The organism is Monashia sp. HAY1-2A (assembly GCF_056755315.1).
Map to the genome: position 1 here is coordinate 1 of NZ_JBNDHY010000023.1, position 40,511 is coordinate 40,511.

The 40,511-nt window shown below is 71.7% G+C and carries 31 protein-coding genes; 23 read left to right on the plus strand and 8 right to left on the minus strand.

All coding sequences use genetic code 11. From position 1 onward, the window contains the following. Window positions 1-600: formyltetrahydrofolate deformylase (locus tag ACPYOM_RS05340; RefSeq protein WP_481345170.1), on the minus strand; the 600-nt coding region annotated here is incomplete at its 3' end. A 292-nt stretch (window positions 601-892) separates the two neighbouring features. On the opposite strand from ACPYOM_RS05340, the gene ACPYOM_RS05345 reads away from it, so the two are divergent. Then, window positions 893-2,362, plus strand: a complete 1,470-nt coding sequence (locus tag ACPYOM_RS05345; protein WP_481343921.1) for an aldehyde dehydrogenase family protein — start codon at window positions 893-895, stop codon at window positions 2,360-2,362. On the opposite strand, the gene ACPYOM_RS05350 is transcribed toward ACPYOM_RS05345, so the two are convergent. Next, a complete protein-coding gene (locus tag ACPYOM_RS05350; protein WP_481345171.1) occupies window positions 2,352-2,477 on the minus strand; it encodes a hypothetical protein in 126 nt (41 codons plus the stop codon). The two genes, ACPYOM_RS05345 and ACPYOM_RS05350, sit on opposite strands and share 11 nt — an antisense overlap. A 1-nt stretch (window position 2,478) precedes the next feature. On the opposite strand from ACPYOM_RS05350, the gene ACPYOM_RS05355 reads away from it, so the two are divergent. The 4 genes from ACPYOM_RS05355 to ACPYOM_RS05370 all read left to right on the plus strand — a co-directional run bounded on the left by ACPYOM_RS05355 (window position 2,479) and on the right by ACPYOM_RS05370 (window position 9,252). Then, the gene (locus ACPYOM_RS05355; RefSeq protein ID WP_481345172.1) at window positions 2,479-3,567 is read left to right on the plus strand and encodes a quaternary amine ABC transporter ATP-binding protein; all 1,089 of its coding nucleotides are present in this window, start codon (window positions 2,479-2,481) and stop codon (window positions 3,565-3,567) included. Then, the gene (locus ACPYOM_RS05360; protein WP_481345173.1) at window positions 3,564-5,549 is read left to right on the plus strand and encodes an ABC transporter permease; all 1,986 of its coding nucleotides are present in this window, start codon (window positions 3,564-3,566) and stop codon (window positions 5,547-5,549) included. The genes ACPYOM_RS05355 and ACPYOM_RS05360 overlap by 4 nt, the downstream gene beginning before the upstream one ends. 70 nt (window positions 5,550-5,619) lie before the next feature. After that, window positions 5,620-6,621, plus strand: a complete 1,002-nt coding sequence (locus ACPYOM_RS05365) for an ABC transporter substrate-binding protein (RefSeq protein WP_481345174.1) — start codon at window positions 5,620-5,622, stop codon at window positions 6,619-6,621. A gap of 192 nt (window positions 6,622-6,813) precedes the next feature. Then, window positions 6,814-9,252, plus strand: a complete 2,439-nt coding sequence (locus tag ACPYOM_RS05370; protein ID WP_481345175.1) for a GcvT family protein — start codon at window positions 6,814-6,816, stop codon at window positions 9,250-9,252. 162 nt (window positions 9,253-9,414) lie between these two features. Here ACPYOM_RS05370 and ACPYOM_RS05375 read toward each other — a convergent pair whose 3' ends face one another. Beyond that, on the minus strand, window positions 9,415-10,245 hold the full coding sequence (locus ACPYOM_RS05375) for an IclR family transcriptional regulator (RefSeq protein WP_481345176.1): 831 nt from the start codon (window positions 10,243-10,245) through the stop codon (window positions 9,415-9,417). A 173-nt stretch (window positions 10,246-10,418) separates the two neighbouring features. Here ACPYOM_RS05375 and betA point away from each other — a divergent pair, with 173 nt between their 5' ends. The 8 genes from betA (at window position 10,419) to ACPYOM_RS05415 (ending at window position 21,259) form a co-directional block, all read left to right on the plus strand. Beyond that, window positions 10,419-12,083, plus strand: coding sequence for a choline dehydrogenase (gene betA / locus ACPYOM_RS05380; protein WP_481338862.1), 1,665 nt, complete (start codon window positions 10,419-10,421; stop codon window positions 12,081-12,083). 149 nt (window positions 12,084-12,232) lie between these two features. Then, a complete protein-coding gene (locus ACPYOM_RS05385; protein WP_481338860.1) occupies window positions 12,233-12,598 on the plus strand; it encodes a bifunctional 3-phenylpropionate/cinnamic acid dioxygenase ferredoxin subunit in 366 nt (121 codons plus the stop codon). Then, window positions 12,595-13,767, plus strand: coding sequence for an NAD(P)/FAD-dependent oxidoreductase (locus ACPYOM_RS05390; protein ID WP_481345177.1), 1,173 nt, complete (start codon window positions 12,595-12,597; stop codon window positions 13,765-13,767). The genes ACPYOM_RS05385 and ACPYOM_RS05390 overlap by 4 nt, the downstream gene beginning before the upstream one ends. Before the next feature lie 112 nt (window positions 13,768-13,879). Continuing rightward, entirely contained in the window at window positions 13,880-15,022 is a 1,143-nt protein-coding gene (locus ACPYOM_RS05395) for an aromatic ring-hydroxylating oxygenase subunit alpha (RefSeq protein ID WP_481338856.1), read from the plus strand. 70 nt (window positions 15,023-15,092) lie between these two features. Further along, on the plus strand, window positions 15,093-15,950 hold the full coding sequence (locus ACPYOM_RS05400; RefSeq protein ID WP_481345178.1) for a bifunctional methylenetetrahydrofolate dehydrogenase/methenyltetrahydrofolate cyclohydrolase: 858 nt from the start codon (window positions 15,093-15,095) through the stop codon (window positions 15,948-15,950). A 115-nt stretch (window positions 15,951-16,065) separates the two neighbouring features. Next, window positions 16,066-17,892, plus strand: coding sequence for an amino acid permease (locus tag ACPYOM_RS05405; RefSeq protein WP_481345179.1), 1,827 nt, complete (start codon window positions 16,066-16,068; stop codon window positions 17,890-17,892). Beyond that, window positions 17,889-18,773 carry a universal stress protein gene (locus ACPYOM_RS05410; RefSeq protein ID WP_481345180.1) on the plus strand — a complete coding sequence of 295 codons (885 nt, stop codon included), beginning with the start codon at window positions 17,889-17,891 and terminating at the stop codon, window positions 18,771-18,773. The genes ACPYOM_RS05405 and ACPYOM_RS05410 overlap by 4 nt, the downstream gene beginning before the upstream one ends. Before the next feature lie 176 nt (window positions 18,774-18,949). Continuing rightward, a complete protein-coding gene (locus tag ACPYOM_RS05415; protein WP_481345181.1) occupies window positions 18,950-21,259 on the plus strand; it encodes an FdhF/YdeP family oxidoreductase in 2,310 nt (769 codons plus the stop codon). Window positions 21,260-21,332: 73 nt separating this feature from the next. Here the strand turns inward: ACPYOM_RS05415 and ACPYOM_RS05420 are convergent, their stop codons facing one another. The 3 genes from ACPYOM_RS05420 to ACPYOM_RS05430 form a co-directional block, all read right to left on the minus strand. After that, the gene (locus ACPYOM_RS05420) at window positions 21,333-22,760 is read right to left on the minus strand and encodes an NAD(P)/FAD-dependent oxidoreductase (protein WP_481345183.1); all 1,428 of its coding nucleotides are present in this window, start codon (window positions 22,758-22,760) and stop codon (window positions 21,333-21,335) included. Between the two features lie 395 nt (window positions 22,761-23,155). Further along, window positions 23,156-23,482 carry a hypothetical protein gene (locus tag ACPYOM_RS05425; protein ID WP_481338844.1) on the minus strand — a complete coding sequence of 109 codons (327 nt, stop codon included), beginning with the start codon at window positions 23,480-23,482 and terminating at the stop codon, window positions 23,156-23,158. A 73-nt stretch (window positions 23,483-23,555) separates the two neighbouring features. Beyond that, window positions 23,556-24,023, minus strand: coding sequence for a VOC family protein (locus ACPYOM_RS05430; protein ID WP_481345184.1), 468 nt, complete (start codon window positions 24,021-24,023; stop codon window positions 23,556-23,558). 96 nt (window positions 24,024-24,119) lie between these two features. Between ACPYOM_RS05430 and ACPYOM_RS05435 the strand changes: the two genes are divergently transcribed. The 4 genes from ACPYOM_RS05435 (at window position 24,120) to ACPYOM_RS05450 (ending at window position 30,131) form a co-directional block, all read left to right on the plus strand. Further along, window positions 24,120-27,641 carry an ATP-binding cassette domain-containing protein gene (locus ACPYOM_RS05435; protein WP_481345186.1) on the plus strand — a complete coding sequence of 1,174 codons (3,522 nt, stop codon included), beginning with the start codon at window positions 24,120-24,122 and terminating at the stop codon, window positions 27,639-27,641. Window positions 27,642-27,738: 97 nt separating this feature from the next. Beyond that, complete coding sequence (locus ACPYOM_RS05440; RefSeq protein WP_481338842.1) at window positions 27,739-28,500, plus strand: class I SAM-dependent methyltransferase; 762 nt, start codon at window positions 27,739-27,741, stop codon at window positions 28,498-28,500. A gap of 99 nt (window positions 28,501-28,599) precedes the next feature. Further along, window positions 28,600-29,118: a DinB family protein gene (locus tag ACPYOM_RS05445; protein WP_481338840.1), complete on the plus strand. Its 519-nt coding sequence runs from the start codon at window positions 28,600-28,602 to the stop codon at window positions 29,116-29,118. Window positions 29,119-29,426: 308 nt separating this feature from the next. Further along, entirely contained in the window at window positions 29,427-30,131 is a 705-nt protein-coding gene (locus ACPYOM_RS05450) for a GAF and ANTAR domain-containing protein (protein WP_481338838.1), read from the plus strand. Between the two features lie 177 nt (window positions 30,132-30,308). Here ACPYOM_RS05450 and ACPYOM_RS05455 read toward each other — a convergent pair whose 3' ends face one another. Continuing rightward, on the minus strand, window positions 30,309-30,788 hold the full coding sequence (locus ACPYOM_RS05455; protein ID WP_481338836.1) for a MarR family winged helix-turn-helix transcriptional regulator: 480 nt from the start codon (window positions 30,786-30,788) through the stop codon (window positions 30,309-30,311). Window positions 30,789-30,864: 76 nt separating this feature from the next. Here ACPYOM_RS05455 and ACPYOM_RS05460 point away from each other — a divergent pair, with 76 nt between their 5' ends. From ACPYOM_RS05460 to ACPYOM_RS05485, 6 genes are read left to right on the plus strand one after another with little or no spacing between them, the layout of a single operon-like run. Next, entirely contained in the window at window positions 30,865-31,869 is a 1,005-nt protein-coding gene (locus ACPYOM_RS05460; RefSeq protein WP_481345187.1) for an SDR family oxidoreductase, read from the plus strand. A 56-nt stretch (window positions 31,870-31,925) separates the two neighbouring features. Next, window positions 31,926-32,216 carry a hypothetical protein gene (locus ACPYOM_RS05465; protein ID WP_481345189.1) on the plus strand — a complete coding sequence of 97 codons (291 nt, stop codon included), beginning with the start codon at window positions 31,926-31,928 and terminating at the stop codon, window positions 32,214-32,216. Next, the gene (locus ACPYOM_RS05470) at window positions 32,213-34,012 is read left to right on the plus strand and encodes a glycoside hydrolase family 15 protein (protein ID WP_481345190.1); all 1,800 of its coding nucleotides are present in this window, start codon (window positions 32,213-32,215) and stop codon (window positions 34,010-34,012) included. Before ACPYOM_RS05465 ends, ACPYOM_RS05470 begins: the two co-directional genes overlap by 4 nt. A 30-nt stretch (window positions 34,013-34,042) precedes the next feature. Then, window positions 34,043-37,048, plus strand: a complete 3,006-nt coding sequence (locus tag ACPYOM_RS05475) for an FAD-binding and (Fe-S)-binding domain-containing protein (protein WP_481345192.1) — start codon at window positions 34,043-34,045, stop codon at window positions 37,046-37,048. Window position 37,049: 1 nt separating this feature from the next. Beyond that, window positions 37,050-38,855 (plus strand): thiamine pyrophosphate-requiring protein, encoded by a 1,806-nt coding sequence (locus ACPYOM_RS05480; protein ID WP_481345193.1) that lies wholly within the window; start codon window positions 37,050-37,052, stop codon window positions 38,853-38,855. Window positions 38,856-38,862: 7 nt separating this feature from the next. After that, window positions 38,863-39,999, plus strand: a complete 1,137-nt coding sequence (locus tag ACPYOM_RS05485) for an enolase C-terminal domain-like protein (RefSeq protein ID WP_481345194.1) — start codon at window positions 38,863-38,865, stop codon at window positions 39,997-39,999. A gap of 67 nt (window positions 40,000-40,066) precedes the next feature. Here the strand turns inward: ACPYOM_RS05485 and ACPYOM_RS05490 are convergent. Continuing rightward, window positions 40,067-40,511, minus strand: a 445-nt coding sequence (locus ACPYOM_RS05490; RefSeq protein WP_481345195.1) for a ZIP family metal transporter, incomplete at its 5' end; no start/stop codon positions are given.

Here is a 40,511-nt window from a genome sequence, read left to right on the forward strand (position 1 = left end):
CAGGAACGAGTGGTGGATGTTGATGACCTTGCCCTCGAGCTTGGTGCACAGGTCGTCGGACAGGACCTGCATGTACCGCGCGAGCACGACCAGGTCGACGTCGAGCTCGTCGACGAGGGCCAGGAGCCGGGCCTCGGCCTCCTCCTTGGTGTCCGGCGTGACCGGGATGTGGTGGAAGGGCACCCCGTACGTCGTGACGATGTCCTCGAAGTCTCGGTGGTTCGACACCACGCCGGCGATCTCCACGTTCAACGCACCGATCCGCGCGCGGTAGAGAAGGTCGTTGAGGCAGTGCCCGAAGCGTGAGACCAGAATCAGGGTACGGGTCGGCGTCGCGGCGTCGTGGAGCTGCCAGGACATCTGGAAGGCCTGGGCGACCCTCGCGAAACGGTCCTTCAGCTGGGCAAGGTCACCGTTGACGACGCTGAACTGGACCCGCATGAAGAACGTGTCACTGAGCCGGTCGTCGAACTGCTGACTCTGGCTGATGTTCCCGTTCTGCTGGACGAGGAAGCTGCTGACGGCGTAGACGATCCCGGGTGCCTCCGGGCACGAGATGGTCAGGACGTACTCGCTGCCGGCCGCGGGGCGAGGTGCCATGTGGGTCCTCCAAACGATGCGTATTACACAACACGAAGAGCAATACGCAACAGTCTGCCGTCGATGGTGGTTCGGGTCAAGCACTCCGACCGCAGGCGCAGGACTTGAGGCAGGTGGGGTCACGGACGGCCGTTCGTTCGGCCGTCGACGTGATTACCGGTCCGGTCTTTCGGGTATGCCGCAGGGTCTTGACAGTCGCACAGACCGGGGCCACTCTGTTGCACCATTAGCAAACAGGTGCGCAATGAGAGACAGCATTCGCTCGCCTGTTCTCCATGGAGAAGGGTGCGGCATGCCAGAGCTCTACGTGGACGGCGAGTGGGTCGAGGCTCTCTCCCGACGTCGTCGGGAGATTCGATGTCCGGCTGACGGACGTCTCGTCAGCACCGTCTCGGAGGGCGGCAGCGCCGACACCGTCAGCGCGATCGCGGCAGCACGGCGAGCCTTCGACGAGGGGCCCTGGCCGCGGACGCCCGAGGTGGAGCGGGGGGCCCTGCTCCTGCGGACCGCCGACCTCCTGCAGCGCGACAAGGCGCAGTTCGCGCGTGCGGAGAGCCTCGACACCGGAAAGCGGCTCGTCGAGGCGGAGTACGACATCGACGACGTCATCAGCTGCTTCCGCTACTACGGGGGCGTCGCGGGCACCGACGCCGGGCGGGTCATCGACACGGGTCGCGACGACGCGATCAGCCGGGTGGTCCGCGAGCCGGTGGGCGTCTGCGGGCTGATCACCCCGTGGAACTACCCGCTGCTGCAGACCTCGTGGAAGGTCGCCCCGGCCCTGCTCGCCGGAAACACCTTCGTCCTCAAGCCGAGCGAGCTGACCCCGTCGACGGCCATCCTGCTCATGCGCAGCCTCGAGGAGGCCGGCCTGCCCGCCGGCGTCGGCAACCTCGTGCTCGGCCCGGGTGACCAGGTCGGCGCCCCGCTGGCTGAGCACCCGGACGTCGACCTCGTCTCGTTCACCGGGGGTCTCGACACCGGCCGGTGGATCATGGCCGCCGCCGCACAGACGGTCAAGAAGGTCGCCCTGGAGCTGGGCGGCAAGAACCCCAACATCATCTTCGCCGACGCCGACCTCGAGACGGCTGTCGACTTCGCCCTCACCGCGGTGTTCCTGCACTCGGGCCAGGTGTGCTCGGCGGGCTCGCGACTCATCGTCCAGGACGAGGTGCACGACCGCGTCGTCGACGAGGTGGTCCGGCGTGCCGAGGCCATCCGGCTGGGGGGCCCGTTCGACGAGCGCGCCGAGACCGGCGCCCTCATCTCCGCAGCGCACCTGGAGAAGGTGTCCAGCTACGTCAAGGACGGGATCGCCGAGGGAGCGGTCCTGCGGTGCGGGGGTTTCCGAGCCGACACGGAGGGTCTCCAAGACGGCTACTTCTACCGGCCCACCGTGCTCGATGAGTGCCATGCTGGTATGCGGGTCGTGCAAGAGGAGTCCTTCGGTCCGGTGCTCACCGTGGAGCGGTTCACCGACGAGGCGCACGCGGTGCGCATCGCCAACGACACCCCCTACGGTCTGGCAGGAGCGGTCTGGACCCAGGACGCCGGCCGTGCGCAACGGGTGGCCCAGCGGCTGCGGCACGGCACCGTGTGGATCAACGACTACCACCCCTATGTCCCCCAGGCGGAGTGGGGCGGGTTCAAGCAGTCCGGTCTCGGCCGTGAGCTGGGTCAGGCCGGGCTCGCCGAGTACTACGAGACCAAGCACGTCTGGCAGAACATCCGCCCGTCAGCCCAGAGGTGGTTCAGCGGATGAGCACGCCCTCGCAGTCGACCACCCAGCCCCAGTCCACCCAGCCCCAGTCCACCCAGCCCCAGTCCACCCAGCAGTCCAGCCAGCAGGTCAGCCAGGAGAGTGCAGGAGAGGCCACCATGACAACTGCCACGAGCGACGAGCTGCTCGCGACCCCGACCACCCCGGCCGGGGCACCCGGCCGCTCGGCGGACCCGGTCATCTCGGTCCAGAACCTCTGGAAGGTCTTCGGCGCCAAGGGTGCCGACGTGCCCACCTCCCCGGAGCTGGGGGCCCTGTCCCGCCGTGACCTCAAGGAGCGCACCGGCTGCGTCGCAGCGGTCTGTGACCTGAGCTTCGACGTGGCGCCGGGTGAGGTCTTCGTCGTCATGGGCCTGTCGGGCTCGGGCAAGTCCACCCTCGTCCGCTGCCTCACGAGGCTGATCGAGCCCACCGCCGGCCAGGTGCTGTTCAAGGGCGAGGACATCCTCCAGGCCAACGAGCGGTCGCTGCGCGAGCTCCGCCGGCACAGCATCGCCATGGTCTTCCAGCACTTCGGTCTGCTGCCGCACCGCCGGGTCGCCGACAACGTCTCCTACGGACTCGAGATCCGCGGTACCGGCAAGAAGGAGCGTGCCCAGCGCGCTGCCGAGGTCATCGACCTGGTGGGGCTCTCCGGCTACGAGAACTCCTTCCCGGACCAGCTCTCGGGCGGCATGCAGCAACGGGTCGGCCTCGCCCGGGCGCTGGCCGGCGACCCGGAGGTGCTGCTGTTCGACGAGCCCTTCTCGGCGCTCGACCCCTTGATCCGGCGTGACATGCAGAACGAGGTCATCCGGCTGCACCACGAGGTCGGCAAGACGATGGTCTTCATCACCCACGACCTGTCCGAGGCACTCAAGCTCGGCGACCGCATCCTCATCATGCGCGACGGCCGGCTCGTTCAGGTCGGCACCGGAGCCGACCTGGTCGGGGCCCCGGCCGACGACTACGTGCGCGACTTCGTCCGCGAGGTCCCCCGCTCGCACGTCCTGACCCTGCGCTGGATCATGCGTCCGGTGCATCCGGACGACGTGCTCGACGGTCCGGAGCTCGGTCCCGACGTCGTCGTCCGTGACGCGGTGCGGGTGGTGCTCGAGGCCGAGCGCCCGATCAAGGTCGTCGAGGGCGGCCGGCTGCTCGGTGTCGTCGGAGACGCGGAGATCCTCTCGGTGGTCGCCGGATCATGACGACGATCGCTGCAGTCCGCACCGGCATCCGCCCGCATCGGGGCGTGATCATCACCGGCGTCCTGCTCCTGTGGCTGGTCGCGTTCACGGTGCTGCGTGGGCGTGACACCCTCTCGCTGGGTGCCGCGGACGTCACCTCGCTGCACTCCCGGCTCAACGACCTCAACGACGCGGTCGGCGCCAACCGCAACAGCAACCCGCTGTTCCTCTACTTCTTCAACGAGATCCGGTTGGTGATCGAGCAGCTCACGAACTTCATCTCCGCGCTGGTGTCGCAGCCGGCGTTCGGACGCCCGGTCCCTCTGATCGGCTGGCTCGGGGTCGTCGCGCTGGTGGGTTACGGCTCCTGGGCCCTGGGCAACCTCAAGGTCGGGCTGCTCGCCGTGGCCGGCTTCACCTTCATGGGCCTGCAAGGCCTGTGGCAGGAGAGCATGGACACCTTCGCGCTCACCCTGTCTGCGGTGCTCGTGTCGCTCCTCATCGGCATCCCGTTGGGGATCTGGTCGGGGGTCTCCGACCGCGTCAACCAGGTCGTCACCCCGGTGCTCGACTTCATGCAGACCATGCCGACCTTCGTCTACCTCGCGCCGCTCACCCTGGTCTTCCTCATCGGACCGGCCTCGGCGGTCATCGCGACGCTCATCTACGCGGCCCCGCCGGTCATCCGGATCGCGGCGCACGGCATCAGGCAGACGCCCAAGGAGACTCTCGAGGCCGCTCAGTCGCTCGGCACCACCCGGGTCCAGCTCCTGCGACAGGTGATGCTGCCGATGGCCAAGCGGACCATCGTCATCGGGATCAACCAGACGATCATGGCGGCGCTGTCGATGGTGACCATCGCGGCCCTGATCGACGCGCCCGGTCTGGGGCGGGTCGTGCTGCGGTCGCTGCAGTCCCTCGATGTCGGCGCCGCCTTCAACGCCGGCCTGTCCATCGTCGTCATGGCCATCGTCTTCGACCGGGTCACCACCGCCGCCAGCGTGCGCGTCGAGAGGTCCCGACGCAGCGCCAGCCGGATCCCCGCCTCGGTGCGCAAGGTCGCCCTGCTCGTCGGGGGAGCGGGCACCCTGGTGTGCCTCTACCTGTCCTACACCTTCGTCTGGGCGGCCGAGTTCCCCACGGACATCGACCTGGGCGCCCCGATCAACCGGTTCGTCACGGGCGTCACCGACTGGACGCAGGTTCACCTGAGCGCCCTGACCAGCGACTTCAAGGAGTTCACCACCGACCACGTGCTCAACCCGTTCCAGACGCTGCTGACCGACTCGCCGTGGTGGCTGTTGTTCGCCGTGCTCGTGGCACTGGCGGCGGTCGCCGGCAGTGTGCGCACCGCCCTCGTCACCGCGACGACGCTGGCCCTCATCGTGGGCACCGGACTGTGGTTCGACGCCATGTCCACGCTTGCCGCGACGTTGATCGCGACGGTCGCGGTGATGGCTCTGGGGCTGGTGTTCGGCGTGTGGATGGGCCGCAGCCCCAAGGTCGACAGGGTGGTCCGGCCCGTGCTCGACGCGGCCCAGACGATGCCCTCCTTCGTCTACCTCGTGCCGTTCGTCGCGCTCTTCGCGGCCAGTCGCTTCACCGGCATCGCCGCGGGTGTCGTCTACGCCGCGCCGGTGGCCATCAAGATCATCGCCGACGGGATCGCCGCCGTGTCGCCCACGACGATGGAGGCGGCGACCTCAGCCGGCTCCAGCACGTGGCAGCTCATCACCAAGGTCCAGCTGCCGATGTCGCTCCGGACCATCGCGCTGGCCATGAACCAGGGCCTGATCTACGTGCTGTCCATGGTCGTGGTCGGGGGCCTCGTCGGCGGCGGCGCGCTCGGCTACGACGTCGTGGCCGGGTTCCGCCAGAACTCGCTGTTCGGCAAGGGCCTGGCCGCCGGGCTCGCCATCGTCCTGCTCGGCATCATGCTCGACCGGCTCACCCAGTCGGTCGCCCGGCGGGCCCAGGCCACCACCGACCACGCCCGCCACTAGCACTTCCCGCAACCCCGAACCCACGCTGCTACCGCAACCTCGGCCGTGTGCCGAACGAAAGGCAAACCCCATGTCTCGTCCCAGATCCGTCCTGAAGAACCCTCTACCCCGAGCCCTGGCCGGCTGCACCGCTGCGGCCCTGGCGCTCTCGCTCAGCGCCTGCGGCGGTGCCAAGGTGGGAACCGACACCGCCGCCGGTGCCCAGGGCGGAAGCGGAGGCAAGTGCGGCACCTTCAACCTGGCGGTGAACGCCTGGGTCGGCTACGAGGCCGACGCTGCCGTCGTCGCCTATGTCGCCGAGAAGAAGCTCGGCTGCAAGGTCGTCAAGAAGAACCTCGACGAGCAGGTCTCGTGGCAGGGCTTCGGCACCGGGGAGGTGGACGCGGTGCTGGAGAACTGGGGCCACGAGGACCTCGCCAAGAAGTACATCACCGAGCAGAAGGTCGCCCAGGACGCCGGACCGACGGGCAACATCGGCGTCATCGGCTGGTACGTGCCGCCGTTCCTGGCCAAGCAGCACCCGGACATCACGGACTGGAAGAACCTCAACAAGTACGCCGACCTGTTCAAGACCTCGGAGTCCGGCGGGCAGGGCCAGATCCTCGACGGCGACCCGGGCTTCGTCACCAACGACGCCGCCCTCGTCAAGAACCTGAACCTCAACTACAAGGTGGTCTACGCGGGTTCCGAGGCGGCGCTGATCACGAGCTTCCGGCAGGCCGAGCAGACCCAGAAGCCGATGATCGGCTACTTCTACTCGCCGCAGTGGTTCCTCGCCGAGGTGCCGCTCGTCAAGGTCAACCTGCCGAAGTACACCAAGGGCTGCGACGCCGTGCCGGCCAAGGTCGCGTGCGACTACCCGGAGTACAACCTCAACAAGGTCGTCAGCACCAAGTTCGCGCAGTCCGGGAGCCCGGCCTACAACCTCGTCAAGAACTTCAAGTGGACCAACGACGACCAGAACCTCGTCGCGAAGTCCATCGCCCAGGACAAGCTGTCCGACGACGCAGCGGCCAAGAAGTGGGTGGACGCCAACCCGGACAAGGTGAACGCCTGGCTGGCTGCCGGCTGACGCGGTCGATCGGCCCATGTGCCCGGTCACGGACGACGTCCGTGACCGGGCACTGTGGTCTGCCGGTCCACGGATGCCGGCCGACATCGCCACATCAGGGTCCGCGGGGCTCTTGACACCCCGCGGGCGGTCCACGACGATTGTTGCGATCAGCGCATTGTGTTGCGCCAGACGCACTCTGGAGGTTTTGGAATGACGGGTCCCAAGGTGGTCATCATCGGTGCGGGGGTTGTCGGCGCCGCGCTGGTCGACGAGCTCACCGCTCGCGGCTGGGACGACGTGACCGTTGTCGACCAGGGCGACCTGCCGGCCCCCGGGGGGTCGACGTCGCACGCGCCCGGGCTGGTGTTCCAGGCAAGCGCCTCGAAGACGATGACCGAGCTGGCTCGCTACACCGTCGAGAAGTTCTGCTCGATGGAGTCGGAAGCGGGCCCGTGCTTCCTGCAGGTCGGTGGGCTCGAGGTGGCCACGACGCCGGAGCGGGTCGTCGAGCTGCACCGCCGGCACGGGTGGCTCACCGCGTGGGGCGTCGAGTCCCGCGTCCTCGACGCCGCAGAGACCGCGGCGATGTACCCGCTGCTCGACCCGGACGTCGTGCTCGCCGGCCTGCACATCCCGACCGACGGGCTCGCCAAGGCGGTCAACGCCGTCGATGCCCAGACGCGCCGGGCCGCCTCCCGCGGAGCGCGGTTGCTGCCCCGCCACGAGGTCCTGGACGTCACCGTCGAGGACGGCCGGGTGACCGGCGTCGTGACGGACCACGGTGAGATCCCCGCGGACATCGTCGTGTGCTGCGCCGGAATCTGGGGCCCCGTCATCGCCGACAAGGTCGGCATGAGCCTGCCGCTGACGCCCTTGGCGCACCAGCTCGCCTGGACGTCACAGGTTCCGGCCCTGGCCGGGGCCACTCGGGAGGCGACGCTGCCGATCCTGCGCCACCAGGACCAGGACCTCTACTACCGCGAGCGGTTCGACACGCTGGGCATCGGCTACTACGGGCACCGGCCGATGCCGATCCGGGCCGAGGACATCGCCCGCCTCGACGACTCGGCGGTCATGCCCTCCGTCCTGGAGTTCACCCAGGAGGACTTCGAGGAGGCGTGGACGCAGACGCAGAAGCTGCTGCCCTCCACGCGCGACGCGAAGGTCGAGGAGGGCATCAACGGGCTCTTCTCGTTCACCACCGACAACATGCCGCTCATCGGGGAGTCGCCGGACGTCAGCGGCTTCTGGGTCGCCGAGGCGGTCTGGGTCACGCACTCGGCCGGCGTCGGCCGCGCTGTCGCGGAGCTGCTGGTCGACGGGCACTGCTCGAGCTTCGACCTGCACGAGTGCGACCTCAACCGGTTCGAGGAGCACCAGCTCTCGCCGGAGTACGTCCTCACCCGGGACTGCCAGAACTTCGTCGAGGTCTACGACATCCTGCACCCGCTGCAGCCGACCGGCAGCCCACGCCCGATCCGCACCAGCCCGTTCTACGGGCGCCAGCAGGCGCTCGGCGGCGAGTTCCTCGAGGCGTCCGGCTGGGAGCGTCCGCAGTGGTACTCCGCCAACGCCGGTCTCGTGGAAGGCCGTGACATCTCCACGCCGAACGACTGGGCCGCCAGGTTCTGGTCCCCGATCGTCGCCGCCGAGGCGCAGGTGACGCGCGAGTCGGTCGCGATGTACGACATGACGGCGCTCAAGCGCCTGGAGGTCACCGGCCCCGGTGCGGCGCAGTTCCTCAACGGCCTCGTCACGGCCAACGTCGACAAGTCGGTCGGGTCGGTGACGTACTGCCTCCTGCTCGACGTCGACGGTGGCATCCGCAGCGACATCACGGTGGCCCGCCTGGCCACGGACCGGTTCCAGATCGGTGCCAACGGCAACGCGGACCTCGACTGGCTGAGGCGCCACCTGCCCGCCGACGGCAGCGCACAGGTCCGCGACATCACCGCGGGCACCTGCTGCATCGGCCTGTGGGGCCCGAAGGCCCGCGACCTCATCCAGCCGCTGACCGACACCGACTTCAGCCACGAGGCCCTGAAGTACTTCCGCGCCACCTCGGCCTTCATCGGGACGGTGCCCGTCACCGCGATGCGGCTGTCCTACGTCGGGGAGCTCGGCTGGGAGCTCTACACCACGGCGGACCACGGCCAACGGCTGTGGGACCTGCTGTGGGAGGCCGGGCAGGAGCACGGCGTCATCGCGGCCGGCCGCGGTGCCTTCTCGAGCCTGCGCCTGGAGAAGGGCTACCGCTCCTACGGTGCCGACATGACGGCCGAGCACGACCCCTACGAGGCAGGCCTCGGCTTCGCGGTCAAGCTCGACAAGGGCGACTTCGTCGGCCGCGAGGCCCTCCTGGCTCGCAAGGAGTCCAGCACGCGCCGGCTCGCCTGCCTCACGCTGCCGGACGCGGGCACGGTCGTCCTCGGCAAGGAGCCGGTGTACGCCGGTGACCGCTGCGTCGGGTACGTCACCAGCGCCGCCTACGGCTACACGATCGGCAAGGGGATCGCGTACGCCTGGCTGCCCGTCGATCTCGCCGAGGTCGGCACCGAGCTCGAGATCGGGTACTTCGACGAGCGCGTGAGGGCCGTCGTGACCGCCGAGCCGCTGTTCGACCCCGCGATGACGCGCCTGCGCAGCTGAGGGCCGGCGCCGGTCGGCCTCCCTCGACATCCGTCGACGTGGCGGCGGCCGGGCGCCGACCACGACGGACCCGACGCAGTGGCGTCCCGCGTCTCGCACCCGACGCCACTGCGTCGGTCCGAGGCACGGGACGCGGGCTCGGCCGGGGCCACCCGGCGTCGGTCAGCTGCCCAGGTGGCCCAACCGGCGGCTGATCTGGCTCCCGGCGGCCTGCAGCACGCCGGCCACCTCCTGAATGCGGTCCGGGACGAGCCGGAAGGCGGGGCCCGAGACGCTCACCGCAGCGACGACGCCGCCGGTGTGGTCGCGCACCGGGACGGCGACGGCGTTCAGGCCGACCTCGTACTCCTCGAACGTGGTGGCGAACCCGTCGGTCAGGGCCTGCTCGAGCTGCTCCTCGAGCGCGCTGCGCGAGGTGATGGTGGCGTCGGTGAGCCGTGGCTGGCCCGCGACGTCCAGGACCTCGTCGCGCTGGGCGCGGTCGAGGTGTGCCAGCAGGATCTTGCCGCTGGACGTGGCGTGCAGCGGGGTGAGCTGGCCCATCCAGGTCTGGGCCGAGATCGCCGACGGCCCCAGTGCCTCGGCCACGTTGACGGCGTAGTGCTCCCGGATCACGGCCAGGTTGATCGTCTCACCGAGCTTGGTGGCCAGCTCGTCGAGCATCGGCCGGGCCTGCCGGACGACGCCGAGCCGCACCGGGATCGCGCTGGCCAGACGCAGGATGCCGAAGCCGAGCTGGTACTTGCCGCGTTCCGAGTTCTGCTCGACGAGGCCACGATCCTCCAGCGCGGCGAGAAGCCGGAAGGCGGTGGACTTGTGCACGTCGAGGTCGGCGGCGACCTCGCTGACGCCCGAGCCACCGGTGGCGGCCAGGATCTCGAGCACGCGCACCGCCCGATCGACCGACTGGACGCCGCCGCTCGTGTCGCCGTTGGCGCGGCTGCTCCGCCGTGGAGCTCTGCTGTTGTTCTCCCCCTGCATATCGTTGCTCATGACGCAACCTTAACGCACGGGTAACAGTTGCGCATCGCGCAGTCTAGTGCGCAATCCGCTACTCCGGTACGCTCAGCACAGCTGGTCGGCCAGCTGTGGCACGTCGTGCCCGGCCCACGCGTCGCCGACCCTGGCACGGCCGCAGCTCCCTGCGGCCCGAGTTCGGAGGAAACATGGCGTCTGCTGTCTACGACTTCGTCATCGTGGGAGGGGGATCGGCCGGCTGTGCGCTGGCCAACCGCCTCTCGGCCGACCCGGCCACCAAGGTCCTCGTCCTGGAGGCGGGTCGCAACGACTCGCTCTGGGACGTGTTCATCCACATGCCCGCCGCGCTGCCCTTCCCGATCGGCAGCCGGTTCTACGACTGGAAGTACGAGTCCGAGCCCGAGCCGCACATGGGGGGCCGTCGGATCTACCACGCGCGCGGCAAGGTGCTCGGCGGCTCCAGCAGCATCAACGGGATGATCTTCCAGCGTGGCAACCCGTTGGACTACGAGCGGTGGGCGGCGGACCCGGGCATGGAGACGTGGGACTACGCCCACTGCCTGCCGTACTTCAACCGGATGGAGAACTGCCTGGCCGCCGACCCGGACGACCCGTTCCGCGGCCACGACGGGCCGCTGGCCCTCGAGCGGGGCCCCGCGACGAACCCGTTGTTCGAGGCGTTCTTCCAGGCTGCCGAGCAGGCCGGCTACAGCCGGACCAGCGACGTCAACGGCTACCGTCAGGAGGGTTTCGCGCGCTTCGACCGGAACATCCGCAACGGCCGGCGGCTGTCCGCCGCGCGGGCCTACCTGCACCCGGTCATGGACCGGCCCAACCTCGAGGTCGTGACGAGGGCCCTGGCCACGCGCGTGCTCTTCGAGGGCAAGACCGCCGTGGGCGTGGAGTACCAGCGTGGCCGCGGTGCCGCGACGCAGGTGCGGGCCAAGACCGTGGTCCTCAGCGGCGGCGCCATCAACTCGCCGCAGCTCCTTCAGCTGTCCGGGGTGGGCAACGCCCAGGAGCTGTCCCGGCTGGGCATCGACGTCGTGCACGACCTGCCGGCCGTGGGGGAGAACCTGCAGGACCATCTCGAGGTGTACATCCAGTACGCCTGCAAGCAGCCGGTCACGATGCAGCGCTACCTCAAGCACCGGTACAAGCCGTTGATCGGTGCCGACTGGCTCTTCCGGCACCAGGGCCCGGGCGCGACCAACCACTTCGAGGGTGGCGGGTTCGTCCGGAGCAACGACGACGTGGCCTACCCGAACCTGATGTTCCACTTCCTTCCCATCGCGGTGCGGTACGACGGGTCGGCGCCCGAGGGTGGCGAGGGGTACCAGGTGCACGTCGGGCCGATGTACTCCGATGCCGTCGGCTCCGTCAAGATCAGGAGCACGGACCCCCGGGAGCACCCGGCCCTCCGGTTCAACTACCTGTCGACGGACCAGGACCGCCGCGAGTGGGTGGAGGCGGTGCGCGTCGCGCGGAACATCCTGACCCAGCCGGCCATGGACCCGTTCAACGCCGGTGAGATCTCACCCGGACCCTCGGTCGAGACCGACGAGGAGATCCTCAGGTGGGTCGCCGAGGACGCGGAGACGGCGCTGCACCCCTCGTGCTCGTTGCGGATGGGGGTCGACGACAGGTCGGTCGTCGACCCGCTCACCATGGGCGTTCACGGCTTGGAGGGCATCAAGGTCGTCGACGCCTCGGTGATGCCCTACGTCACCAACGGCAACATCTATGCCCCGGTGATGATGGTGGCGGAGAAGGCTGCCGACCTGATCCTCGGCAACACCCCGCTGCCGCCGTCGGAGGCCCAGTTCTACCGCCACCAGCCCGCGGTTCACTGACCTGTCCACCGGCGCGACGTCGACCTCCGAGCCCCTCGCCCGCGAAGCCCTCAGGCTTCGCGGGCGAGTCTCTTGACACGGCTTTGTCGTGGTCTCAGACTGTTGCGCATCGTGCTTTGAGTTGTGTTATTCGCATCGAGGTGGTTCCTATGTTGTCAGTCTGTCCGCTGTCCTCACTCGCGCCGGGGGAGGCGCTGCGCGTTCAGGCCGAGCCGCCGATCGCGGTGTTCCACACCGAGGACGGCGAGGTGTTCGCGCTCGATGACACCTGCACCCACCAGGACGCGTCGCTCGCCGACGGCTGGCTGGAGGGCTGCGAGATCGAATGCCCGTTGCACGCCTCCCGCTTCGACCTGCGCACCGGCCAGGTCGACGCACCGCCGGCCAAGAAGCCCGTGCGAACCCACCGCGTCGTCGTGGAGGACGGCCACATCTACGTCGAGCTGTCCTCCGAGGAGCCCAACCTGCCGCCCGGGGTCAGCGCGAGCAGCCAGGGTGCGGGTGGTCGGGGATGAGGACCGTCGCGGTCGTCGGCGCCTCGCTGGCCGGGCTCTCCTCGGCCAGGGCGCTGCGCAGCCAGGGGTTCGACGGGCGGCTCGTCGTCATCGGTGACGAGCTGCACCGGCCCTACGACCGGCCGCCCCTGTCCAAGGAGTTCCTGGCCGGAAAGGTCGCGCAGGAGGACATCGCCCTCGAGGACGACGACGAGGACCTGGATGTCGAGTGGCTGCTCGGCGTCCGCGCAGCCAGCCTCGACCTGACCGAGCGCAGCGTGGTGCTCGGCGACGGCACGCGGATCCGGGCCGACGGGGTCGTCGTCGCGACGGGTGCCCGTGCGCGGACGCTGCCGGGCACGGAAGGGCTGGCGGGTGTCCACACCCTGCGGACGCTCGACGATGCCGTGGCACTGAGGGCCGAGATCGAGCCCGGGCGGCGGCTCGTCGTCATCGGCGCCGGCTTCATCGGTGCCGAGGTCGCGTCCACGGCGCGTTCCCTCGGCCTCGAGGTCACCGTCGTCGAGGCGATGGCGACCCCCCTCGCCGGGCCGCTCGGCACGGACATGGGCCGCATCGTCAGCAGCTTGCACGCCAACCACGGTGTCCGGCTCATCTGCGGCACCGGGGTGCGGCGGTTCACCGGTGCCGGAAGGGTGGACGGTGTCGAGCTCGACGACGGCCGGCTGCTGCCGGCCGACCTCGTGCTCGTCGGTGTCGGGGCCCAGCCCAACGTCGACTGGCTGCAGGGCTCCGGGTTGGAGCTCGACAACGGCGTCCGCTGCGACGCCGGCGGCCTGACGAGCTCTCCCGGCGTCGTGGCCGTCGGTGACTGCGCGGCCTGGTACGACCGACGGTTGGGTCGTCACCACCGAGTCGAGCACTGGACCGGAGCGCTCGACCGGCCGAAGCGCGCGGTGGCCACGCTGCTGTCCGGCGACGGCGCGGGACCGGATGTGGCCCCGCCCTACTTCTGGTCGGACCAGTACGGCGTGCGCCTGCAGTTCGCCGGCGACGCCCGGTCCGCCGACAGCGTGACCATCGAGGAGGGCGACCCTGCCGAGCACTGCTTCCTGGCGGTCTACCGACGCGCCCAGGAGCCGGTCGGGGTCCTCGGCCTGAACCAGACCAGACCCTTCACCCGGTGGCGCCGGATGCTCGGCGCCCCCACCGTTCCGGCTCCCGCCTGAAGGCCGGACAACCCTTGACAGCGCCGGCGTCTGCCAGCACGCTGTTGCGTATCACACTTAACGTTGCGTCATAAAAAACCTCACCACCCCCGCCCGTCGTCCAGGAGCTCTTATGTCCGTCATCGAGACCTCGCCCAGCCTCATCGCCACCCTGCCCGGTCACACGTACACCGATGAGGCCGTGTTCGCCGCCGAGCAGGAGCGGATCTTCGAGGCGATGTGGTTCTGCGCCGCCCGCTCGAGCGACCTGACGGGGCCCGGCTCGTTCAAGACGGTGCAGGTCGGCCGCGAGAGCGTGCTGATCACCCGCAACCGCAAGGGCGAGGCCCGGGCCTTCTTCAACATCTGCCGCCACCGCGGCGCCCAGCTGTGCACCGAGGAGTCGGGCCAGGCCCAGCGCTCGTTCCAGTGCCCCTACCACGCCTGGACGTACGACTTCGACGGCAAGCTCGTCGCAGCGCCGAACCTGACGAAGATGCCTGACATCGACCGCGTCGAGTACGGGCTGCGCACCATCTCGGTGCAGGAGTGGCTCGGCTACATCTGGGTGTGCCTGGCGCCGGAGCCCCCCTCGTTCGACGAGACCGTCCGCCACGCCGTCATCGAGCGCCTCGGTGACCTCGAGTCGATCGAGCACTACGACGTCGCCAACCTCGCCGTCGGGCGCCGCATCGTCTACGACGTCAAGGCCAACTGGAAGCTCATCATCGAGAACTTCATGGAGTGCTACCACTGCGCGACGATCCACCCCGAGCTCACCGAGGTTCTGCCCGAGTTCGCCGACGGGTTCGCCGCCCAGTACTTCGTGGGCCACGGCGCCGTCTTCGGTGAGGAGATCAAGGGGTTCACCGTCGACGGCTCCGAGGGGCTGGACCGTATCCCGGGCGTCTCCGACGACCAGGACCGTCGCTACTACGCGATCACCGTCAAGCCGCAGGTCTTCATCAACCTGGTGCCCGACCATGTGATCTTCCACCGGATGTACCCCCTGGCGGCCGACCACACCATCGTCGAGTGCGACTGGCTCTACCTGCCCGGTGTGGTCGAGAGCGGCAAGGACGTCAGCGCGTCGGTGGAGCTGTTCCACCGGGTCAACCAGCAGGACTTCGACGCCTGCGAGCGGTGCCAGCCGGCGATGAGCTCGCGCGTCTACGCCGACGGGGGAGTCCTGGTCCCCAGCGAGCACCACATCGGCGAGTTCCACGAGTGGGTCCAGGCCAAGCTCGCGGGCGCCGTCGGCCCGACCGCCGGCTAGCGGTGCAGCTCCACCTCCACCCACCCGCCCGGACACCCGGCCGGCCTCGGCGCTCACGGAAGGAGCGGGCATGGCGACCGCAACACTGATCGACGGCAAGCGGATCGCCGAGACGGTCAAGCGCGACCTGGCAGAGCGCGTCTCCATGCTGCAGCTGCAGGACATCCGGCCGGGTCTGGGGACGATCCTCGTCGGAGACGACCCGGGGAGCCGTTCCTACGTCAACGGCAAGCACCGGGACTGCCGCGAGGTCGGGCTGCACTCCATCCGGGTCGAGCTGCCGCAGACCGCCTCCCAGGAGGAGATCGAGGCGGCCGTCCTCCGGCTGAACGCGGACCCGGCCTGTACCGGGTTCATCGTCCAGCTGCCGCTGCCGGCGCACATCGACACCCACCGCGTGCTCGAGCTCATCGACCCGGACAAGGACGCCGACGGCCTCCATCCGGTCAACCTCGGGCGGTTGGTCCTCGGCATGCCGGCCCCGCTGCCGTGCACGCCGAGGGGGATCATCGAGCTGCTGCGACACCATGACGTCCCCATCACCGGGGCACGCTTCTGCGTCATCGGCTGCGGCCTGACCGTCGGCCGTCCGCTGGGACTGATGCTGACGCGGCGCAGTGAGCATGCGACGGTGACGCTGTGCCACGAGGCGACCGTCGACGTCGCGGCGCACACGCGCGTCGCCGACGTCGTCGTCGCGGCCGCAGGCGTGGCACACCTCGTGCAGCCGGACTGGGTCAGGCCAGGTGCGACGGTGCTGTCCGTCGGCATCACCCGCACCATCGAAGGCATCTTGGGCGACGTGCATCCGGCCGTGGACAGCGTGGCAGGCAAGGTCAGCGGAGCAACCGGGGGGGTCGGGCCCATGACGCGAGCGATGCTGCTCACCAACGTCGTGGAGATGGCCGAGACCCTCGGAGGCCCGTGATCGGCGTGCCGGACCCGACGAAGGGTCCTGCGCCGATGCTGCCGCGATGACGTTCGAGCACAGCAACCCCACAGAACGGTGAGCACCTCCCGGTTCACGTCTGAAAGGAAACGGCATGGCTTCAACGACGTTACAAAAGGGTCTCAGCGACCGTCAGCTGAGGATGATCGCCATCGGCGGCGTGATCGGAGCGGGCCTGTTCGTCGGCTCGGGCGTGGTCATCGGCAGCACGGGGCCCGGATCGTTCATCGCGTACGCCCTGTGCGGCTTCGTGGTCATCATGGTCATGCGCATGCTGGCCGAGATGGCGGTCGCGAACCCTTCGACAGGCTCGTTCGCGGACTACGCGCGCAACGCCCTCGGCGGTTGGGCCGGGTTCTCGGTCGGATGGCTGTACTGGTACTTCTGGGTGATCATCGTCGGGTTCGAGGCGATCGCGGGCGCGAAGATCGTCCAGTACTGGGTGCCGAACGCCCCGCTGTGGCTGGTCTCGCTGATCCTGCTCAGCGCGATGACCGCCACGAACCTGTTCTCGGTGTCCTCCTTCGGGGAGTTCGAGTTCTGGTTCGCCGGCATCAAGGTGGCGGCCATCATCATCTTCCTGGCTCTCGGTGCGGCGTACGCGTTCGGATTCTGGCCCGGCAAGTCGATGGACTTCTCCAACCTGACGGCTCATGGGGGGTTCCTGCCCCATGGCGCGCTCGGCGTCACCGCCGCGATCGTGACGGTGATCTTCTCGATGACCGGCGCCGAGGTCGCCACCATCGCCGCCGCCGAGTCGAAGGACCCTGAGAGGGCGGTGGCCAAGGCCGCGAACTCGGTGATCATGCGCATCGCGGTCTTCTTCATCGGCTCGATCTTCCTGCTGACCGTCATCCTGCCGTGGAACGACAAGACGGTGGCCGCTTCGCCGTTCGTCGCCGCGTTCACCCAGATGGGGATTCCCTACGCCGACCACATCATGAACGCGGTCGTGCTCACGGCGGTGCTGAGCTGTCTGAACTCCGGGATGTACACCGCCTCCCGCATGCTCTTCGTGCTCGCCGCGCGCCGTGAGGCTCCGCTGCAGCTGGTCAGCGTGACCAGCCGCGGGGTGCCCGCCGTGGCGATCCTGGCGTCGTCCGTCGTCGGCTTCCTGTGCGTCATCGCCGCCGCCGTCTCGCCCGACACGGTCTTCGCCTTCCTGTTGAACTCCAGCGGCGCGATCATCCTGTTCGTCTACTGCCTCATCGGCATCTCGCAGGTGGTGCTGCGGTTCCGCTCAGGGAGCCAGTCGTTGAAGGTGAAGATGTGGCTCTTCCCGTTCCTGTCGATCGGGACGGTCCTGGCGATCGCCGCGATCCTGGCGCAGATGGGCATCAAGGAGGACTCCCGGTCGCAGCTGATCCTCAGCCTGCTGTCGTGGGCCGTCGTCATCGCGTTCTTCTTCGCGAACCGGTGGTTCATCGCCCGTCGTCCCGTGGCCGAGGCACCTGCTCGGACGGTGGCTCCGCACCGGGTCCTCGTGCTGGCCAACGAGACGGCCAACTCCACCGAGCTGCTCGACGAGCTGCGCGGCATCGGCGCCGAGCACGACGCCAGCTACTACGTCGTCGTGCCCGCCAGCCCCGTCGAGACCGGTGTGGCGGCCACGCACGGCCCGCTGGACGTGATGCAGGCGACCCGCGAGGCCGCCACGGCACGGCTCGACCACACCCTGGGGACGCTTCGCTCGGAGGGTCTGGACGCCGACGGCGCGCTGGGGGACTACCGGCCGCTGCGAGCACTGGCGAACGGTGTCGCCACCTTCCGTCCGGACCAGATCGTCATCGCGACCCTGCCGCTCGAGAGCTCCGTGTGGCACCGCTTCGAGGTCGTCGACCGAGCGCGGGCGGAGTACCCCGAGCTGCCGGTCACCCATGTCGTGGCGGCTCCCGTGCCCGTCGGAGCGACGGTCGCATGACGATCATCGCTGGGTTCAGCTCGAGCAGGCAGGGCAGCGCTCCGCTCAACCTGGCCGCTCAGCTGGCGCGGACGACCGGGCAGAAGATCGTCGCCGCGGCGGTCGTGGAGCGGGGGCCGCGCGCGGGCGCCGACCGGATCGAGGACGAGTACCGGCGCCACCTCGTGTCCCAGGTGACAGCGTCCCTCGAGCGGGTAGTCGAGCAGGCGTGCAGCGACGTCGACATCTGCGTGAAGGTCCACCCGTCGACCTCGACACCCAACGGTCTGATGGAGCTGGTGGGCGAGCACGACGCCGACCTCGTGGTGGTCGGGTCGTCGTCGGCGGGTCTGCTCGGCAGGGTCGACCTGGGTAGTGTGACCGAGCGTCTCGTGCACACCTCGAAGGTGCCGGTCGCGATCGCCCCCCGTGGCTACCCACCGGGTCGCATTCCGATCGGGCGGCTGACGGCGGCCTTCGGCGGCGCCCCGGACGACGGAGGCCTCATCGCGACCAGTGCCCGGCTGGCCGACCGGTGGAAGGTGCGGCTGCGGATCGCATCCTTCACGTCGCGGCCGTTCACCATGTTCGGCGGCTCGATCGAGCGGTCTGCCGAGGACCTGGTCGTCGAGCGATGGAGGCGCAGGACCATGGACGAGGCGGTCAAGCAGCTGGGCGAGGTGCACGACCCTGTCTCGAACGTGGACGTGGTGACCGGGATCGGCACCGAGTGGCGCGAAGCAGTGGAGAACATCCCGTGGAGGCGCGGTGACCTGCTCGTGCTCGGATCCGGGGCGGCCGGCCCGATGGCGCAGGTCTTCCTCGGTTCGGCGGCCGCGAAGATCCTGCGGCACGCACCGGTCCCGGTCATGATCGTCCCGAGGCAGCGCCCCACGCCCTGACCCGTGAACCGGGCCCCCGGAACCCGACGGTGGCCGGTCGCACGCCGATGTCCTGGCGTGCGGCCGGCACGACCGGGGACATCGGCTGCCATGAAGGCGTGGGCCGCCGGGCCGCCCGGCCCTGAAACGAACCGAAGGGGCGTCCGCGTCCCGTGACCGAGGAGCTATCACACGCCATGGCCGAGCACGAGTTGCTGGGGACGCCCGACGAGTCTCGCCTGAGGGTCCGGACCCCACGCGAACACGCGGCGGGTGTCGAGGCGGTGGCGGTGGCCATGGGCCGGGCCCTGGGGGAGATGGGACCCTCGCGCGCCGCCCGGACGCTGCTGCGCCTCAACCAGGTCGACGGGTTCGACTGCATGTCCTGCGCGTGGCCCGACCCGGATCCCGATCATCGCCACACCGCCGAGTTCTGCGAGAACGGCGCCAAGGCCGTGGCCGAGGAGGCGACGACGGCCCGGGTGGGGCCGGAGTTCTTCGCTCGGCACAGCATCGCCGAGCTGGCTGCGCGCCCGGACCACTGGCTGGGCAAGCAGGGGCGGCTGACCCACCCGATGGTGCGCCGTCCGGGTGGCACGCACTACGAGCCGATCGCGTGGGACGAGGCGTTCACGCTGGCCGCGTCGCACCTGAACGGGTTGGGGACGCCGGACGAGGCGGCGTTCTACACGTCCGGGCGCGCCTCGAACGAGGCGGCGTTCGTCTACCAGCTGTTCGTCCGCGCGTTCGGGACCAACAACCTCCCGGACTGCTCGAACATGTGCCACGAGTCGAGCGGCGTGGCGCTCATCGACACGATCGGCATCGGCAAGGGCAGCGTCAGCCTCGAGGACCTGTACCGGGCCGAGCTCATCGTGCTGGCCGGGCAGAACCCGGGCACGAACCATCCGCGGATGCTCTCGGCGCTCGAGACCGCGAAGCGGCGCGGGGCGCGGATCATCAGCATCAACCCGCTGCGCGAAGCGGGCCTGGTCAACTTCCGCAACCCGCAGCACGCCCGCGGCGTCGTGGGCCACGGCACCGACCTGACCGACCTGCACCTGCCGATCCGTCTCGGCGGGGACCAGGCACTCTTCCAGGCGATCGGGTCGCTGCTCGTCGAGTGGGATGCGATCGACCACGCCTTCGTCGACGCCCACACCGACGGGTTCGCCGCGTGGCGGGAACACGTGGCCGACGTCGACTGGGAGCGGGTCGGGCAGGCGACCGGCCTCGAGCGCGACCTGGTCGTCGAGGCGGCCAGGATGGTCGCGAGCTCCGGCGCCACGGTCTGGTGCTGGGCGATGGGCCTGACCCAGCACCGCAACTCGGTGGCCACCATCAAGGAGGTCGTCAACCTCGCGCTGGCCCGCGGCGACATCGGCAAGCCGGGGGCGGGCCTGTGCCCGGTCCGGGGCCACTCCAACGTGCAGGGCGACCGAACCATGGGCATCTGGGAGAAGCCGCCGGCCTCCTTCCTGGACGCCCTGGCGGCCGAGTTCGGGTTCGAGCCGCCGCGGCGGCACGGCTACGACACCGTGGAGACGATCGAAGCCATGCTCGCCGGCAAGGTCGGGGTCTTCGTCGGGCTCGGCGGCAACTTCCTCCACGCCGCGCCGGACACCGGCGTCACGGCGGAGGCGCTGCGGCGTACGGCGCTGACCGTGCAGGTGTCGACCAAGCTCAACCGCTCCCACCTCGTGACCGGGGAGACCGCCCTCATCCTGCCCACGCTCGGGCGCACCGAGCGCGACGACCGGGAGAGCGGGCCGCAGTTCGTGACGGTCGAGGACTCGATGTCGGTGGTCCACGCCTCGCGTGGCCGCCTGGCACCCGCCGGCGAGCAGCTGCGCTCGGAGGTGGCCATCGTCTGCGGGCTGGCCGAGGCCACCCTGGGCGCGGGGACGAGCCACGCCGACGGCACGAGCATCGACTGGGCGGCGTTGCGGGCTGACTACGGACGGATCCGCGCGCACATCGAGCGCGTCGTCCCGGGCTTCGACGACTACGAGGCCCGGGTCCTGACCAGGACCGGCTTCGTGCTGCCGCACCCGCCGCGCGACCGGCGCGCGTTCGACACCCCGTCGGGCCGGGCCCAGTTCACGACGTCGGACCTCGACCTGCTCGAGGTGCCGGCGGGCCACCTCGTGCTGCAGACGATGCGCAGCCACGACCAGTTCAACACCACGATCTACGGCCTGTCCGACCGCTACCGCGGCATCGAGGGCGGGCGTCAGGTGGTCCTGCTCAACCGTCGCGACATCGAGGCCCACGGGTTGCGGGCGGGCGACCACGTCGACATCGTGGCGCACTGGGCCGGCGACGACGTCGACCGCCGCGTCCGCAACTTCCGGGTCGTCGAGTACGACACCCCGCGGGGGTCCGCCGCGGCGTACTACCCCGAGACCAACCCGCTGGTGCCGCTCGCGTCCGTCGCCGAGCACAGCAACACGCCCACGTCCAAGTCCGTCGTCGTCAGGCTCGAGCCCAGCACCGCACCTGGGTGACGGAGCCGAGGCAGCGGCCGTCCGGGCCCGGTCCGCCGGTCGGCCACCGAGCTGGACGCGCCCGACGGCTCGCCTAGCTCGGTGGCAGGAACGGTGCGACCAGCCGGGCCCGCTTCGCCGGCTTGCCGGTCCGCTCCTCGTAGGCGTCGGACGCGTCGAGCGTCTTGGCGATGAGCCTCGAGGCGATGAACCGGATGGGCTCGGGTTCCCAGTTGCGGGTGTGGTGCCCGACCCACGGCAGCGTGGTCAGGTCCGTGCTGTCGCCCAGGATCAGGTCGCGCATGGTGCGGCCGGAGATGTTGGCGGCCGTGACGCCGTGGCCACCGAAGGCACCGACGAACCCGAGTCCCGTCGTGCGGTCGAACGTCGTCCGCATGCACCAGTCGCGCGGGACCGCCAGGGGCCCGCCCCAGTGGTGGGTGATGCGAGCCTGCGACACCGCCGGGAACGCCTCGCGCAGGGTCTCGGTGAGCCTCTGGAAGACCCCGGCGTCGCGCTCGTTCTCGGGGGAGATGGGGTTGGTCAGCCGGTACGGCGCCCCTCGGCCGCCCAGGGCGACCCGGCCGTCGACCGTGCGCTGGGCGTAGAAGTACAGGTGCCTCACGTCCGAGACCCCGAGACCGTCCCGCCAACCGAGGTCGTCCCAGGTCTGCTGGGGGAGGGGTTCGGTGGCGATCATCAGGGAGTAGAGGGGCAGGAACCTGCGTCGCTGTCCGCGCTCGCGGATCGTGTAGGACTCCGTGGCCCGAACCACGACATCGGCCAGCACTCGTCCGTTCCGGCACTGGACCACCTTGGGGCCCAAGCGTTCCGCTGCACTCTGCTCGTAGATCGTCACCCCGAGGCGCTCGCAGGCATCGGCCAGTCCGCGGGCCAGCCGGGCGGGGTCGACGCGCGCGCAGTGCGGCGTGAACGACCCGGCGAGGACGCCTTCCGCCCCCCGGACGAGCTCGGCGCACTCCTCGGGCGTCAGCATCCGGTAGTCCTCGGTCCCGAGCCCGAAGCGGTGCTTCGCCTCGGCCCTGGCGCGCAGACGCTGCACCTGCGGATCGGTCGTCGCGAGGTTCAGCGCCCCCTCCTTCCGGTAGCCGCAGTCGATGCCTTCGGCCGCCACGACGCGGCCGATCTCGTCGACCCCGTGCTGGGTCTCGCGCTCGGCCCGCAGGACGTTGTCCCACCCGTGGTCGCGGGCGTAGCGTGCGCCGCTGCCGGCGATCCCGGCGGACACGAAGCCGCCGTTGCGACCGGCAGCGCCGAACCCCGCGATCTCGGCCTCGACGACCGTGACCCGCAGGGACGGGTCGGCCTTCTTGAGGTAGTACGCCGTCCACAGGCCGGCGAACCCCGCTCCGACGATCGCGACGTCGCAGGTGTGGTCACCGGACAGCTGCTGTCGCGGGGTCAGGTCCTGGACCACCCCGTCGAGCCACAGGCTCCTCGACCAGCGGTTGTCGGCCGCCGGGGGGAGAGCGGCCGCATCAACGGGCCCGTTCTTCGACATGAGCTGCGCACCTCCGCTTACCGACTGTCGTCTGTCGACAGTCATTCTGGCGGCCTCGGCGGAAGTCGGGACATTCATCTCACGGAAAGGAACGGCGCACGCGGCCGAGCGGGGCCTGCCGGGCAAGCCGGCTGGCGCGGCCGGGCCGGAGCCGTGAAGTCAGGCCGCCACTCGAGGGAAGGTTGGAGCGACGGCCTGACCTCAGCCGCCTCGTGGGGGACCGAGGCCTCGACGCGCAGGCTGGGGTCACGCGCGGCGGTGACTAGAGCGTGGCAGCAGGTCGGGTGCCGGCTCAGCGGTTCGCGTGAAGTCGGCCCTCGACCGGCCTCACGATTCGGTGACGGGCAGCCGCTGACGCCGGCCCGTTCCCCGGCGGGCCTACAGGAGCCTTGGGCTCATGGGGCGTCGTCGGGCTCGTCACCGGCTGCCGCCGCGCGGCGTCGGTCCTCCTCGGCGTCCGCGCTGCCGACGGGCACCCCGTCGTCCGTCTCGGCGTCCGTGCTGCCCGCGACGCCCGTCAGGCCGTCGGTTGCGTCCTCGCCGTCATCCGCATCGCCGTCGCCGGCGGCGCGCTCACGGTCCGCCTCGACGTCCGCGCGGCCGACGGGCACGCCCTGGTCGGTCTGCTGCTCGTCGCCGCGGTCGTCGAAGGCGCCGGATGCCGCCGCAGCGCCTGCGACGGGAATGCCGCCGCTGCCGGAGGTGCCAGCTGGGTTGGTCATGTGTCCTCCTCGCGTGGTGCTCCCTGTCCCCGGCTGCATACCCGCCGGCGAGGCGCGTGACCCATGAAGAGACCTACGGGCGCCACCTCCGTGGCCCGGTGCCTCCGGCAGGTCTCGAGCGCCGGTTCAGCGGACCGGTGCGTGCCGCGTCCACGCGGGGACGTCCTCGACGTGGCTGACGACCCACGAGATGGTGCCGAGCGGGTCCTCGATGCGGCCCCATGTTGCCCGAGGGCGCTGTCGGCGAGCTCGGTGACCACGAGGCACGCGCAGCGGCAGCCCCGGCGAAGGCGACGTCGGCGTCGGGGACGAACACGCGCAGCAGGCCCGGCATCACCGGCCACTCCGGCCTGCGGTCGAAGGCCGGGACGACGGTGTCGCCGGCGGTGATCTCACCGTGGCCGATCGAGCCGTCCTCGGTCACGACGCGGGCGTGCACCTCGCCGTCGAGCACCTGCGTGACGACGTCGACGAAGGCTCCGGTGTCATCGGTGACGAGGTGCCCGTGCCCGTACAGGTCCCGCTCCGCGCCCGCCCTCACCCGTTCTCCGCTCCGCGGGTCGACCAGGGGCCCCGGGGCCCGGAAAACCGGAGGCGGACCGTCGGTGGTCGTCGGTAGCGTTTGGTGACTGTGACGATGACGAGGCTGGGGTACGACGAGGCGCGTGGCACGGGGCAGGGCGCGTCCTCTCGCCGCTCCGGCGTGCCCGCGGACCGCGTCCCCGTCGACTGGCGCCGGATCCGTCGCCCGCTCACGGTCGTGTGCTTCTCGATGTCGTTGCTCGGTGCCGTCGCGGCGTCCCTCGGCTCGATGGTCGCCGGCCGGCTCGCCGAGCACGCCACCTCGACGCTGGTGATGCTGCTCGCCCTGTGCGTCGTCGGCGGTGCCGTCATCGACACGGTCGCCAAGATGATCTGGGCGACGGTCTGCGACCGGGCGGAGGGCCGGCTGCGGGCCGACCTGCTCGACGCCGCGATGGCCCAGCCGCTGTCCGAGCTGTCCGAGCAGGCCGTCGGGGAGGTGCTCGACCGCATCGACGACGACACGTGGGAGGTCGGCCAGCTGATGCGCTGGGGCGTGTGGCAGGCCGTGCGCACGCTCCTCGCGTCGGGGCCGCTGTGGGTGGTCGCGAGCCTCGCGTGGTGGCCCGCCGCCGTCCTCTTCCCGCTGACCGGGTTCGCGACCTACTGGGTGGTCCGCAGACTCCTGCCGCAGGTCGCCGAGCGCAAGGTCGTCGAGGAAGCCGCGTGGACCGACCACGCGGCGTCCACCGAGGAGGGCGTCGCCGCCCGCGACGACCTGCGCACGGCGCTCGGCCAGGCGCACGTGCTGCGCCGCAACGCCCGGATGGCCGCCCGCGTCCACGCGGCGCTGGACCGGGTGCTCGAGGTCGAGGCCCGGATCACGCGACGCAGCGGAGGGCTCCTGCACGGCGCGCTGGCCGCCGTCGCCGTCGTCGGCGCCGCCCTGGTGCTCGCCGGCGACCTGTCGACCGCGCGGCTGGTCACCCTCTTCCTCGTCACGACGATGTTCGTCGGCGGCGTCGACATGCTGGCACGCCACCTGCCGGACCTGCAGGAGGGCTTCGGTGCGGTCCTTCGGCTGCGGGCCATGCTCGACTCCCCGGCCGAGCCGACCGGTGGGCTGCCGCTGCGCGACGGGCCCCTCGACGTCGAGTTCCGCGACCTCGAGTTCACCTACGGCACAGGCACCTTCGCACTGCGCGAGGTCAACCTCGTCGTTCCCGCCGGCCACACCTGCGCCCTCGTCGGACGCACCGGCTCCGGCAAGTCCACGCTGGCCTCGCTCCTGTCCCGGGCGGTCGAGCCGCCGCCGGGCACCGTGCTGCTCGGTGGTACCGACGTGCGCGACCTCGACCTGCAACAGCTGCGGGCGGCGGTCGGCGTGGTCACCCAGCGCACCGAGGTGCTCGCCGGAACCCTCGCCGAGAACATGACGCTCTTCGGCGCCGTTCCGCGAGCGCGGGTCGAGGCCGCGGTCGCCGAGCTCGGTCTCACCGAGTGGGTGGCCGGCCTGCCCGACGGGCTCGACACGATGCTCGGTCCGGGCGGCACCACCCTCTCGGCGGGGGAGGAGCAGCTGGTCGCGTTCGCCCGGCTGCTCGTGCGCGACGTGCGTGTCGTCGTGCTCGACGAGGCCACCGCCCGGATGGATCCCGTCACCGAGGCGCGGGTGGTCCGGGCCGCCGACCGGCTCATCTCCGGGCGTACCGGCATCCTCGTCGCCCACCGCCTCTCGACGACCGAGCGCGCCGAGCAGGTGGCCGTGCTCGAGTCCGGTCGCGTCGTGCAGCAGGGTCCGCGCGGCCGGCTGGCCGCCGTCGACGGTCCGTTCCGCCGGTTGCTCGAGGCAGCGGCCCACGAGGTGGCCGTGGAGCAGCACCACCACGAGGACGCCGCGATCGGCTCGGTGCGCCGCAGCACCACCCCGCCGCCGCCCCCGGTCCTCGCGCCCACCCCGAGCCTGGCGCGCCAGGTGTTCCACACCGTCCGCATCCAGCCGCAGTGGGGCCTGCTCGGCGCCGCGCTGTTCCTGCTGGCCTCGCTGACGGGCGCGTTCGGCGCCGTCACCGGCTGGATCTGGGGCCTCGTCGTGACCGACCTGGAGGCCGGGCAGAACCCCGGACCGCTCACCGCGGCCCTCGTCGTCTCGCTCGTGACCGGTCCGATCGTCCTGTCCCAGGCCTTCCGCACCTACCCCCACTGGTGGGTGGAGGTGCGCCTGCGGGTCCGCGCCGCGGTGCTGGCCGGACAGACCGCACAACGACGCCTGGTCCGCACCCCGCCCGGCGAGGTCGTGGCCCGCACGATGGACGCCGACCGCCTGGCGCGCTACACCGACCGGTGGGTCGACTTCGTCAACGGCCTCGTCGTCGCCTCGATGACGGCCCTCATCGCGGGCACCTGGCTCGCGGGCGCGGTCCTGCTCGTCGTGATGGTGACCTCGGCGCTGGCCTCCACGCTCGGACGGCCGGTGGCGGGGCGCTCGGCCGCGGCTGCCTCGACGGCGCGGGCCAGCTTCGGGCGGTCGCTGGTGTCGGCCCTCGAGTCGATCCGCACGGTCAAGCTCGCCGCCGCGACCCCACAGGTCCACGCGCACCTGCGTCGCGTGGACGGCGGCCGGGTGGACGCGGCCGTGCGCGAACACCGTGTCCAGGCCCTGCTCGACGGCGTGCCGATCGTCATGGTCCAGTGCGGCGTCGTGGCCGCCTGGGCCGGCTTCCTCCACGGCACGTGGCCGCTCGCCATCACCCTGCTCGTCGCAAACGCGGTCAGCGGCTTCGACTGGTTCGGCCGTGTCGCCGGCTCGGTCGTCACCGAGGCGCCGGGCGTGCGGGCGTGGATGAACGCCACGAGCCGGCTCGCGGGCGGCGGTGACCTCATGGAGGTGCCGCCGGGCATGGACCTCGTCCACGGCACCGCCGACGACCCGCAGGCCGGCGCTCGGGAACCCCTGCGAACCCTCAGCCTCCGCGGCCTGACGGCCGTCCACGACGACGGCACCATCGGTGTCCAGGACGTCGACCTGACGGTCCACGCGGGGGAGCTCGTGCTCCTGCTCGGCCAGGTCGGCTCCGGCAAGTCCAGCCTGCTCTCCTCGCTGGCCGGGCTGACGCACCACACCGGTCAGGTGCTGTGGAACGGCCGGGCGCTGACGGAGCCCGAGGTCGAGCTCCGGCCGGGTCGCGTCTCCCACATCGCCCAGGTGCCGCGCGTGCTGTCGGGCACCTTCACCGGCAACGTCGCCCTGGACCACGCGGGCCGGCAGGTCGAGCCGGCCCTGGCCACCGCCCGGATGGAGCGCGACGTCGCCGAGGCGGGCGGACCCGACGCGCTGGTCGGCCACCGTGGGGTCCGGCTCTCCGGCGGGCAGGTCCAGCGGCTCGCCCTGGCCCGCGCGCTCGCCTGCGAGGCCGACCTGCTGCTGGCCGACGACGTGTCCTCGGCGCTCGATGCGGCCACCGAGATCGAGCTGTGGGCCGCGCTTCGCTCGGGCGGGGCGACCGTCATCGGCGCCACGAGCAAGGCAGCCGCGCTGGCGCAGGCCGACCGCGTCGTCGTGCTCGACGGGGGTCGCGTCGTCGAGACCGCACCCTGGCGCGAGCTCTCCCCGCGGTGGGGCCACCTCGCCGGGTGACCACCTGCTCGAGCGGCCGCACGTCCCGCGGTGGCACGCCGGCACCGACTCCGGGCCGGAAGGGCGGCTGGGGGGCGGGCCGGCTCATACTTGCCTCGTGCCACTGGAGCATCTGCAGCCGGATCGCGAACGGGCGGAGTCCTTCGGGTCGGGCGCCGAGGCGTACGACCGGTTTCGCCCGGGCTACCCTGCGGCACTGTTCGACGACCTGCTCGCCCACCCCGTCCGCTCCGCCCTGGACGTCGGCTGCGGGACCGGCAAGGTGGCCGTCGAGCTGGCACGTCGTGGGGTCGCGACGCTCGGCGTCGACCCCGACCCGCGGATGGCTGCCGTGGCCCGGGCGCACGGTGTCGACGTCGAGGTCGACCGGTTCGAGAGCTGGGACGACGCCGGGCGCCGCTTCGAGCTCATCACCTGTGGGCACGCCTGGCACTGGGTGGATCCCGCCACAGGTCCCGACAAGGCTGCCCGGCTGCTCGAGCCGGGCGGCCGGATCGCCAGGTTCTGGAACTACCACGCCGTGCCGGCGGACGTGCTCGCGGAGCTCGAGGCCGTCTACGCCGACATCGCCCCCGGGCTCACCGTCATCGGGCGCGACCCGAGCACCGCCGCCGACGCCCCGGACCCGTTCGCCGTGCACGGTGACTTCACGGTCTCGCGCCCGCGGACCTACCGGTGGCACCGGCGCCTGACAGGCGCCCAGTGGGCAGGTCTGGTCGGTACCTTCGGCGACCATCGACGCCTCGGACCGGAACACCTGGGGCGCCTGACCTCCGCCCTCGCCGACGTCATCGGGCGACACGGCGGCACGGTGACCGTGGCGCGCGGCACGTACGTGCTCCTTGCCCGACGCCGCTGAGGACCGACGCCGCTGAGGACCGACGCCGCTGAGGTGGGCCCCCGGACCCGCATGCCCCACCTCGTGCGCGGGACGCGTCCTACCGGGAGGATGCCGGTCATGCCGACCTCAGCGTTTCCCGAACCGTCCTCGACACCCGACCTGCGCGCCCTGCTACTGCAGTACCTGGACTACTACCGGGCCGTGATCGCCAGCAAGCTTGACGGGCTGGCGCCTGATGACCTCCAGCGGGCGACGGTGCCGTCCGGCTGGACGCCCGCTGGACTGGTCAACCACCTCGCCAACGTCGAGCGGCGTTGGATCCGTTGGGGATTCATGGCCGAAGAGCTCACGGACCCCTGGGCCGACAGCGAAGGGACCGGATGGGTGTCACCCGACCTGCCGGCCGACCGGCTCACCGCCCTGCTCGCGGCGGCCGGGCGCCGCACCCGAGCCGTCGTCGAGGCCCATGACCTGGCCGAGCCCGCGCGGGTCGGAGGTCGGTTCACCGACGCCTCCTCGGCCCCACAGCTGCAGTGGATCCTGCTGCACCTCATCCAGGAGTATGCGCGGCACGCCGGCCACCTGGACATCGCACGGGAGCTGATCGACGGTGCCACCGGCGAGGCGCCCGAGTAGCCGGTGCACCCTGGGCTCGGCGCCTGCTCTCGGCGCCGCGAGGAAGGAGCGTGGTGGCAGTCGCTCGGGGGACCGACCACCACCACGCCGACCCTTACATCGGCGCCGCCACCGGCGTCGTTACGCCCCCGGCGCCGGCCGCCGACGCCGAGGTGAAACCCGCAGGTTCCCAAAGACTCGGCGGACGGAGCCGCGTTGTACCTTGGGATACGACAACCGGTCAGGTCGGCTCGTGTGGTGGGGGTCGCCACCGGGCCCCCACCTTCGACAGTGAGGGTCTCCCGCCGGCGAAACGTGCTGGAGGTTCCATGTCCGTCACGCGCCCGATCCCGCCGAGCGCCCGCGTCGCTCCCTTCACGAACCCGGTCGAGGTCCCGAGCGCACCGTCGGGGCCGTCGGACACGCTGCAGACGCTGCTCGCCGCCGTCGCCGCGGTCGAGCCCAGGTTCCGGCACGTCGCCGTCGCCCACCTGCACCTCGACCAGGACCAACCGCTGGCCGCGTCGAGCCGGCTCGCCTCGAGGATGGCTCGGGAGCAGCTGAGCGTCCACGGGGGCGCGCTGTACGAGGCGGTGCGCACCGGTCTGCCCGTCATCGTCGCCGCTGCCGATCGCGCCGACCGCTTCCCCGAGGTCCTCGCGGCCGCGACGGTGCTCGGGGTCCGCACCCAGCTGGCCGTGCCGCTGCTGCAGGGTGGTCAGGCCGTCGGCGCGCTGAGCGTGTGCACGACGGTCGACACGGAGGTCGACCTGTCGATGCTCGAGCTCGCGGAGGCCCTGGCCGCACAGGCCGCCCTCGTGGTGGAGCAGCACCGGCTCGTCGCGGACCTCACCGTCGCCGTGGCGAGCCGGGAACGCATCGGCCAGGCCTGCGGCATCCTCATGAGCCGGTTCGTCCTGACGGCCGACGAGGCGTTCGCGGCGCTCAGCCGCGCCTCGCAGAACCGCAACGTCAAGGTGCGGGACCTGGCTGCGGAGGTCGTCCGGACCGGGACGCTGCCCGATCTGGACTGAGCCCGTCGTCCCAGGCGACCCGCGAGGGCGCGGCGGGCGGCACCGGCGAACCGGCCTGGAGCCGGTCCTGGGATCGTCCGCCCCGCCGGCTCCCTCCACGGCGCCGCCGGGGCGGACGGCAGCCTCGTACCCACGAGGCGGACCGGGCTATCGCCGAGGGACGACCCACGTATCGGGTCAGGGCAGGTGCGGCACGCCCTCGGGCTCGCCGGCAGCGTCCGAGAGCGCGTCGAGGGCGGCGGACAGTGACCGACGCGTCGGCTCGTCCAGCCGCGCGAGCAGTGCGCGGAAGCGCTGCCTGCGGTGCTCCATGACCGCATCGAGGGTGCGCCGGCCGGCGGCGGTCGTCGCGAGCACCACCTGCCTGCGGTCCCGCGGGCTCGGGGCGCGACGCACGAGCCCCGCCGCCACGAGGCGGTCGACGAGGCGGCTTGCCGACGACGCGTGGACCTCGAGGGCTGCGGCGAGCTCGGTCGTCGACGTGGCGCGTCCGCTCGCGACCAGGACGAGACCGCGCAGCTGGGGGAGCGTCAGGGACCCCTCGCCGGCTTCGGGGAGCGAGCTGGTGACGACGGCCGTGACGACGCGCGAGGCCCGCAGCAGGGACTCGACGTCCGAGGTGCGCGGCTGAGGGTACGAATCCGGTGTCGTCGCCACGTGAACAGCGTAGGCGACTCTTGCATTGCTGCAACTGTTGCAGTTATACACGTAAGAGAGCGATCGAGGAGGACGCATGGACCACGTCGTCGCCATCACCGGCGCCAGCGGGGGCATCGGCCGGGCCACCGCCCGCGAGTTCGCCCGCCGCGGAAGCGATGTCGCGCTCATCGCCCGCGGGACCCGAGGGCTCGAGGCGGCGGCCGAGGAGGTCCGGGCGCACGGGCGGCGGGCCCTCGTCGTGCCGGTCGACGTCGCCGACGCCGACGCCGTGGAGGCCGCGGTCGCCCGGATCGAGCGCGAGCTCGGGCCGATCTCCGTCTGGGTCAACGACGCCTTCACGTCGGTGTTCGCGCGCTTCGAGGACATCGCGCCCGAGGAGTTCAGGCGGGTCACCGAGGTCAGCTACCTCGGGTACGTGTACGCGACGCGTGCGGTGCTCAAGCGGATGCGCGAGCGAGACGCCGGCACCATCGTGCAGGTCGGGTCGGCGCTCGCCTACCGGGGCATCCCGCTCCAGACCGCCTACTGCGGCGCCAAGCACGCGATCCAGGGCTTCCACGAGGCGCTGCGGGTCGAGCTGCTCCACGAGAAGAGCAACGTCCACGTGACGATGGTCCAGATGCCGGCCCTCAACACGCCGCAGTTCTCGTGGGTCCTGTCGCGCCTGCCCCGCAAGGCGCAGCCGGTGCCGCCCATCTACCAGCCCGAGGTCGCGGCACGGGCGATCGTCTACGCGTCCGAGCACCCGCGCCGACGGGAGTACTGGGTCGGGGCCACGACGGCCGCGACGCTCCTGGCCAACGCCGTGGCCCCGGGGCTGCTCGACCGGTACCTCGCCCGCACCGGCTTCGACTCGCAGCAGACGAGCGAGCCCCGTCCCGAGGACCAGCCCGCCAACCTCTGGGAGCCCGCGGACGGTGACGGCGGCCGCGACTTCGGTGCGCACGGGGCCTTCGACAGCCGGTCGAAGTCGACGAGCAGGCAGCAGTGGCTGGCGCACCGGTACCCGCAGCTGGCAGGTGTCGCCGGCGTCGCGGCGGCGGGCCTCGCGGCGGCGCTGGCGGGGCGACGGCGATGAGCTCACGGCGCCGGGCCCGACTGGCCGGGGTCACCGGGATCGTTTGGGGTGCAACGTTGTTCACCTACCCTGAGACGGTCTGGCAACGGATGCTGGGTCGCGCCTGCGACGCGGACGAGCAGCTGGTGACCCAGCTCCTCGGCTTGCGGCACGTCGTCCAGGGGCTCGCGCTGGTGGCCGCACCGGGAGCGGTGCGTGGCCCTGCCGTCGCCACCGACCTGACCCACGGTCTGTCGATGGTCGCCCTCGCCGGCTGGCGACCCCGCTACGCGCGCCCCGCCCTCACCTCCACCGCCGTGGCACTGGCGGCAGCCGTGCTCACCGGCATCCGCCGGGAACGGACATGACGGATCGAGCGGCCTCCACCTCGGCGGCGACGAGCACCTCGACGGGCCAGCCGTTCCACGTCCTGCGCGACTACTCCTTCGTGGCGGACGGCCACCGGGGCGCCCTCATCGGGCCACGCGGTGACGTCGCGTGGCTGTGCGTACCGCGCTGGGACTCGCCGGCGGCCTTCGCCACCCTCATCGGGGGCCGGGGCGGCTACACGGTCACCCCGGTCGACCCGTACGTGTGGGGCGGCGCGTACGAGCCCGGCAGCCTCGTCTGGCGCAGCCACTGGGTGACGAACACCGCGACGGTCGAGTGTCGGGAGGCCCTCGCCGTCCCGGCCGACCCGCATCGCGCGGTGCTGCTGCGACGGGTCGAGATGCCGGACGACGACGGGGCGCGCGTCGCCGTCTCCCTCGACCTGCGCCCGGACTTCGGGCGCAGAGCCGCGGACGTGCGACGCGACGAGGCCGGTCACTGGCTCCTCGACGCCGGAGACGTGCGGGCCCGGTGGAGCGGCGTGCCCGAGGCGACCGTCGACGCCGACGGCGTCCTGCGGGCCGAGCTCTACCTCGGCCGGGGCGCGCACCGCGACCTCGTCCTCGAGGTGTCGGACCACCCGCTCGGTGACCCCGTGGACCCCGATGCCGCCTGGCGCCTGACCGAACAGTGGTGGCACGAGCAGGTGCCCGACTTCGAGGACGTCGTCGGCCGGCGTGACGCCCGCGTGGCGTACGCGGTCCTGCGCGGCCTCACGGCTCCGGGCGGCGGGATGGTCGCCGCGCCGACGCTCGGGCTGCCCGAGCGCGCGGAGGCCGGACGCAACTACGACTACCGCTACGTCTGGCTGCGCGACCAGGCCTACGCCGGCCTCGCCGTCTCGGTGCGCGAGCCGTTCCCGCTGCTGTCGGAGTTCGTCGACGTCACCACGGCCCGCGTCCTCGAGCACGGTGGTGACCTCGCGCCGGCGTACTCGGTGACCGGGGCCCTGCCCCCGCACGAGAGCACGCTGGACCTGCCGGCGTATCCGGGGGGTGCCGACGTCGTGGGCAACTGGGTGCGCGGACAGTTCCAGCTCGACACGCCCGGTGAGATCCTCCAGCTCTACGCCGCGGCCGCGCGCCACGACCTCCTGACGGCCGACGACGCGCGCGCCGCCGACCTGCTCGTCGACGTCATCGCCCGCCGCTGGCAGGAGCCGGACGCCGGGATCTGGGAGCTCGACCCCGACTGGTGGACCCACTCCCGGCTGGCCTGCGTCGGCGGCCTGCGCCGCACCGCGGAGCAGCTGTCCGGCCCGGTCGCCGACCGGGCCGACCACCTCGCCGACGTGATCCTCGCCGAGACGAGCCGACGGTGCCTCTCGCCCGAGGGCGTGTGGCAGCGCCGAGCCGGGCGGCACGAGCTCGACGCGTCGTTGCTGCTTCCCGGCGTCCGCGGCGCCCTGTCGCCGCAGGACCCCCGCACCCTCGCGACGATCGCCGCCCTCGAGAAGGACCTGTCCGCCGACGGCTACCTCTACCGCAACCGGCCCGACGACCGGCCCCTCGGGCAGGCCGAGGGTGCCTTCCTCCTCTGCGGCTTCGCGATGAGCCTCGCCCACTGGGGTGCGGGCCACGACGTCGAGGCCTTCCGGTGGTTCGAGCGCCAGCGCGCCGCCGCCGGGCCGGCGGGACTGTTCGCCGAGGAGTTCGACGTCGAGCAGCAGCAGCTGCGCGGCAACCTGCCCCAGGGCTTCGTCCACGCCCTCCTGCTCGAGTGCGCCCAGCGTCTCGGCGGCGAGCCCGACACCGACACGGGCAGCGGCACCTGAGAGGCGCGCCCGGAAGGAGAGGAGATCGCGATGACCCTGACGGAGAACCTTGCGCCGGCCCCGACGTCCGAGGCCCGGCTCGTCACGGCTCTGCGCTCCCGAGTGCGCGGCGAGGTCCGCCCCGACCTGGCGAGCCGGGGAGCCTACGCCGTCGACTCCTCCAACTACCGGTACGTCCCCACGGTGGTCGTCAACCCGCTCGACCCCGACGACGCGGAGGCGGCCGTGGCGGTCTGCCGGGAGCACGACGCATCGATCGTCTCCCGCGGCGGTGGGACCAGCCTGGCGGGCCAGACCACCGGGCCGGGCGTGGTCCTCGACTGGTCGCGCCACTGCACCCGGGTGGAGTCGGTCGACGTCGCCCGACGCCGCTGCGTCGTCCAGCCGGGCATCGCGCTCGACGACCTCAACCGCGAGCTCTCGCGGTACGGCCTGATGTTCGGGCCCAAGCCGTCGACGCACCGCACCTGCACCATCGGCGGGATGATCGGCAACAACTCGTGCGGCTCGACGGCGCAGGCCTACGGCAAGACCGTCGACAACGTCGCCCGGCTCGAGGTGCTCACGTACGACGGTGAGCGGATGTGGGTGGGGCCGACGAGCGAGGAGGAGTACGCCGCAGCCCTCGACGCCGGCGGCCGGCGCGGCGAGATCCACCGGGCGCTGCGCGGCCTGCGCGACGAGAACCTGGAGCTCCTGCGCACCCGCTACCCGAAGATCCCGCGCCGGGTCTCGGGCTACAACCTCGACTCCCTGCTGCCCGAGGACCACTTCGACCTCGCCAGGGCGCTCGTCGGCTCCGAGGGCACCCTCGTCACCGTGCTGCGCGCGGAGCTCGTGCTCGTCGAGGTGCCCAAGGCCACGGCGATGGTCGTCCTCGGGTTCCCCGACATCGCCGACGCCGGAGACGCCGTCCCGCAGGTCGTCGCGCACGAGCCCTGGCTGCTCGAGGGGCTCGACGACGTGCTCATCAACCTCGAGCGCGAGACGGCCCTGGCCGGTGACGCCGTCGACGACCTGCCCAGGGGCCGCGGCTGGCTCGTCGTCCAGTTCGCGGCCGACACCAGGCAGGAGGCGGACGAGCGCGCCAAGGGGCTCGTGCACGACGTCGAGCGCAACGAGCACCCCCCGACGACCCGCTTCTACGACGACTCGAGCCACATCGAGGAGCTGGTCCGGGTCCGCGAGGCGGGGCTCGGCGCCACCGCCCACCCGTCGGCACGGCACGACACGTGGCCCGGTTGGGAGGACTCGGCCGTGCCGCCCGACCGGCTCGGGGACTACCTTCGCGACCTGCGCCGGCTCTTCGACGAGTACGGCTACCGCGAGGACGAGACGTCGATCTACGGACACTTCGGCCAGGGCTGCGTCCACTGCAGCATCCCGTTCGAGCTGCGCACGGCCGACGGAATCGCGAACTACCACGAGTTCACCTCTCGGGCAGCGAGGCTCGTGGTGCGGTACGGCGGGTCGCTGTCCGGCGAGCACGGTGACGGACAGGCGCGCGGCGACCTGCTGCGGATCATGTTCGGCGACGAGGTCGTCGGTCTCTTCGAGGAGGTCAAGGACCTGTTCGACCCGGACAACCGGATGAACCCGGGCAAGGTCGTGCGCCCGAACCCGCGCGACACCCACCTGCGGCTCGGCACCGACTACGCGCACCCGGAGCCGCGCACCGAGTTCGGCTTCCCGCACGACGACGGCCGTTTCTCCCGGGCCGTCCTGCGGTGCGCCGGCATCGGCAGCTGCCGCAGCTCCTCGAGCGAGAACCAGGTCATGTGCCCGTCGTACATGGTGACCCGCGACGAGGTGCACTCGACGCGCGGCCGGTCCCGGCTGCTCTTCGAGATGATGCGCGGCGACGCGATCACCGACGGCTGGCGGTCCACGGAGGTGCGCGACGCGCTCGACCTCTGCCTGGCGTGCAAGGGCTGCAAGTCCGACTGCCCGGTCGGCGTCGACATGGCGACGTACAAGGTGGAGTTCCTCTCCCACCACTACCGGCACCGCGTCCGACCCGCGGCGCACTACTCGATGGGCTGGCTCCCGCTGACGGCGAGGGCGGCGGCACGTGCCCCGCGCGCGGTGAACCGGTTGACGCAGTCCCGCCTCACCGCGCCGGTGCTCAAGCGCCTCGGTGGCATCGCGCCCGAACGCCGTCTGCCGGCCTTCGCCGAGGAGCCGTTCACGGCGTCCGAGCCGGGGCGGTCGCGGATGCTGGGCCCGAGCCCGACCGGCGACGCACCGGGTCGCGCGGGCGGCCGGGGCCGCGTCGTCCTCTGGCCGGACACCTTCTCCAACTACTTCCACCCCGACGTCCTGGGCTCGGCGGTCCAGGTGCTCGAGGACGCCGGCTTCACGGTCGCGCTCCCACCCGAACCGGTCTGCTGCGGTCTGACGTGGATCTCGACCGGGCAGCTGCGCACGGCCAAGCGCATGCTGCGGCACACCGTGTCGGTGCTGCGCGACGAGCTGCGCGCCGGGACCCCGGTCGTCGGCCTCGAGCCGTCGTGCACCGCGGTGCTCCGGTCCGACGGCCCGGAGCTGCTCACCGGCGACGAGGACGTCCGACGCCTGGCGCACCAGACGATGACGCTCGCCGAGCTCCTGCGCACCCGCGCACCGGACTGGACGCCGCCGCGGGTCGACGTCGAGGCCATCGTCCAGACGCACTGCCACCAGCACGCCATCATGGGAACGACGCCCGACGACGAGCTGCTCGAGGCCGCCGGGGTCCGTGCCGACCGGCTCGGCTCCGGCTGCTGCGGCCTCGCCGGCAACTTCGGCTTCGAGCGCGGGCACTACGAGGTGTCCGTCGGGGCGGGCGAGCGGGTGCTCCTGCCGCGGGTACGGGACGCGGACGCGTCGACGGTGGTGCTCGCCGACGGTTTCTCCTGCCGCACCCAGGTGGAGCAGGAGACCGGGCGCCACGCCGTGCACCTCGCCGAGCTGCTCGCCCGCGGCCTGGACGACCGCCGACCGCACGACGGCGCGCACCCCGACCGGCACGACCATCCCCGATCCGAGGAGAACTGAGATGACGACCATGACCGTCGGTGACCACGTCCTCGAGCGACTGCGCGAGTGGGGCGTCGAGCAGGTGTTCGGCTACGCCGGTGACGGCATCAACGGCCTGCTCGCCTCGTGGGAGCGCGCCGAGGACCAGCCCCGCTTCATCCAGGCGCGGCACGAGGAGATGGCCGCCTTCGAGGCCGTCGGCTACGCCAAGATGAGCGGACGCGTCGGCGTCTGCACGGCCACGAGCGGCCCGGGCGCCATCCACCTGCTCAACGGCCTCTACGACGCCAAGCTCGACCACGTCCCGGTCGTCGCGATCGTCGGCCAGACGGCCCGTTCGGCCATGGGCGGCAGCTACCAGCAGGAGGTCGACCTGCTCAGCCTCTTCAAGGACGTCGCCAACGAGTACTGCCAGATGGTGACGGTGCCCGAGCAGCTGCCCAACGTCCTCGACCGCGCGATCCGCATCGCCGCCTCCCGGCGCACCGTGACCGCCGTCATCATCCCGAGCGACGTGCAGGAGCTCGAGTACGCACCGCCGCAGCACGCCTTCAAGATGGTGCCCTCCAGCCTCGACCAGACCTTCGCCCTGCCGGTGCCCGGTGACGCGGACCTGCAGCGGGCGGCCGAGGTGCTCAACGCGGGGGAGAGGGTCGCGATGCTCGTCGGGCAGGGCGCCCGGGCCGCGGTCGCAGAGGTCACCGAGGTCGCCGACGCGCTCGGGGCGGGAGTCGCCAAGGCGCTGCTCGGCAAGGACGTGCTCTCCGACGAGCTGCCGTGGGTGACCGGCTCCATCGGGCTGCTCGGGACGCGTCCGTCCTACGAGCTGATGACCGACTGCGACACGCTGCTCGTCGTGGGCTCGAACTTCCCGTACACCCAGTTCCTGCCGGGTTTCGAGGAGGGCAGGCCCGCGGTGCGCGCGGTGCAGGTCGACGCCGACCCCACCATGGTCGGCCTGCGCTACCCCTTCGAGGTCAACCTCGTCGGCGACGCCGCACGGACGCTCCGTGCGCTGCTGCCGCTGCTGACCCGCAAGACCGACCGCGGCTGGCGCGAGACCGTGGAGTCGAACGTGCAGCGGTGGTGGGAGGTGATGGCGGCCCGCGGCCGGGTCGAGGCGGACCCGATCAACCCCGAGCACGTCTTCGAGGAGCTGTCGCCGCTGCTGCCGGAGGACTCGATCATCACGGCCGACTCCGGGTCGGGCACCAACTGGTACGCCCGTCACATCAGGATGCGCGGCACGATGCGCGGCACCCTGTCGGGCACCCTGGCGACGATGGGGTGCGGCGTGCCGTACGCCATCGGCGCGAAGTTCGCGCACCCCGACCGTCCGGTCCTCGCGACCGTCGGCGACGGCGCGATGCAGATGAACGGCATGGGCGAGCTCGTCACCATCGCCAAGTACTGGAAGGACTGGGCCGACCCCCGGCTCGTCGTCATGGTCCTGCAGAACGGCGACCTCAACCAGGTCACGTGGGAGCTGCGCGCCATGGGCGGCTCGCCGCAGTTCCTGCCCTCGCAGCACCTGCCCGTCGTCGACTTCGCCGGGTTCGCCCGCAGCCTCGGCCTCGAGGGCATCCACGTCGACGACCCTGCCGACGTCGCGGCGTCGTGGCAGCGAGCGCTGGCCTGCGACCGGCCGTGCGTCATCGTCTTCGAGACCGACCCGGCGGTGCCGCCCATCCCGCCGCACGCGACGTGGGACCAGCTGAAGAAGGCGGCCGAGTCGGTGCTGCGCGGCGACCCCGACCGGGCCGACGTCGTCAAGGAGGGGATCCGCAGCAAGCTCGCCGAGGTGCTCCCCGGCCACGAGGGGTGACCCGGGCATGCCCGACGGGGAGCGCTCCCGGGACCGCTCCGGCGCCGCCTCGGTCGAGGCGGTCCGGGCCACCGCGTTCACCGTGCCGACCGACGGTCCCGAGGCCGACGGCACCATCGCCTGGGACTCGACGACGTGCGTCGTCGTCGAGGTCGACGCCGACGGCGTGACGGGGACCGGCTGGACCTACGGCGCGGCGTCGCTGGCCGACCTCGTGCGCGGTGTCCTCGCGCCGGTCGTCCGGGGCGGCGATGCCCTCGCGGTCGCCGACCGCTGGCGCGACCAGGTCCGGGCGCTGCGCAACGTCGGCGCCCGCAGCGGTGGGGCCATGGCGCTCTCGGCGGTCGACACGGCCCTGTGGGACCTGCGGGCCCGCCTGCTCGGCCTGCCCCTGCACCGCCTCCTCGGGTCGGGGCGCGACACCGTACCCGTCTACGGCTCAGGCGGGTTCACCACCTACACCGAGGAGCGGACCGTCGAGCAGCTGACCGGTTGGGCGGCCCGCGGTGCGCGCTGGGTCAAGCTGAAGATCGGCGAGTCCCGGGGCACGTGCGTCGACCGGGACCTCGCCCGCACCGCCCGCGTGGCCCAGGCGGTGGGACCGGAGGTCGAGGTGTTCGTCGACGCCAACGGCGCGTACTCGGTCGGCCAGGCGGTGCGCGTCGGGCAGCAGCTCGACGAGCTCGGGGTCACGTGGTTCGAGGAACCGGTGAGCAGCGACGACCTGTCGGGCCTGCGCACGGTGCGCGAGCGGGTCCGCGCGGACGTCGCCGCGGGGGAGTACGCCGACTCGCTCGACGCCGTGCGCGCGCTCTGCGTGGCCTGCTCGGTCGACTGCCTGCAGCTCGACGTCACCCGGGTCGGCGGCATCACGGCGCTCTACCGCGCGGCCGCCGTCGCCCAGGCCCACCACCTCGAGGTGTCCGCGCACTGCGCCCCGCACCTCAGCGCGTCGGCGTTCTCGGCCGTCCCGGGCCTGCGCCACCTCGAGTACTTCCATGACCACGTGCGGGTCGAGAGCCGGCTCCTCGACGGTGTGCCCGACCTCGTCGACGGTGGCCTGCCGCTGCGCGACGACCTGCCCGGTCACGGCCTGCGACTGCACCCGGACGCCTCCCGTTGGGCGGTGGACCGACGCGGCTGAGCGTCCGGGCGGCAGTGGTCGGCACGCCGACCGGCGAGCGGGCGCGGCGTCGACGGCGCAGGACGCCTCACCCGCCCGCGCGCGAGATGGTGAACGCGGTGAGGAAGCCGAGCGTCGCGAGCAGCCCTGCGTAGAGGTGGGTCTGCTCGAAGGCCTCGGGGATCATCGTGTCGGCGATCATGGCGAGGATCGCGCCCGCTGCGGTGGCGGTGATGACGGCGACCACCTCCGGGGAGGCACCCTGCAGCAGCAGGCAGCCGAGCAGGCCGGCGAGCCCGCTGACCACCGCTATCCCGACCCACACGCCGAAGACGTACGCGGCGGGCCGTCCGGCACGCTTCATGCCCGCCGCGCTCGACAGTCCCTCGGGCACGTTGGAGATTAAGATCGCGGCGAGCACGGCGACGCCGACGCCGTTGCCGGACAGCAGGGACAGGCCGAGGACCACCGACTCGGGGACGCCGTCGAGCAGGGCCCCGACCGCGATGGCCGCACCGCTGCCCTGCTGCTCG

What these genes read in the sequence shown, in the direction of transcription:
- ACPYOM_RS05345 (WP_481343921.1), top strand. Translation starts at nt 893, where the DNA reads ATGCCAGAGCTCTACGTGGACGGCGAGTGGGTCGAGGCTCTCTCCCGA.
- ACPYOM_RS05355 (WP_481345172.1), top strand. Translation starts at nt 2,479, where the DNA reads ATGACAACTGCCACGAGCGACGAGCTGCTCGCGACCCCGACCACCCCG.
- ACPYOM_RS05360 (WP_481345173.1), top strand. Translation starts at nt 3,564, where the DNA reads ATGACGACGATCGCTGCAGTCCGCACCGGCATCCGCCCGCATCGGGGC.
- ACPYOM_RS05365 (WP_481345174.1), top strand. Translation starts at nt 5,620, where the DNA reads ATGTCTCGTCCCAGATCCGTCCTGAAGAACCCTCTACCCCGAGCCCTG.
- ACPYOM_RS05370 (WP_481345175.1), top strand. Translation starts at nt 6,814, where the DNA reads ATGACGGGTCCCAAGGTGGTCATCATCGGTGCGGGGGTTGTCGGCGCC.
- ACPYOM_RS05375 (WP_481345176.1), bottom strand. Translation starts at nt 10,245, where the DNA reads ATGAGCAACGATATGCAGGGGGAGAACAACAGCAGAGCTCCACGGCGG.
- betA (WP_481338862.1), top strand. Translation starts at nt 10,419, where the DNA reads ATGGCGTCTGCTGTCTACGACTTCGTCATCGTGGGAGGGGGATCGGCC.
- ACPYOM_RS05385 (WP_481338860.1), top strand. Translation starts at nt 12,233, where the DNA reads ATGTTGTCAGTCTGTCCGCTGTCCTCACTCGCGCCGGGGGAGGCGCTG.
- ACPYOM_RS05390 (WP_481345177.1), top strand. Translation starts at nt 12,595, where the DNA reads ATGAGGACCGTCGCGGTCGTCGGCGCCTCGCTGGCCGGGCTCTCCTCG.
- ACPYOM_RS05395 (WP_481338856.1), top strand. Translation starts at nt 13,880, where the DNA reads ATGTCCGTCATCGAGACCTCGCCCAGCCTCATCGCCACCCTGCCCGGT.
- ACPYOM_RS05400 (WP_481345178.1), top strand. Translation starts at nt 15,093, where the DNA reads ATGGCGACCGCAACACTGATCGACGGCAAGCGGATCGCCGAGACGGTC.
- ACPYOM_RS05405 (WP_481345179.1), top strand. Translation starts at nt 16,066, where the DNA reads ATGGCTTCAACGACGTTACAAAAGGGTCTCAGCGACCGTCAGCTGAGG.
- ACPYOM_RS05410 (WP_481345180.1), top strand. Translation starts at nt 17,889, where the DNA reads ATGACGATCATCGCTGGGTTCAGCTCGAGCAGGCAGGGCAGCGCTCCG.
- ACPYOM_RS05415 (WP_481345181.1), top strand. Translation starts at nt 18,950, where the DNA reads ATGGCCGAGCACGAGTTGCTGGGGACGCCCGACGAGTCTCGCCTGAGG.
- ACPYOM_RS05420 (WP_481345183.1), bottom strand. Translation starts at nt 22,760, where the DNA reads ATGTCGAAGAACGGGCCCGTTGATGCGGCCGCTCTCCCCCCGGCGGCC.
- ACPYOM_RS05425 (WP_481338844.1), bottom strand. Translation starts at nt 23,482, where the DNA reads ATGACCAACCCAGCTGGCACCTCCGGCAGCGGCGGCATTCCCGTCGCA.
- ACPYOM_RS05435 (WP_481345186.1), top strand. Translation starts at nt 24,120, where the DNA reads ATGACGAGGCTGGGGTACGACGAGGCGCGTGGCACGGGGCAGGGCGCG.
- ACPYOM_RS05445 (WP_481338840.1), top strand. Translation starts at nt 28,600, where the DNA reads ATGCCGACCTCAGCGTTTCCCGAACCGTCCTCGACACCCGACCTGCGC.
- ACPYOM_RS05450 (WP_481338838.1), top strand. Translation starts at nt 29,427, where the DNA reads ATGTCCGTCACGCGCCCGATCCCGCCGAGCGCCCGCGTCGCTCCCTTC.
- ACPYOM_RS05460 (WP_481345187.1), top strand. Translation starts at nt 30,865, where the DNA reads ATGGACCACGTCGTCGCCATCACCGGCGCCAGCGGGGGCATCGGCCGG.
- ACPYOM_RS05470 (WP_481345190.1), top strand. Translation starts at nt 32,213, where the DNA reads ATGACGGATCGAGCGGCCTCCACCTCGGCGGCGACGAGCACCTCGACG.
- ACPYOM_RS05475 (WP_481345192.1), top strand. Translation starts at nt 34,043, where the DNA reads ATGACCCTGACGGAGAACCTTGCGCCGGCCCCGACGTCCGAGGCCCGG.
- ACPYOM_RS05480 (WP_481345193.1), top strand. Translation starts at nt 37,050, where the DNA reads ATGACGACCATGACCGTCGGTGACCACGTCCTCGAGCGACTGCGCGAG.
- ACPYOM_RS05485 (WP_481345194.1), top strand. Translation starts at nt 38,863, where the DNA reads ATGCCCGACGGGGAGCGCTCCCGGGACCGCTCCGGCGCCGCCTCGGTC.